General features: G+C 66.3%; 38 protein-coding genes, 1 tRNA gene and 3 pseudogenes (1 of these 42 running past the window's edge). 22 read left to right on the top strand and 20 right to left on the bottom strand.

Annotated elements, in window-relative coordinates:
• The 4 genes from G3T14_RS11435 to G3T14_RS11420 form a co-directional block, all read left to right on the top strand.
• A protein-coding gene (locus G3T14_RS11435) for an autotransporter domain-containing protein (RefSeq protein WP_163642674.1) crosses the window boundary here: on the top strand, positions 1–3,097 show its 3' portion. Its footprint begins 770 nt before the window's first position; 3,097 of the gene's 3,867 nt are visible here — the last part of the coding sequence; its start codon lies beyond the left edge, outside the window; the stop codon is at positions 3,095–3,097.
• 469 nt (positions 3,098–3,566) lie between these two features.
• Positions 3,567–3,938, top strand: a complete 372-nt coding sequence (locus G3T14_RS11430; RefSeq protein WP_204262802.1) for a hypothetical protein — start codon at positions 3,567–3,569, stop codon at positions 3,936–3,938.
• Between the two features lie 10 nt (positions 3,939–3,948).
• A complete protein-coding gene (locus G3T14_RS11425; protein ID WP_163642673.1) occupies positions 3,949–4,365 on the top strand; it encodes a DUF1236 domain-containing protein in 417 nt (138 codons plus the stop codon).
• A gap of 243 nt (positions 4,366–4,608) precedes the next feature.
• Entirely contained in the window at positions 4,609–5,292 is a 684-nt protein-coding gene (locus G3T14_RS11420) for a glutathione S-transferase family protein (RefSeq protein WP_163642672.1), read from the top strand.
• 212 nt (positions 5,293–5,504) lie between these two features.
• Here G3T14_RS11420 and G3T14_RS11415 read toward each other — a convergent pair whose 3' ends face one another.
• On the bottom strand, positions 5,505–6,233 hold the full coding sequence (locus G3T14_RS11415; RefSeq protein ID WP_204262808.1) for an amino acid ABC transporter ATP-binding protein: 729 nt from the start codon (positions 6,231–6,233) through the stop codon (positions 5,505–5,507).
• A 524-nt stretch (positions 6,234–6,757) separates the two neighbouring features.
• Between G3T14_RS11415 and G3T14_RS11410 the strand changes: the two genes are divergently transcribed.
• A tRNA-Thr gene (locus tag G3T14_RS11410) sits at positions 6,758–6,832 on the top strand.
• 370 nt (positions 6,833–7,202) lie between these two features.
• Here G3T14_RS11410 and G3T14_RS11405 read toward each other — a convergent pair.
• Positions 7,203–7,400, bottom strand: a complete 198-nt coding sequence (locus G3T14_RS11405) for a hypothetical protein (protein ID WP_163642670.1) — start codon at positions 7,398–7,400, stop codon at positions 7,203–7,205.
• 271 nt (positions 7,401–7,671) lie between these two features.
• On the opposite strand from G3T14_RS11405, the gene G3T14_RS11400 reads away from it, so the two are divergent.
• A complete protein-coding gene (locus G3T14_RS11400) occupies positions 7,672–9,999 on the top strand; it encodes a PAS domain-containing protein (protein WP_163642669.1) in 2,328 nt (775 codons plus the stop codon).
• A 19-nt stretch (positions 10,000–10,018) separates the two neighbouring features.
• Here the strand turns inward: G3T14_RS11400 and G3T14_RS11395 are convergent, their stop codons facing one another.
• Positions 10,019–12,247 carry a CHASE3 domain-containing protein gene (locus tag G3T14_RS11395; protein WP_163642668.1) on the bottom strand — a complete coding sequence of 743 codons (2,229 nt, stop codon included), beginning with the start codon at positions 12,245–12,247 and terminating at the stop codon, positions 10,019–10,021.
• Between the two features lie 572 nt (positions 12,248–12,819).
• On the opposite strand from G3T14_RS11395, the gene G3T14_RS11390 reads away from it, so the two are divergent.
• Positions 12,820–14,304: a PAS domain-containing methyl-accepting chemotaxis protein gene (locus tag G3T14_RS11390; RefSeq protein WP_163642667.1), complete on the top strand. Its 1,485-nt coding sequence runs from the start codon at positions 12,820–12,822 to the stop codon at positions 14,302–14,304.
• 107 nt (positions 14,305–14,411) lie between these two features.
• Here the strand turns inward: G3T14_RS11390 and G3T14_RS11385 are convergent, their stop codons facing one another.
• Positions 14,412–15,425: a hypothetical protein gene (locus tag G3T14_RS11385; protein ID WP_246733248.1), complete on the bottom strand. Its 1,014-nt coding sequence runs from the start codon at positions 15,423–15,425 to the stop codon at positions 14,412–14,414.
• Between the two features lie 414 nt (positions 15,426–15,839).
• Between G3T14_RS11385 and G3T14_RS11380 the strand changes: the two genes are divergently transcribed.
• Entirely contained in the window at positions 15,840–16,712 is an 873-nt protein-coding gene (locus tag G3T14_RS11380) for a helix-turn-helix domain-containing protein (protein WP_163642666.1), read from the top strand.
• Between the two features lie 48 nt (positions 16,713–16,760).
• Here G3T14_RS11380 and G3T14_RS11375 read toward each other — a convergent pair whose 3' ends face one another.
• Positions 16,761–17,762, bottom strand: coding sequence for a helix-turn-helix domain-containing protein (locus G3T14_RS11375; RefSeq protein WP_163642665.1), 1,002 nt, complete (start codon positions 17,760–17,762; stop codon positions 16,761–16,763).
• 345 nt (positions 17,763–18,107) lie between these two features.
• Here G3T14_RS11375 and G3T14_RS25400 point away from each other — a divergent pair, with 345 nt between their 5' ends.
• Both G3T14_RS25400 and G3T14_RS11365 read left to right on the top strand, forming a co-directional pair.
• Positions 18,108–22,130, top strand: a complete 4,023-nt coding sequence (locus tag G3T14_RS25400; protein WP_281409808.1) for a flagellin hook IN motif-containing protein — start codon at positions 18,108–18,110, stop codon at positions 22,128–22,130.
• Positions 22,131–22,223: 93 nt separating this feature from the next.
• Positions 22,224–22,607: a flagellar biosynthesis repressor FlbT gene (locus G3T14_RS11365; RefSeq protein WP_163642664.1), complete on the top strand. Its 384-nt coding sequence runs from the start codon at positions 22,224–22,226 to the stop codon at positions 22,605–22,607.
• 427 nt (positions 22,608–23,034) lie between these two features.
• Here the strand turns inward: G3T14_RS11365 and G3T14_RS11360 are convergent, their stop codons facing one another.
• The 4 genes from G3T14_RS11360 to G3T14_RS11345 form a co-directional block, all read right to left on the bottom strand.
• Entirely contained in the window at positions 23,035–23,577 is a 543-nt protein-coding gene (locus G3T14_RS11360; protein ID WP_163642663.1) for a TetR family transcriptional regulator, read from the bottom strand.
• 262 nt (positions 23,578–23,839) lie between these two features.
• On the bottom strand, positions 23,840–26,947 hold the full coding sequence (locus G3T14_RS11355; RefSeq protein WP_163642662.1) for an efflux RND transporter permease subunit: 3,108 nt from the start codon (positions 26,945–26,947) through the stop codon (positions 23,840–23,842).
• Positions 26,944–28,029 carry an efflux RND transporter periplasmic adaptor subunit gene (locus G3T14_RS11350; RefSeq protein ID WP_163642661.1) on the bottom strand — a complete coding sequence of 362 codons (1,086 nt, stop codon included), beginning with the start codon at positions 28,027–28,029 and terminating at the stop codon, positions 26,944–26,946. Before G3T14_RS11350 ends, G3T14_RS11355 begins: the two co-directional genes overlap by 4 nt.
• Before the next feature lie 519 nt (positions 28,030–28,548).
• On the bottom strand, positions 28,549–29,796 hold the full coding sequence (locus G3T14_RS11345) for a sodium:proton antiporter (RefSeq protein ID WP_163642660.1): 1,248 nt from the start codon (positions 29,794–29,796) through the stop codon (positions 28,549–28,551).
• 277 nt (positions 29,797–30,073) lie between these two features.
• Here G3T14_RS11345 and G3T14_RS11340 point away from each other — a divergent pair, with 277 nt between their 5' ends.
• Positions 30,074–31,375 (top strand): DUF2254 domain-containing protein, encoded by a 1,302-nt coding sequence (locus G3T14_RS11340; RefSeq protein ID WP_163642659.1) that lies wholly within the window; start codon positions 30,074–30,076, stop codon positions 31,373–31,375.
• Positions 31,376–31,487: 112 nt separating this feature from the next.
• Here the strand turns inward: G3T14_RS11340 and G3T14_RS11335 are convergent, their stop codons facing one another.
• On the bottom strand, positions 31,488–31,931 hold the full coding sequence (locus tag G3T14_RS11335) for a helix-turn-helix domain-containing protein (RefSeq protein ID WP_163642658.1): 444 nt from the start codon (positions 31,929–31,931) through the stop codon (positions 31,488–31,490).
• A gap of 81 nt (positions 31,932–32,012) precedes the next feature.
• Here G3T14_RS11335 and G3T14_RS11330 point away from each other — a divergent pair, with 81 nt between their 5' ends.
• The 3 genes from G3T14_RS11330 to G3T14_RS11320 all read left to right on the top strand — a co-directional run bounded on the left by G3T14_RS11330 (position 32,013) and on the right by G3T14_RS11320 (position 36,306).
• The gene (locus tag G3T14_RS11330) at positions 32,013–32,825 is read left to right on the top strand and encodes an oxidoreductase (RefSeq protein ID WP_163642657.1); all 813 of its coding nucleotides are present in this window, start codon (positions 32,013–32,015) and stop codon (positions 32,823–32,825) included.
• 834 nt (positions 32,826–33,659) lie between these two features.
• Positions 33,660–35,009 carry an MFS transporter gene (locus G3T14_RS11325; protein ID WP_163642656.1) on the top strand — a complete coding sequence of 450 codons (1,350 nt, stop codon included), beginning with the start codon at positions 33,660–33,662 and terminating at the stop codon, positions 35,007–35,009.
• Positions 35,010–35,364: 355 nt separating this feature from the next.
• The gene (locus G3T14_RS11320) at positions 35,365–36,306 is read left to right on the top strand and encodes a helix-turn-helix domain-containing protein (protein WP_163642655.1); all 942 of its coding nucleotides are present in this window, start codon (positions 35,365–35,367) and stop codon (positions 36,304–36,306) included.
• A gap of 266 nt (positions 36,307–36,572) precedes the next feature.
• Here the strand turns inward: G3T14_RS11320 and G3T14_RS11315 are convergent, their stop codons facing one another.
• From G3T14_RS11315 to G3T14_RS11300, 4 genes are read right to left on the bottom strand one after another with little or no spacing between them, the layout of a single operon-like run.
• The gene (locus tag G3T14_RS11315; protein ID WP_163642654.1) at positions 36,573–36,917 is read right to left on the bottom strand and encodes a hypothetical protein; all 345 of its coding nucleotides are present in this window, start codon (positions 36,915–36,917) and stop codon (positions 36,573–36,575) included.
• Positions 36,910–40,059: a CusA/CzcA family heavy metal efflux RND transporter gene (locus tag G3T14_RS11310; RefSeq protein WP_163642653.1), complete on the bottom strand. Its 3,150-nt coding sequence runs from the start codon at positions 40,057–40,059 to the stop codon at positions 36,910–36,912. The genes G3T14_RS11315 and G3T14_RS11310 overlap by 8 nt, the downstream gene beginning before the upstream one ends.
• Positions 40,060–40,069: 10 nt before the next feature.
• Positions 40,070–41,473, bottom strand: a complete 1,404-nt coding sequence (locus G3T14_RS11305; protein ID WP_163642652.1) for an efflux RND transporter periplasmic adaptor subunit — start codon at positions 41,471–41,473, stop codon at positions 40,070–40,072.
• The gene (locus tag G3T14_RS11300) at positions 41,470–41,667 is read right to left on the bottom strand and encodes a polyhydroxyalkanoate synthesis regulator DNA-binding domain-containing protein (protein ID WP_163642651.1); all 198 of its coding nucleotides are present in this window, start codon (positions 41,665–41,667) and stop codon (positions 41,470–41,472) included. Before G3T14_RS11300 ends, G3T14_RS11305 begins: the two co-directional genes overlap by 4 nt.
• Before the next feature lie 209 nt (positions 41,668–41,876).
• Between G3T14_RS11300 and G3T14_RS11295 the strand changes: the two genes are divergently transcribed.
• The 3 genes from G3T14_RS11295 to katG all read left to right on the top strand — a co-directional run bounded on the left by G3T14_RS11295 (position 41,877) and on the right by katG (position 46,677).
• Positions 41,877–42,554 carry a response regulator transcription factor gene (locus G3T14_RS11295; RefSeq protein ID WP_163642650.1) on the top strand — a complete coding sequence of 226 codons (678 nt, stop codon included), beginning with the start codon at positions 41,877–41,879 and terminating at the stop codon, positions 42,552–42,554.
• Positions 42,547–43,905, top strand: a complete 1,359-nt coding sequence (locus G3T14_RS11290; RefSeq protein WP_163642649.1) for an ATP-binding protein — start codon at positions 42,547–42,549, stop codon at positions 43,903–43,905. The genes G3T14_RS11295 and G3T14_RS11290 overlap by 8 nt, the downstream gene beginning before the upstream one ends.
• Before the next feature lie 465 nt (positions 43,906–44,370).
• A complete protein-coding gene (gene katG, locus G3T14_RS11285) occupies positions 44,371–46,677 on the top strand; it encodes a catalase/peroxidase HPI (protein WP_163642710.1) in 2,307 nt (768 codons plus the stop codon).
• A 939-nt stretch (positions 46,678–47,616) separates the two neighbouring features.
• Here katG and G3T14_RS11280 read toward each other — a convergent pair.
• A pseudogene (locus G3T14_RS11280) lies at positions 47,617–47,928 on the bottom strand (helix-turn-helix domain-containing protein); the annotation flags it as partial.
• A gap of 170 nt (positions 47,929–48,098) precedes the next feature.
• Here G3T14_RS11280 and G3T14_RS11275 point away from each other — a divergent pair.
• Positions 48,099–48,695: a hypothetical protein gene (locus G3T14_RS11275; protein ID WP_163642648.1), complete on the top strand. Its 597-nt coding sequence runs from the start codon at positions 48,099–48,101 to the stop codon at positions 48,693–48,695.
• Positions 48,696–48,935: 240 nt separating this feature from the next.
• Positions 48,936–50,420 (top strand): type IV secretory system conjugative DNA transfer family protein, encoded by a 1,485-nt coding sequence (locus G3T14_RS11270; protein ID WP_163642647.1) that lies wholly within the window; start codon positions 48,936–48,938, stop codon positions 50,418–50,420.
• Positions 50,421–50,458: 38 nt separating this feature from the next.
• Here G3T14_RS11270 and G3T14_RS11265 read toward each other — a convergent pair whose 3' ends face one another.
• From G3T14_RS11265 to G3T14_RS11255, 3 genes are read right to left on the bottom strand one after another with little or no spacing between them, the layout of a single operon-like run.
• The gene (locus G3T14_RS11265; RefSeq protein ID WP_163642646.1) at positions 50,459–50,995 is read right to left on the bottom strand and encodes a hypothetical protein; all 537 of its coding nucleotides are present in this window, start codon (positions 50,993–50,995) and stop codon (positions 50,459–50,461) included.
• Positions 50,996–51,023: 28 nt separating this feature from the next.
• Positions 51,024–51,779 carry a hypothetical protein gene (locus tag G3T14_RS11260; protein WP_163642645.1) on the bottom strand — a complete coding sequence of 252 codons (756 nt, stop codon included), beginning with the start codon at positions 51,777–51,779 and terminating at the stop codon, positions 51,024–51,026.
• Positions 51,776–52,330 (bottom strand): hypothetical protein, encoded by a 555-nt coding sequence (locus tag G3T14_RS11255; protein ID WP_163642644.1) that lies wholly within the window; start codon positions 52,328–52,330, stop codon positions 51,776–51,778. Before G3T14_RS11255 ends, G3T14_RS11260 begins: the two co-directional genes overlap by 4 nt.
• 292 nt (positions 52,331–52,622) lie before the next feature.
• Here G3T14_RS11255 and G3T14_RS11250 point away from each other — a divergent pair, with 292 nt between their 5' ends.
• Together G3T14_RS11250 and mobF are read left to right on the top strand one after the other, a co-directional pair.
• The gene (locus tag G3T14_RS11250; protein ID WP_163642643.1) at positions 52,623–52,913 is read left to right on the top strand and encodes a CopG family transcriptional regulator; all 291 of its coding nucleotides are present in this window, start codon (positions 52,623–52,625) and stop codon (positions 52,911–52,913) included.
• The gene (mobF, locus tag G3T14_RS11245; RefSeq protein ID WP_163642642.1) at positions 52,910–55,825 is read left to right on the top strand and encodes a MobF family relaxase; all 2,916 of its coding nucleotides are present in this window, start codon (positions 52,910–52,912) and stop codon (positions 55,823–55,825) included. Before G3T14_RS11250 ends, mobF begins: the two co-directional genes overlap by 4 nt.
• Before the next feature lie 135 nt (positions 55,826–55,960).
• Here the strand turns inward: mobF and G3T14_RS11240 are convergent.
• A pseudogene (locus G3T14_RS11240) lies at positions 55,961–57,018 on the bottom strand (IS630 family transposase).
• A gap of 120 nt (positions 57,019–57,138) precedes the next feature.
• On the opposite strand from G3T14_RS11240, the gene G3T14_RS25395 reads away from it, so the two are divergent.
• Entirely contained in the window at positions 57,139–57,270 is a 132-nt protein-coding gene (locus tag G3T14_RS25395) for a hypothetical protein (protein WP_281409807.1), read from the top strand.
• A gap of 134 nt (positions 57,271–57,404) precedes the next feature.
• Here G3T14_RS25395 and G3T14_RS25010 read toward each other — a convergent pair.
• Positions 57,405–57,571, bottom strand: a pseudogene (locus tag G3T14_RS25010) (ATP-binding protein); the annotation flags it as partial.
• Positions 57,572–57,671 lie beyond the last annotated feature (100 nt).

The raw sequence follows: 57,671 nt of genomic DNA, 5'->3' as shown, positions 1-57,671 counted from the left end.
GGGCGATGCCACCACGGTGCGCGCCTACAACACCGTCATCACCAACACCGCGACGGGTGTAATCAACGGCGACGTGCGCAATTTCGACCAGGATCTCCAGACCGCCACGACGGTGGTCAACCTGCGCCGCACCGGCACCCTCACCAATGCCGGCGCCATCAACGGCAACGTCGCGTTCGGCGGCGGCAACCAGACGGTGACCAACATCGGCCGCATCTCCGGCGGCTTGTCGTTCCTCGACGTTGCCGCCACGGTGAATACGGTCACCCTCGGCACCGGCTCCAGCATCGGCGGCAACATCACCGCGCGAGGGCTCGGCACGAATACGCTCAACCTCACGGGCACCGGCACCCTCACCGGCACGGTTGCGGGCTTCACCAGCCTGAACCAGACCGGCACCGGCAGCGCCTGGACCACCGCCAGCGGCTCCGTTCAGACCCTTTCGGGCAACCTCACGGTGGCGGGTGGAAACCTGACCCTGGGCGCCGGCTCGACCCAGAACGTTGGCGGCCTGATCCAGGTGACGGGCTCGGGCGCGCAGCTCACCGTGAACAACACCCTCACCAACAAGACCGTGAACCTGTCGGGCTCCAATACCAGCCTCGTCAACAACGGAACCCTCACGGGCACCGGTGCCGCGGGCCGCGCCAATACTGCCGCCACTCGCGTCTACGGCGTGCTGACGAACTCCACCGGCGCCGACTTCGCCAACGTGTCGGTGACGAACAACGGCACCATCGCGGTGACCGAGAACGGCATCGGCATTTCGCGCGGCGTCTATGCCGGCGAGAACATCGCCTCCATGACGATCACCAACGCCGGCACCATTTCGGCGACCCGCACCGGCACCGGCACGGCGGCCGTGGCGGCCATCGATTCTGACGACGATGTCGCCGCTCTCACCGTCACCAACCGCGCCGGCGCCACGATTTCCGGCACCGGCACCGGCGTGCGTGCCATCCAGGGCCGGGCGCAGAGCTACACCATCAACAATGCCGGCACGATCACCGGCCCGGCGGGCGGCCAGGCCATCGTCGTCTACGGCGCCGGCAACGGCTTCCTCAACAACGCGGCGACCGGCGTGATCACCGGCGACGTGCGCTTCACCGATTCCGATCCGCAGGTTGCCACCACGGCCAACCGCCGTAACAGCACCACCACCAATGCCGGTCGCATCGTCGGCAACATCCAGTACGGGATGGGCAATCAAACCCTGACCAACACCGGCGCGATCACCGGCAACATCACGTACGCGGATGTCGCCGCGAGCCGGAACACCGTCAATCTCGGCACGGGTTCGACCATCGGTGGCAACATCTCCGCCTCGGGCCTCGGCATCAATGCCCTGAACCTCTCGGGCACCGGCACCCTCACCAGCAACGTGACCGGCTTCACTACCCTGCGTGAATCCGATGGCGCCTGGACATTGGCGGCGGGCTCGACCCAGAACTTCTCCGGCGGAGCCACAGTCGCGGGCGGCGTCCTCACGGTAAACTCCACCCTCAACGCCAACACGGCTGTGGCCGCTGCAGGGACGCTGGCCGGCACCGGCCGCATCGCCGGCACCCTGACCAACGCCGGCATCGTCGCCCCGGGCTCGATCACCGCGCCCTACGGCGCGCTCACCGTGGCCGGCAACTACGTCCAGCAGGCCAGCGGCACGCTGCAGAGCGCCGTCACCGCTGATGGACAGGCCGCTCGCCTCGTCACCACCGGCACCGCCACCCTCGACGGCACCGCCACTCTGATCGCGGCGGCGGGCACCTACCTGCCCAACACCCGCTACACCGTGCTGACGGCCGCCGGCGGCGTGAGCGGCAACTTCGCCACCGTGACGGATAGCGGAACGCTGCCCTTCCTGATTCGGCCGACCGCCTCCACCGATGCCAACAACGCCTACGTCACCCTGGCGCAGCAGAGCTTTGGCCTCGTGGCCCAGACAGCCAATCAGGCCAGCGTCGCCCGCGGCCTCGATGCGGCGCTCGCCAACAACCCGCAGGCGCTCCTCGTCATCGACAACCAGAGCAATGCCGGCATCGCCGCCACTCTCGACCGGGTCGCCGGCCAGGGCTACGCGTCGCTGGCCGACCCGCAGCTGCGCTCTGGCCGTGCCTTCGGCAGCCAGCTCCTGTCGCGGGCCTATGCGGCAAGCACGGAAGCCGGCCCGACGGGCTTTGTCCTGCCGCCCACGGTCTACGCCGCCGACATGCCGAACCGCCCGCCGGTGCCCGCCCCCCGGTTCGTCGAGACCAGCCGCGGCTATGGCCTCTGGGCCACCGGCTACGGCCAGTTCGGCAAAGTCGATTCCACCGCCAACGCCGCCGGCCGCTCCGAGACCGTCGCCGGCATGGCCGCCGGCATCGACTTCCACCCGCAGGTGGGCACGGTGCTGGGCATCGCGGCCGGCTACGGCTCCGTCGATGTCAGCCTCAACCGCACCGGTGAGCGGGCGCATACGGACAATGCTCAGATCGGCATTTACGGTGGTGTCTCGAGCGGCGCCCTCTACGCCAACGCCACCATCGGCTACGCGCATACGGAGGGCCGGGTGAACCGCTCCCTCGGCTTGCCGCAGATCCAGGCCGGCGGCGCGCAGGGCAACGTCAGCGGCGACCAGTTCATCTCGGCGGGTGAGCTTGGCTACCGCTTCGCCGTGGCGCCCGCCACGGTGCTGTCGCCCTTCGTCGGCTTCCAGGTGAACACCTTCGATCAGGACGGAGTGCGCGAGAGCAGCGCCGGCCCCCTCAGCCTCACCATCGCCGCCAAGGACTTCCTCTCGGCCCGCACCCTCGTGGGCGGCCGCTTGGAGACGGCGACGACGGCTCTTGCCGGACGTCCGGTCTCGTTCTGGGTCAAGGCGGCCTATGTCCACGACTTCGCCGATGTGAGCCGCACCATCGGGGCGTCCTTCACCCTGGTTCCGACGGTGCCGTTCGCCATCTCCGGCCGCCGCCTCGCCCGCGACCGGGCCCTCGTCGGCCTCGGCGTGAGCACGGAACTGGCCCCCGGCCTCTCCGGCTTCCTCGGTTACGACGCGGAACTCGCCTCCTCGGACACGATCCAGGCGGTACGCGGCGGAGTGCGCTACACGTTCTGATCCGCGTTGATGAGACGATAGGGGGGCCGGCTCGCCTGCGAGCCGGCCCTCTTCTTTTTGCGACAGGGCCAAAGGGGGCAAGCCCCGCCCAGGTCTCAGCAAAGCACGCGCGCATGGCGCGCTCGGGCAGGAGGACGACGGCATCGCGCAAGCGCAGATGCGGAAGCGCGACCACCATCAGGCCGAAGGCCGGGCGCCCCTGGAGCACAAACCGCTCGTTACAGCGCGGTCATGACATTGATCAGCAGGAAGATCGGCGCGATCGCCCGCATCCGGTGCGTCGTGGGCCGGCTTCGAGGACCAGGCCACCTTGGTCGCGAACCCAGCACGGGCCGGTGCAATCGAGCCCAGGAAACGGTGTGGCATCGCGCCCTGACGTCGATAAGGCAGCCTGACCCAAGCTCGGCCGTTAGTATTCGTTAACCATGCCGTGACGAGAGTACAGAGACACAAGCAGCAGGTACCTTCCGTGTTTCAAGCGCGCTCTCTCGACATCGACGATTTCGCGGATGGTTGCCCGGTGTCAGCCGACACGCTTGGCAAGATCTATCGCGCCCACGTCGAGATCCTTCCAAGCCTCATCGCCGACATTCCGCCGCTGACACGGGCGCGACTTGCCGCGTTCCTCTACGGTCGGAGCCATACGCGCGATCTGGGATTGCAGGTTGCGGCGACCTGCGATGCCACCACGATGCGCTCCATGTCGGGCGACCTGGGCGCGACGATCCATGCCCAGTCCCGGCAAACCAGCGCCCGGCCAACCTGGGGTGACGAAACCCGCAATGCGTCCAAGCGGATCAGCCTCGCTGGGTCCGCAATGGCGGGTGGTCATTTTGCATAAGTTCACGGTGATGCGCCTGCGGATCGGGATTGGTCTCGCTGCCGCGGTGGCGCTCGGCGTCGGTTCGGCCGCCCACGGTCAAGGTCTGGCGCGGGGGACGCAGGACGGTGCGGAGCGCGGCGGGAACATGGCCGGGCCGCTCGGTGCAGCGGTCGGCAGTGCAATCGGCGGCGCCGTCGGCGCCGCCAACGAGATGCTCGGCATCGACAGGCGAGAGCGCTTTCGGATCTACACGCTTGCGGAGCGCCGCGCCTCCTTCCCCTTCAAAGGGACTGTCCGAGTCGGAACAGTGCTGCCTGAGGACGGCGTGATCTACTACGACGTGCCACCCGAATTCGCCCTGCAAGGTCTCAACTACACGATCGTCAATGATCATCCGGTGCTCGTCGAGCCGGACTCCCGCCGCATCGTCGAAGTGATCCGCTGAGCGCCGGCTCGAACGGGAAGTGATCGGCGGCACGGCTCGCGGTGCCGCCCAGGACGGCTGGAACAGGCTCATCGAGTAGCCTCAGCGCATCTTTTCCATCGGTCCGCGCGCCTGGGCCAAAGGCTTCATATGAGTCGCTTCCCGGCCCTGGTCCCACCCTGGTAATCGCGATCGCGGAGGCGGGCGTTGTGAGCGCGCGCCGCATCGGCTACGGCGGGGCCAGCGCAACGGTAGGAGCCTGCCATGCTGAAGTTCTTCTTCAACGGGTCACCGAACCCGACGAAGGTCGCCCTCCTGTTGGAGGAACTCGGGCTGCCCTACGAGCCGATTCCGATCGACACGCGCACCGGCGACCAGTTCGCGCCCGATTTTCTCGCGCTGAACCCGAACGGCAAGGTTCCGGTCATCGTCGACGGTGACGTCACCGTCTTCGACAGCAACGCGATCCTGCTCTATCTCGCGGAGAAAGCTGGCCAGTTCCTGCCCCTGACGCCGGACGCGCGCGGGCCGCTCCTGTCCTGGCTGATGTTCGTGGCGACCGGCGTCGGGCCGTTCTCGGGCCAGGCGGTGCATTTCCGGCATTTCGCCCCGGAGTCCGTGCCCTACGCAAAAGAGCGCTGCCGGTACGAGGCCAAGCGCCATTACGGAATCCTGGACGCTCATCTGGCCGACCGGCCGTTCATGCTTGGCGAGGCCTATTCCATCGTCGACATGAGCGTGTGGGGCTGGGCTCGGATGGTCCCCTTCATTCTCGGCGAGGATTCCTGGTCCGACCTCCCGAATCTGAAGCGCCACCACGATGCACTCGCGGCCCGGCCGGCCGCGGCCCGGGCAATCGCCCTCAAGGATCGCTTTCCGTTCAAGGCGGAAATGGACGATGCGGCCCGCGCGCAGATGTTCAAGCACCTGTCGCCAGCAGCCGATTGAGGCATTTCGATCCCGACACGGTAGATCACGTCGTATCGAAGGATGTCGGGCCGATATCCTTCATCCGGCCATTGTCGTCGGAAACGAAGACGGTGCCGGGTCAGAGACCCACTCCCGAAAGGAGCGGGTCAGAGACCCACTCCCGAAAGGAGCGGGTCTCTATTGCCCTAGTACCGTCCGCGCAAACCGCCGGATCCTGTCGGCGAAGGGCCTCAATGCTGCAGGATCTTCGACAGGAAGTTCTGCGCGCGGGGCGAGCGGGCATGACCGAAGAACTCGTCCTTCTTCGCATCCTCGACGATCTCGCCCTTGTCCATGAAGATCACCCGGTCGGCGACCTTGCGGGCGAAGCCCATCTCGTGGGTGACGACCATCATGGTCATGCCTTCCTTGGCGAGTTCCACCATGACGTCGAGAACCTCACCGACCATCTCGGGGTCGAGGGCCGAGGTCGGCTCGTCGAACAGCATCACCACCGGGTTCATGGCGAGCGCCCGCGCGATGGCCACGCGCTGCTGCTGGCCGCCCGAGAGCTGGCCGGGAAACTTCTTGGCATGAGCGCCGAGGCCGACACGGTCGAGCAGCGTCAACCCGGTATCGAGGGCCACCCCCCTGTCGCGCCCGAGCACCTTGACCTGAGCCAGGGTGAGGTTGTCGGTGATGGACAGGTGCGGGAACAACTCGAAGTGCTGGAACACCATCCCGACCCGGGCACGCAGCTTGGGTAGGTTGGTGCGCTTGTCGTGGATCGGCGTCCCGTCCACGACAATCTGACCTTCTTGGAACGGCTCGAGCGCATTGACGCATTTGATCAGCGTCGACTTGCCGGACCCGGAAGGGCCGCACACGACGACGACTTCGCCCTTGTTGACCGACGTCGTACAGTCGGTGAGCACCTTGAAATCACCGTACCATTTGCTGACCGAACTCATCGCGATCATCGGCCCCGACACCGCGAGGTCTTTCGGAGCCGTATTCAGGGGTGGGCGCATCGAGGGGTCCTGGGTTCCACGCGGGCCGTGCCTTCGGCGGGTCGGCGACTGATGGAGGAATGTGTCTGCAAGCGTCGTACCGCCGGACGCGCGCCGGAACCTGTCACCTCGAGCGTTTCACGCCCATCGGACACGGGCCAGCGCCCGGCCACCCCCCGATCGCCAGACCGAGGCGCTCCTCCGTCGAATCGACCGACCTGAACGGTACGGTGATGAGGGCGGACTCAGCCACACTCGGCGACGGGCACGCGTGGCGGGCCGGAAGCGGAATCCACCGGATTCCGTGCCTTGACGCGGCAGCCTCAAACGTCGTTTAAGGCGCCTCAGACGCGCCAGACTTATCGAATCTCGCAACGGTTTCAGAGCGTCTGCCGTTCAAGTGCAGCGGTTTCGTCGTTGGAGGTCCTGGGGACGGCAAGGCGTGCTTGGCCCAGGCACAGACTCAATCGGCGCCGAGAATTCGGTGGTCGAGGGCCGGATTAGCTCAGCGGTAGAGCAGCGGTTTTGTAAACCGAAGGTCGGGGGTTCAATCCCCTCATCCGGCACCACTTCCTTCTGGCGTCGACTGGGCTCGCGCGCGACTTTGATCTCGCCCAGCCGCAGCTCCCCACTTCTGGCGGCGTCCGTCACCCACTGCCGCGCTCTTGGTTTCTTGCTGTCGGGAACATCGGGGAGAACATCACGCCCGCTCCTGCACAAAGCTTATGAGACGCGCCCACATATCAGCGCGCGATTAGTCGATGACGATCCGCACTGTGCGCCAGCAGGGTGGCTGATCGCCGGGATGAGCCCACCCACTGGCGCCCTTCGGGTACCGCCGGAGGATTCCAAGGTCGTGCGTTGCAAATCTTGCGGCGGTGCCGCGGCCTTCAGCCAATCGGCGCCCGCCGCGTATGTTGGTAAAGCCCCGGGGCAGGCCTAGCGTAAGGTCGCGGATTCACCGGGGTGTAAGGGTCGCTCCTCGTCCGGACCACTGACGGCGTTCAGGCGTTCCAAATGCTCGAAGACGTGCGCGAAGGCGCTGGTGACCGCGTGTTCGAAGGAACCATCAGTCTTGCCCTGGGCGGCCTTGAGCGCGGTGAGCAGGGCCTGGTGCGTCTCGGTATCGCTCGCCATATTGGTTCTCCTAGGCTGACAACATGCCGGCGCAGGATGGCAAGCTTCGGCCCCGGAGGTGGGTTCCAAGTGGCGATGAAGGTTGTGCCCCATCTCGGTAAGATGGGCGGCCGTCTCACCGGCAGCCTTCTGGTCGTCATGACATTACGAATGCGTTGTCCAACACGCTATGACCGCGCGCCCTTGTACAAGCCGGATGTGCTAGACACCTTGGACACGGCGCTCGCACACTCGCGATGCGTGCGAGACAGCTTAAGGCCGACCCCAGCTTGTGACGTCTTCCCCGATAGGCCTCGAACTCGCGGATGATGCCGAGCGCTTGGCCGCACTCGACCGGTATGACATCCTCGACACCGCGCCCGAGCAGGGCTTCGACGACATCGTGCTGCTGGCCTCACAGATCTGCGAGGCGCCGACTGCGCTCGTCAGCCTGATTACGAAGGACCGGCAGTGGTTCAAGGCCCGCATCGGCTTCAACCCGTGCGAGACACCGCTCGATCAATCCGTCTGCGCTCATGCCCTCGGCGGTCACGACCTGCTCGTCATCCCCGATCTGACCCAGGATCCGCGCACCCGGGAGAACGCCCTGGTCACCGGTGAGCCGCACCTGCGGTTCTATGCCGGGGCGCCCCTCCACTCGCCGGAGGGAGCCACCCTCGGGACGCTCTGCGTGATCGACATCGACCCGCGGCCAAGCGGACTCACCGAGGGGCAACGAGCCGGTTTGCGGGCGCTTGCACGCCAGGTCATGGTGCAACTCGAGCTTCATCGCGCCGTCGAGAATCGGGGGCAGGCCCTGGCTGCACGGGCGAAGGCGGAGGAGCAGATGCGGTTGGCCGCCGAGGCCACCGGAATCGGGGTGTTCGATTTCGAGCCCCGGAATGGCGCGTTGCACTGGGACCAGCGCGTCCGCGCCCTGTTCGGCGTGCCGGAGCTGACCCAGGTCACCTACGAGGGCTCCTTCCTCGCCAACATCCACCCCGATGACCGCGCGCATGCCGATGCCGCGGTGCAATCGGCACTCGATCCCACGGGCCCCTGCCGGTTCGACACGGAATACCGCGTGATTGCAGCGGACACGGGCACGGAGCGTTGGCTTGCCGCCCGCGGCCGGGCCATCGTCGAGGCGGGAGAGACCGTCCGCTTCGTCGGCACCGTGCGGGATATCTCGGCGCAGAAGGACGCCGAGCTTGCCCTGCGTGCCACCGAGGAACGCTATCGCCTGGCGGCGCGGGCCACCACGGACGCGATCTGGGATTGGGAGTTCGCCAGCAACCATGTGCTCTGGAACGAGGCGCTGACGGAGGCCTACGGACACGCGCCGGCGGCCGTCGAGCCGACGGGGGATTGGTGGATCGACCACATCCATCCGCATGACCGAGCCGGGGTCGATGCCTCGATCCACGCGGTGATCGACGGAACAGGAACCATGTGGACGGACGAGTACCGTTTCCTGCGCGCCGACGGGACTTACGCGCCGGTGCTCGACCGCGGTTACGTCATTCGCGATAGCAACGGACGCGCGATCCGCATGATCGGCGCGATGCTGGACCTGACCAGCATCCGTGCGGCGGAGGCCGCCCTGCGCGATGCTCAGCGCAGGCTCGACATGGAGCGGAACCTGCTCCAGGCGATCTTCCGGCAAGCGCCGGTTGGCATCGCCGTCGCCGACGCCGCCTCGGCCTGGACCACGATGATCAATGCTCAGGCGGAGGAGATGCTCGGACATGGCCTTGGCGCGCCCGGCGAGGAAACGGCCGCGGGGTACGGTGCGCTCCATCCGGACGATACGCCCTACGCTCTGACGGACTACCCGACCCTGCGTGCGCTGCGCGACGGAGAAACGGTCCGTGCCGAGGCGATGCGCTATCGCAACGGCATTACCGGCGAGGTGCGCCGCTTCGAGGTGTCGAGCGCCCCGGTCCGTGACGAGGCGGGCGCCATCCAAGCCGCGGTCACCGTGCTGGTCGATGTCGAGGAACGGTTGCGTGCCGAGGCGATGCAGAGCCTGATGAATCACGAGCTCGGCCATCGCATGAAGAACTTGCTGGCGATGGTCCAGTCCATCGCGCTGCAGACCCTGCGCGGCGCCACGGACGTCGGCACGGTCAAGGAGATCCTCAGCGAGCGCCTCATCGCGCTCGGCAAGGCGCAGGACATCCTCCTCGGGAACGACCTCGACCGTGCCGCGGTCGGTGCGGTCATCCGCGGGGGCGTCGGCGTCCACGACGAGGTCGGCCGCTTCCGCTACGATGGGCCCGATGTCGAGATTTCGCGTAGCGCGGCCCTGTCGCTTTCGCTGATGATTCACGAACTCACCACCAACGCGGCGAAATACGGGGCGCTGTCGGTCCAGGACGGACGGGTCGCGGTGACCTGGTCCCTCGTGGCCGGAGCCGATGAGGCCGATTTCTGCATCGCCTGGCGAGAAAGCGGCGGGCCCGTGGTGGTGGCCCCCACCCGAAAAGGCTTCGGGTCCCGGCTGATCGAGCGGGGCCTATCCGGCCAGGTCGGCGCCGAAGTCACCGTCGACTTCGCGCCCGCAGGTGTGACGTGCCATGTCCGCGCGCCCCTCAGCGCGTTCCAGCGAGAGGGGTGAGCCGGATCGGCCGTGCCCCCTATGTCTCGCGTCTCGCCCTGAGTTCGACGACCTTGCCGGTCTCGTCCGCGATCTCCGGTGCGAACCCGAGAACATCCGCCACCTTGATGGCGAGTTGCTCGCGCTTGAACGGCTTGCCGATCAGATGGACGCCCTCGTCGAGTCGACCATGGTGGACGATGGAGTTCTCGGTATAGCCCGACATGAACACCACCTTCACCTCCGGCCGGATCGCCCGGATGCGTTCGGACAGGTCCCGCCCCCGGATCTCGCCCGGCAGGATGACGTCGGTCAGCAAGAGGTCGATATCCGCGGCGTAGGCGCCGAAAACCCGAAGGCCCTCGTCGCCATCGGCGGCCTCCAACACGCGATAGCCGAGGTCTCTCAGGATCGCGCAGGCGATCTCGCGCACCGCTGCCTCGTCCTCCACCACCAACACAGTCGCCGACCCGCGGGGGAGCTCCGCCGGCGAACTCATGCGCTGGGTGGTGATCTTGGCGAGACTCGCCGCCCGGGGAAGGTAGAGCTTCACCGTCGTGCCTTGGCCGGGCTCGGAGTAGATCTTCACATGGCCACCCGACTGCTTGACGAATCCGAACACCATGGCGAGCCCGAGTCCGGTGCCCTTGCCATCGGGCTTCGTGGTGAAGAAAGGCTCGAACACGCGGGCAACCACCTCCGGCGTCATGCCGTGGCCGGTGTCGGAAACCGCCGCCATGGCGTAGTCGCCAGGTATCACCTCCGCATTGTGGCGCGCATACTCCGCGTCGAGAACCTTGTTGCCGAGTTCGATGGTCAGCCTGCCTCCGCCAGGCATCGCGTCCCGCGCATTCAGGGCGAGGTTGAGGACCGCGCTTTCCAACTGTGCCGGATCGGCCATCGCCGGCCACAGGCCCGCCGTCTCGACGTATCGGACGTCGATGTGCTCACCGAGGGTCCGTCGCAGGAGCGGGATGAGGTCGGGCATCGTTGCCGCGAGGTCGATGGCGGCCGGTGCCAGGGGTTGCTTGCGGGCAAAGGCGAGGAGCTGGCCGGTGAGCGTGGCGCCGCGCTGGGCGGCCCAGGTGGCGCGATCGATGCGCGTTTGCAGCTTGCCATCTCCGTCGAGCTTTGCCCGGACGAATTCCAGGTTCCCGAGGATGACCTGAAGCAGGTTGTTGAAATCGTGCGCGATGCCGCCGGTGAGCTGCCCGATGGCCTGCATCTTCTGCGCCTCGCGAAGGACCAACTCGGCCTGTGCACGCTTGGTCATGTCCGAGATCGTTAGGACGAAGCCGCCGTCCGGCATCGGTGTGCGGCGGATCTCTAGGTGGTGCCCGTCGGCGCGCTCCCGTTCGTAGGTGATGGCTTCGCGAAGGTTCTGCCCGCCGTGCCGCACCTGATCCTCGCTTTCCAGCTCCGGACGTCCGGGCTCGGCGGTATGCTCGGCGAAGGCCGTGTAGGCTGCGCCCGGCCGGACCATCGCCTTGGGAAGGTCGAGCAGGATCTGGAAGCACGCGTTCCAATTCTTCAGTTTTCGATCGGGTCCGAACACGGCGACACCCTGGCTCAGACTGTCGAGGATGGTGCGCAGGCGCAGGACCAGGGCCCTCTGATCGGTCTCCGCCTGATAGGACCGCGACCAGGCATTGTTCAGCAGCCGCGCCGCCACCAGCAGGGTCAGGATGGCGAGGCCCGAGCCGCCGATCACCAGCCAGCGCACCCAGGCCGCCCGCGTGTCGTTCTGGGCTAGGCGGCTGGTGAGCAAGGCCTGCTCGTCTGCGAGCAGGCCGGTGAGAATGGCCTCGGCCTCGCGCATGTAGCTGCGGCCCGCATCGGTGTTGACGATGCGAAGGGCCGTCTCCAAGCTCCCGTCGCGGCGTGCCTGCACCGTCTGGGCAAGCTCCTCCAGCTTGTGCTGGATCGTCGGGGACAGGGCACGCAGGCGCTCCTGTTGCTCCGGGTTGTCCGCCGTCAGCTTCTGCAGCTCACCCTGCAGCAGGCCGATCCGGTCGCGCGCGGCGTTGTAGGGCTCGAGATAGTCGTTCTTACCCGTGAGCAGGTATCCGCGCTGGCCACGCTCGGCATCACGGAGGGCGATGGCGAGATCCTTCATGGTGCCGAGCACGCCGTAGCTGTGTTGCGACCATTCCCGGGCGTTGCGCGAGGCGTTCAGGCGTTCCCACGTCACGGCACCGACGAGGGCCAGTAGGACCAGCAAGACACCAAGAACGAGGATGTTGGCACGCGCGACGAGATGTTTGGTCATGTCGGCGTCTCGTGTCTCATCATCTGCCGAGGGCGGAGGCAGGGTGCGAATGGGCAATCGACCGGTCCGTCTTGGCCGTACCCTAAAACTCGTCCCTGAATACGCACTATTTGCGGCTGGCTTAACGAAATCCTTTATCGCGGCAGCGGCGCAACCTTGGCTCGAACCTGCGTTGCTGGTTCCAGGCATGCGCGCAGCTACGCGTGGTCATCGTGGTGGTCGGGTTTGGAGCGGCCATAGAGAATACGCGGCGAAAAGCGTAACCCACCCCGTCCCAAAACCGTCGAATACAAAAGATTTTTTCGGCCGGATTTATTGTCAAGCCCATCGGCCGACTTAGGAACTCGTCCTGCTCCGGCCAGAACACCACACACCCTCTCCGAGAGCATTCGCATACAAATTGTCCCGCTGAGGTTGAACTGCCAGCGAAAATTAATGCGATGTTAACTCGGATCACGCGATCGTGTTCATATCGGATTTTGAAAGTAATCGATTGCAGATTCGATAAAAGTACAGCGCAAGTTTTAGCAAAATCAGTTATGAATAAACGAGTGTCAGAGGCATCGCGGCTTATGATCTATGATAAATGGCGATTTGACAAATTTGATACAGCCGCAAAAATCGCAGCATGTGAGAGATCGCAGGCGGTCATTGAGTTCGAGCTCGATGGAACCATAATTCGCGCCAATGACAACTTTCTGTCCGTCGTCGGCTACACAATGTCCGAAATCGAGCGACGGCATCACAGCCTGTTCGTCGAACCATCCGTCAAAGACAGTTTAGCCTATGGCGAATTCTGGGAGAGTCTTCGGCGCGGCACGTATCAAGCTGCGCAGTTCAAGCGTATCGGCAAGGGTGGCCGGGACATCTGGATCGAAGCCTCTTACAACCCGGTGCTCGATCGTCGCGGTCGGCCCTACAAAATCCTCAAGCTCGCCACCGACATCACGCGCCAGAAGGCACAGGACGCGGATCGCCATGGGCAGATCGATGCGATCCGGAAGGCGCAAGCCGTCATCAGTTTCGATCTGAACGGGACGATCATCGAGGCCAACGAGAACTTCCTGGCCGTCGTCGGATACACGCTGCCCGAGATCGTTCGGCAGCACCATAGCCTCTTCGTCGAACCGGCTCTGCGCGACAGCCCCGCCTATACCGAGTTCTGGGCCAAGCTGAGCCAAGGTCAGTTCCAGAGCGGGCAGTTCAAGCGCATCGGCAAGGGTGGCCGAGAAGTCTGGATCGAGGCGTCCTATAATCCCATTTTCGATGCCGGCGGGCGCCCCTACAAAGTTGTGAAATTCTCCACCGACATCACGCCACAGATCGCGCTCTTGGCCGATCTCAATCGGCTGATCGAACGCAACTTCGGCGAGATCGACCAAGCCGTCCTTCGTTCGTCGGAGGAGTCGCGTTCCGCGGCCGAGGCGGCGGGGAGTACGGCCACCAACGTGCAGACCATGGCGGCGGCGGCCGAAGAACTCGCCGCCTCCGTCAATGAAATCTCCCACAGCATGAGTAAGGCGCGAACCGCGACGGACACGGCCCATGCGCAGGTGGCGGCGGCAGGCTCGGTCACCCAGACCCTGACGAATACGGCAACGGCCATGAGCGGCCTCGTGGGATTGATCCAGAACATCGCCAATCAGATCAACCTGCTGGCCCTCAATGCGACCATCGAAGCGGCGAGGGCCGGGGATGCAGGGCGCGGCTTTGCCGTGGTCGCGCAGGAGGTCAAGAACCTGGCGGCACAAGCGGCGCAGGCCACGAAGCAGATTTCGAACGAGATCGACCGCGTCCAGACGGCGTCCGAGCAGGTTGCCGGTTCGCTGGAGACGATTCAAGGCTCGGTCGAGACCATGCGCGACTATGTGGTGAGCACGGCCGCAGCGGTCGAGGAGCAGAGCGTGGTGACCACCGAGATGTCGTCGAGCATGCAGGATGCGGCCGACGCGGTGCGCGCAATCTCGCAAAACGCCGTGACGATCTCCGCCTCGATCAATGCGGTTTCGCAGTCGGTCGCGACGACGAAAGATGCCGCCCGCGTTCTCGTGCGCTGAAGCAAGGGCCGGCGCGCATCGCGGTGATGCTCGCGACCCCGGGCCTCGCCGTGGTCCGTTCGCTTTCGCGCATCGCGCCGAGGACAAGCTGGGCCCATATTCGGCCGTTACCCCACCGCAAGAACCTCCCGGCCTTCCGCACTCCCCTGGAGCGCTATCCGATTCTCGTTGCGCGCGTCTTCGGCAAGATCGAGCCCAGCAGGGCTCGCGCTGCGATTGGATTGCCACGTTCTGTCACTAAGACTCCGCAGCGCCATCCGGTAGGTCAGGTCGCTCGACGACAAGGTTTCGGCAATGAACCGATCGAAGGCTGCGCGCCATTTTGGCGTCAGCTGGACGTATTGGCCGCGCGGTCCGGTGCGGGCTGCGAACCCGCGCTCCTCCGCTGCCCTCACCACGTTGCGGACATGGGAACGGGACAGTCCGAAACGCTGGCCGATCACGGCGAAGCTGGACGAGCGTATGCGGCTGTCCGGTTGACCGGCGCCCATGCCGAACAGCGCGAGCATGATGTCGTTCCCCGAAGCCATGGTCAGGAAAAACCGCATCTCCGGATTCTTCGAGAGTATCCTGGCGGAGATAGGGAAGATGGCGATCGCTGCGCGGCGCTGCACCGCCTGAAACGCTTCATCGCGCAGGCGCGGACCCGCGTAGCCCGGGTCGGGATACAGCACATCCAGCGGTGCATGATAGGCCGCGATCCATTCACGGTCCCAGGCCAGGAGTTTCTCGGTGGGCTGGAGAGACCGGAGCCGCCGGTCCGCCGCGATCTGCGGCAGTTCGAGATAGCCCGTCTGCACCAATCGGCCCACCACGTCGTCGACGAGGCGTGGGCTGTTGAGACCGAACGGCACGAGCACCGTCTTCAAAAGCTTCAGCGTCGGCCAAGTCTCGCGGTCGCTCGGATCGTGCCGGGCGTGAAGGCAGATAATGGCACCGAAGATGAGCACACGACCGGCATCGACGCTCATTCTGGTCGGAAAGACATCCGTCGCGTAAACCCGCGCGGTTCTCGCGATGTAGACTTCGCGGGCTTCTTCGAATTTGGAATGGGACAGGATCTCAGACGCGGTTTTGTATTTAATAAAAGCCAGATGATCGGGGATATCGAAGTCTGACATCGGTCTCAATCTGTGTGATGGCCCGAAGGCCACACGGATCTGCGTTTGTATCAGGGCCGCCTAGGTAGGACCGGTATCAATCGTCGCGAAATTTAATCAGTGCGGCCGGTTGGCAATTTCCCGCCACATGCGTAATCCCTAACTCACCATTAAATCCAGAAAAATAAAACATCGAATCGATACTGAAAAAACTTTGCTGGATCGATAAGAATAGATATGGGTGCGCGCCCATTCGGGGCCTATCGGCATTGTAGTGAACTATAACGGAGAAAGAAAAGCGTCGTGGCGTCCGCGTCGACCCTTATGTTCGAGGCCCCACTCGATCCGGCAAGTCGCTTCCAGACTTGGTGCGACTATCTGGAACCTTTTTTCCAAGTCGGTATTGCACCGCCGGTGCCAGCGAATCCCTATGCCATGAAGGCCTACAACTTCGGGCAGATCCTTGTCTGGGAGGTCTACGCTCCGGCTCACAGGCTCGAGCGGCCGGCGCGCATGGTCGCCCGCCAGGGCATCGATCACGTCCTGCTCCTGTTCTACGAAAGCGACGGTGGCAAAGGTGAAACGGGTTGGCGTCCGGGAGAGGCCCGCACTCGCAAAGTCGCGATCATCGACATGGCGCAACCGGTCCTCATCGACGTCTCCATCCGCTCGGCCATCGCCGTGGTGCTTCCGCGGGCCCTGATCTCAGACAGCATCGGCGTGGTCGAGGCCCTGCACGGACAGATCCTCGACTCTGGCGAGGATCCGGCACCGGACCTGCTCCATACCTACCTGCGCGGTCTCATCGCCTGCGCCGGACAGCTGGGGTCGCATCAGCTGCCGGCGCTCGCCGCGGCCACATCCAAGATGTGCGGCGCCTGTTTCCCGGCTGCGGCGGCCCTGCGGCGGCCCATCGACCTTCAGACGAATGTCGCGGTGCGCCAGTTCATTCGCAGGGAACTCGGTTCCTTCCACCTCACCGTCGAGGCGATCGTCGCGGAATTCGGCCTCTCGCGGGCGACCCTGTACCGCCTGTTCGAGGCGGAGGGCGGCGTCGCCGGCTACATCCGTGAGCGCCGGCTGCTCTGGGCGAGACGGCTGCTCACCCAGGCCGATGGCCATGGTCGCATGCGCGTCTCCGCGGTGGCCTATACCACCGGTTTCTCCGACGAGAAGAGCTTCAGCCGCGCGTTCAAGCGCCGCTTCGGCTGCCTGCCGCGGGACACCGCGGTTCCGGAGGTGTTTCCTTGGACGGGCAGCGACGACGCGGCAATTCTACTGTCCTGGATGAGGGATCTGGCCGCTTGAGGCCGGTGGCGCCTCGCCGTAAGGAACGCGCCGAGCGGCCGCGGGGGATCAGGCCGCGAGACTCCTCATCCAGGCGAGCAGGGTCGACCCGGTCCCGGTGACGGCCGGCACGGTGGCATGACCGCTGGCGGCGTCCCTCGGCAGGAGTCCGAACCGCCGGTTGAAGGCGCGACTGAAGGTCTTCTCGTCGGAGAAGCCGGTGGCATAGGCGACTGCCGAGACGCGTGGCCGGGCGCCTTCGGCGCTGAGCAGCCGCATGGCCCGGAGCAGCCGGCGCTCGCGGATGTAGCCCGCGACACCGCCCACCGCCTCGAACAGGCGGTACAGGGTCGCCCGCGAGATCTTGAATCGGGCGATGACGGCATCGACGTCTAGGGATTCCGAGGCCAGTTCTTCCTCGATGTAGTGGCGGATGGCGATGCCGAGGAGCTGGTCCGCCGCGCGCGTCCTGGGCGCATCGGGCTGGAAGCAGGCGGCGACGAGGGCCGCGGCGGCGCCGGAGAGATGGCGGGCTTGGTGCGGTTCGATCTGCGCGGCGCTGTCCGCGAGACCCGCCAAGTATGTGTGACACAGCGTTCGCATGGCATCCGAGCCGTAATCCAGGGCTTGTCCATGAAGGTCCCCGATGTCGCCGACCCTGTCGGAGAGGAGCTTGCGCGGCAGCATGATGGTGGTGGCCGAGACCGGGCCGGCCTCGCTGACCAGCGGCTGCGCGAGATCGAAGACGACGATCTGTGAGGGTTGCACCTGTCCGGCGCGTCGGCCGACCGTCACCTCACTCCGGCCGGAGCGGTAGAACTGAATGAAGATGTGGTCGATGCCCTGACGCGCGATCATCCGCGCGCTGCGCTCCAGGCGCTGGGCCGGCGCCGCTACCGTCCCGAGAATGACCTCCCCGAAATTGTAGCTCGTCAGCGTGATGGCCGCGGACAGATCCGCGTCGCGGGCGATCTGCGCCTCGAAGACCGGGGCGAGGTGCTCGCACCAGGAGCGTCCATGCAGGGCGGGGTCTGAGGGCGGCACGAACCGATCGCAGGGAATCGCTGACATCGCGCACCGTCTCGATGAGGTCCGCTTCTCCGGCGGGGTCCCCATCGGCGATTGGGGAGATCCGTTGGTTCTGTCGGTCCCGTTGGGGCGCCGCAGAAATGCAGCGTCGCGCCATCGCGGGCAAACTCAGGTCCGGCTTCGAAGCTATCATTATGAGACAAAAGGCATCTTAAATGAGACGTTTTATCACTATAAAAGTATTTGATACACTAAGCGACCTATATGAGACGAAGCGTCACTTCAAATATCGTCGGACGGGATTTGTATTAGGGTCTGAATAACCCTCCCGGAGCCTGTTTGATCCATCGCCAACTCAGGCGAAATCGAGATCAACAGGATCACACCATGTCGTCAGGCGTCACCCTCACCGCTGCCACCCGCCAGAACCTGCTGTCGCTGCAGGGAACCGCCGACTTGGTGGCGACCACCCAGAACCGCCTCGCCACTGGCAAGAAGGTGAGCACGGCCCTCGACAACCCGACCAACTTCTTCACGGCGAGTGCCCTGTCGAGCCGGTCTTCCGGCTTGTCCTCGCTGCTCGACGGCATCGGCAACGGCATTCAGACCATCCAGGCCGCGAATACTGGCCTGACGAAGCTTCAGAGCCTGACCAATCAGCTCAAATCGACCGCCCAGCAGGCTCTGGCCTCGGCGAACGCCTTCACGGCCAAGGCGTCCTCGGTCTCCACCGCGCTGTCGGGTGCCACCGCCACCAACCTGCTGTCGACTGGTCCGACCGTTGCGACGTCGGCCAATGCCATCGGCACCCTGACCGGCTCCACCCCGCCGACGGCAGCCGTGCCCGCCGCCGTGACCGGCAGCATCGACTACGTTCCCACCGCCTCGCCGACCAAGCTCACCGGCAGCGTCTACACCCCCACGGTTCCGACCGTTGCGACCGCGTCCGGCACGGCCTTCACCGCGCCGGCCAATGCGGTTGCCGGAACGGCCGTCGGTGGGACCTTCACCACCCTCACGGCCGCTGCGAACCTGACGATCACCTCGGGCGCCGGGGCTTCCATCGGCGTCGCCCTCGCCAACGGTGACACGCAAGCTACGGCACTCACCAAGATCCAGACCGCGCTCACGGCTGCCGGCTCCACGGTCACAGCGGCGGCCGGAACCGGTGCGAACGCGGGTAGGATCGTCTTTACCGGCGCCACCAACGGCGACTCGCTGAACGTGCAGGGCAGCGACGCCAATACCGGCTTCGGCACCAATGCCGGCACCTCGGTCACCTCCACCGGTCAGGCCGCCGCCGCGACCCAGTCGCTGGCGATCAACGGCACCGCCGTCACCATCAGCGGCGGCAAGGTCGGTGATTCCGCTGCGACTGTCTTCGCCAGCGCCGTCGCGACCATCAACGCGGCCAACACGGGCGCCGGCGCCACCGGCGTGAGCGCCGCCGCAGGCCTGGGCGCCGCCGCGGGCACGATCGTGCTCACCGGCAAGGCCGATGGATCCAACTTTACGGCGTCCGGCGCCACCGGCAACACCCTCGGCTTCGCGGCCAATGCGGCCCCGACCGCGAATGGCGCCCCGGCAGCGAGCCAGGCGCTCACCATCAACGGCGTCCAGATCAACATCGCCGGTGGTTCCACCCAGACCCAGGCGATCAGCCTCATCAACGCGCAGTCCAGCACCACCGGCGTGACCGCGTCACAGGATACCACCAACCCGGCCAAGATCGCCCTCGCCGGCAAGAGCGACGGGTCGAGCTTCACGGTCGCGGCGTCCAATGGCGCATCCAGCGGTTTCGCCGCCGCCCCGACCACGTCGTCCATCGCCGCCAGCGTGGTCGGCGGCGCTTATACTCCGACAGGAACCGCCGCCACTGTCACCGGCAATCTCTTCACCCTGCCGGCCAACGCCGTCGCGGCGGCCACGACGGGCACGGCCTTCACGGGTCCGACCAACGCCGTTGCGGGAACGATAGCCGGCACGGCCTACACGGCGACCGCCGGAACCTTATCGATCGTTTCCGGGGCCGGGGCACCCACCAGCGTGACACTCGCTGGCACCGATTCGATTGCTGTCGCAGTTGGCAAGATCAATACGGCGCTCGGCACCGGCGCCGCCGGCTACGCCGGGCCCGTTGCGACGGTGAATGGCGGCGCCATCGACTTCACCGGAGCGGGCAACGGCGATCAGTTGAGTGTCTCCGGCAGCAGCGCCACCTACGGCTTCAGCGCCAACGCAGGGGCGCCCACCAACTCCAACGGTCAGGCGGCTGCCGCGACACAGACGCTGACCCTCAACGGCACCGCCGTCACCATCAGCGGCGGTAACGCGGGCGCCTCGGCGCCGAGCGTGCTCGCCAACGCGCTCACGGCGATCAACGCGCAAACCGGCACCACCGGCGTGACCGCCTCCGCTGCCGGTAGCGCCATCACACTGACCGGCAACACCAACGGTACCGCCGCCTTCACCGTGGCTGGGAGCGCCGGCAACACCCTCGGCTTCTCGGCGACCGCCGCCACCTTCAGCGGAACGGCCGCCGCCAGCCAGTCGCTGAATATCAACGGCACCGCCGTCACCATCAGCGGCGGGGCCGCGGGCGCCACGGCATCCACCGTGCAGACCGCTGCGCTCGCGTCGATCAACGCCGCGAACACAGGTGCCGGTGCCACCGGGGTGACCGCCACCGCCGTCGCCGGCAGCTTCGTTCTCACCGGCGCCAACACCGGCACGAACTTCACCGTGTCCGGGAGCGTCGGCAACACCCTCGGCTTCGCATCCGGCGCCGGGACGACCACGACCAACGGAACCCCCTCCGGCCCCCAGACCCTGACCATCAACGGGACTGCCATCAACATCGCCGCCGGGGCGAACGCGGCCGCGGCCGCCACGGCGATCAATGGGCAAACCGTCGCCACCGGCGTCACAGCGGCGGTGGACCCCTCGACCGGCCATCTCGCGCTGACCGGCAAGCCCGACGGCACGAGCTTTACCGTCGCGGCGTCGAATCCCGGCGCGAGCGGCTTCGGTGCGTTGCCCACCACAGTCAACGGTGCGGGCGGCGCCTCTCAGAGCCTGACGATCAACAACACCGCCATCGCGATCCCGGCCTCAGCCTCCCTCGACGACGCCATCAAGGCGATCAACCTCCAGAGCACGATTACGGGCGTCACCGCCTCGAAGAACATCACCGGCGGCGGCAACAAGCTGGTTCTGTCGGGAGCCTCGGACGGCTCGTCCTTCAGTGTCCTGGGTTCGGCCGGCAACACACTCGGTGTCGCGACGTCGGCCACCAAGATCGCCGGAACCCTGGACCCGAGCCCGACGACCCTGGTGACCGCCCTCGGCTTCAAAGCAGGCGACAACTTCTCGGTCAACGGCCAGTCGGTGAACCTCGTCGCCACCGATACCATCACCTCCCTCATCCAGAAGGTCGGCGCGGCGACGAACGGCGCCGTGACGGCGAACTACGATACCACCAGCAACAAGTTCAGCTTCACGGCGGCCGATACGAATACGGCCGTGAGCCTGACCGATGGCGCCACCGCGACGTCGAAGGTCGCCAATCTCGGCTTCACCACCACGTCCTTCGGCGCCGGTCTCGGCAACGGTTCGAGCAGCCCGCTTCAGGGCCAGTCGATCACCGTGCAGGTCGGCACCGGCGCCAACGTCTCCTCGACGTCGCTGACCTTCGGTTCGGCCGCCGGTCAGGTGTCCACCCTGTCCCAGCTCAACTCGTTCCTCGCATCGGCCAACGCTCAGGCGACCATCGACGCGACCACGGGCAAGATATCGATCTCCACGACCAACGACCTGGGGGCCGAGAACCTGTCGATCATCGCCAGCGGGACCGGCAATCCGTTCACAACCGGCACCAACGCGGCCGTGATCGGCGGCGATGGCGCCACGAGCCGCAACAACCTCGTGACGAGCTACAACAACCTCCTCACCCAGATCGACCAGCTTGCCGGCGACGCCGGGTACAACGGCGTCAACCTGCTGACAGGCGACAACCTGAAGATCAGCTTCAACGAAAAGGGCAGCTCGAACCTCTCGATCCAGGGAAGCAGCGTCAGTGCCGCCAACCTCGGCCTGACGGCCATCGGACAGTCGACCTTCCAGGAAAGCAGCTCGATCAACAAGCTGATCGATCAGATCAACACCTCGACCAATACGCTCAAGTCCCAGGCCTCGAGCCTCGGCTCCAACCTGGCAGTCGTGCAGAACCGTCAGGATTTCTCGAAGCAGCTCATCAACATCCTGGATACCGGTTCGGCGAACCTCACCAACGCCGACCTCAACGAGGAGGCGGCCAACTCGCAGGCCCTGTCCACGCGCCAGTCGCTGGGAATCTCCGCCCTCTCGCTGGCCAACACGGCGCAGCAGGGCGTGCTCCAGCTCCTCCGCTAAGCCGCCATCGACGCGGGGGCCGGGCGTCGCGCCGGCCCCCGCGCTCGTCGACGGATTCTTTCCAATGGTCTGCATTCCAGAAGGGATTTCACCATGGCGCTGCGACTCGACCTCAAGCCCCACGAAGGCTTTCTCATCAATGGTGCGCTCATCCGCAACGGCGCGCGCCGTACCGACTTTCTCATCGAGACCCAGTGCAAGTTTCTGCGGGAATCAGAGATCATCAAGGAGAGCGAGGCCGATACCCCCGCCAAGATGCTCTGCATCACCCTCCAGGTGCTCTATCTCGCCAACGATCCGGCCGAGGCCGAGGACCTGTTCACGCGCCAGGCCACGGCCATCATGACGACCATGCCGGCCGCAGCCCCGTATCTCCTCGCGATCCACGACGAGATCGCGGACAAGCGGTATCACCACGCGATCAAACGCGGCCGCGACCTCGTCGCCTTCGAGCGGCAGCAAAGCGGGGACGCGTGAGCGAGCGATCTGGCTAAGGACGCCGAAGGGCCTGCGGGCCCACATCGCCGCCTGTTGCCCTCGGCAGATCGGCGCAAAAGGCGACCCGGGTTCGAACAGCCACGGAACGGGACCCCGGATCGGTTTTCAATCGGGGGCCTGACTCGTTTTCGGTGCAGACGGGTCGATGGATTTCGGCTTTGACCGGTGGAGATCCGTCCGTGCCGCGCAGCCTGTATCCAGTGCTATTGCCCCGCGTGGTCTCGTCCTCGCTCATGTCGAGGCCGGGCTCCGGCCTGACCGTCACTGCCCGCCCGTCTTCACTTCGATGTCGTCCGGTCGTTGACGAAGGCCGGCCTTGGAGGCGTGAGACGCCGCCGATCCCGGTGAACACTGGTCGAAGAGATGCTCGCGAGCAGGGCGCCTCAGCAGGCTTACCCCGTGAGCGTCATGCGGTGACGGAGTCCCGTGCGGCTTGGATGAGCTCGTTTGCCAGCGCCTCGTCGTCGACCGCGCGTGCCAGGACGATGGCGCCGACAAAGGTCGAAAGCGTCGCCAGGGACCGCTGCTTGCGACGCTCTTTGGAGGCCTTGGGTGTCAGGTCGGCGAGGATACCGGCGAGACTCCTGACGCCCTGGGTAAACCGCGACCGGACAGGGCTTCCAGGCGGCTCGCGCGAGACGTCGTTCGCCAGGGCCGCGAGCGGACATCCTTTGCCGGGAGCCTGGACGTGCCCGAGGGACAGGTAGTTCGCGATGATCGTATCGAGGGTCCCCCGTCGATCCTCGGCAAGCGCGGCGTCGAACGCTTCGGCGGCGAGGGCATCCTTGTTGGCGAACTGGCCGTAGAACCCACCGTGGGTGAGACCGGCGGCCGACATGATGTCCACGACACCGACGCCGTGAAGACCGCGCTCCCGGAACAGGGCCGACGCGACCTCGACAACACGTTGACGATTGATCCTGGCTTGCTCCTGGGAAACTCTAGGCATTGCCTGATCCTTCGACGGTTCTGCGGTCAATATAGATGCGCGTGATAATTTATAGAAGGGTCCAACCGAGATGGCACGCAGGTTGTCCATTTGGCGCTGCCCACCCGCGGCGCTGCGTCTGCGCCCTTCGATGGGAGCGATCGACCGGCCTGCGCGAGGGGGCACGAGCGCAGACCGGTCGATGCACCGCACGTTCAGGAGCTGAACGCACGATCTTATGGATACCCCGGGGATCGGGGCAGCGATGGGTGTCCTTTCGGGTTCAGGACCTGGCTTGCATCGCCAGTGCGGCCGCTCCGGATGCGGCGTCCTTCCCGCGCGGTTCGCGCGCAACCCGGAACCAGAGGGCGTAGAGCGCTGGCAGGAACAGCAGGGTCAGCAGGGTCCCGACGCCGACGCCGCCGATGAGGACGTAGGCCAGCGCGCCCCAGAACACCGAGTGGGTGAGCGGGATGAAGGCCAGCATGGCAGCGGCCGCTGTCAGGATCACCGGCCGGGCGCGCCGGACGGTAGATTCCACGATGGCTTCGTAGTTCGACAGGCCCGCCGCCTGGTCGTGATGGATCTGGTCCACCAGGATCAGGGTGTTGCGCATCAGGATGCCGGACAGGGCGATCAGGCCCAGGATCGCGTTGAAGCCGAACGGCTGGTGGAACAACAGCAGCGTCGGCGCGGCGCCCACGAGGCCGAGCGGGGCGGTGGCGAACACCATGAGCATGGTGGCGAACGAGCGGACCTGGATCATGATGACGGTGAGCGTCACGATCAGCATGATCGGGAACACCGCAACAAGCGACATCATCGCCTTCTCGCTCTCCTCCACGGCTCCGGCCGTGTCGATGCGATACCCCGGCGGCAGCTTGGCTTTGATAGGATCGAGGAGAGGAAGGACCTGCGCGTGGACGTCCGGCGGCTGCTTGCCGTCGAGTACGTCGCCCTGGACCCGGATATAGGTCTCGCGGTTGTAGCGCTTCAGCACCGCATCCTCGCTGCGGGTTTCTAGGCGAGTGACCTGGGACACCGGCACTTGGCGTCCATCCTTCGTGGCGAGCGTCAGGTCGCCGATCTCACCGAGCGAGCGCCGCTCGGGGCCGGGGCTGCGCAGCAGAACATCGACAGAGCGCAAGTTCTCGCGGACCTGGGTCGCCGGCGTGCCGTTAAGGTAGTTCTGCAGTTGCTGGCCGGCCTCCTTGGGGGTCAGGCCGATCAGGCGCAGGCGCTCCTGGTCGAGGGCGAGGTGTAGGCTCGGCGTCTTGTCGCCCCAATCGAGATGGACGAGGCGCATGTTGGCGTTGGCGGCCATGACATCCCTGACCTCGGCCGCGATGCCACGGATGATGTCGAGGTCGGGTCCGACCACCCGGAAGGCGACGGGAAAGCGGATCGGTGGCCCGAACACGATCTGCATTACGCGGACGCGCGCCTCGGGGAAGCGGCCGTCGTCGACGAGCTTACGGACCTTGACCCGCAGCGCGTCGCGGGCGTGGGCGTCCGCCGTCTGCACCACGATTTGCGCAAAGGCCGGGTCGGGCAGTTCGGGATCGAACGACAGCACGAAGCGCGGCATGCCCTGACCGATGTAGCTCGTGATCTCACCCGCTTCGGGCAGGTCGCGCACGGCGGCCTCGACCTTCTTCACGCTGGCCTCGGTGGTGGCGAAGGCGGAGCCTGCCGGCAGCGTCACCTCGACGATGAGCTCGGGGCGCTCGGAGTTCGGGAAAAACTGCTGCTCGACACGGCCCATGGCGACGATGGCGCCCGCGAACAGCGCCACGGTGATGCCGGCGGCCATCCACTTGTGGTCCACCGACATGCGAACGATGCGGCGCAGGCGCTGGTAGTTCTTCGTGGCGTAGATCGCCTCGTGGCCACCCTCGACTGTCTTGATGTTCGGCAGGAGCTTGACCCCGAGATACGGCGTGAAGGTCACCGCGACGATCCAGGAGATGATCAGCGAGAAGGCGACCACCCAGAAGATGTTGCCGGCATATTCTCCCGCCGTTGAGGCGGCGAACCCGACGGGCAGGAATCCCGCGATGGTGACGAGTGTGCCGGTCAGCATCGGCGCGGCGGTGGCGCTCCAGGCGTAGGTCGCGGCCTCGACCCGGTCGGCGCCTTCCTCCATGCGCACCACCATCATCTCGATGGCGATGATGGCGTCGTCGACGAGCAGCCCGAGCGAGATGATCAGCGCACCGAGGGTGATACGGTCGAAGTCTCGGCCGGTGATCATCATCACCACGAACACCGCCGAGAGGGTCAGCGGCACGGCCAGCGCCACCACGATCCCGACCCGGAAGCCCAAAGCCACGAGGCTGACGAAGATCACCACCGAGAGCGCAGTGAAGAACTTCACCATGAACTCGTGGATGGCGTCGTCGATGACCTTGGCCTGGTCGCTGATCTTGGTGAAGCGGATGCCCACCGGCGTTTCGTGGTGGATCGCCACTTCCTCGGCATTGAGGTCCGCGCCGAGTTTGAGGCCGTTGAAGCCGGGTTTCATGACGAGGCCGAGCATCAGAGCCGGCTCGCCGTCGTTGCGGATCTCGAAGGTCCGCGGGTCCTCGTAGCCGCGCTTCACCTCGGCGATGTCGCCGAGCTTGAAGCTGCGGTCGCCGGCCGCCACCGGCAGGTCGCGGATCGCGTCGAGGCCATCGATGGCGCCGTCGAGCCGCAGATACACGCGGGGGCCTGCGGCTTCGACGAAGCCGGCTGGCGTGACGTCGTTCTGGTTGGCGAGCGCCGCGAGGATTTGCTGGCCGGTGATGCCCAGCGTCGCGAGGCGTTGGTACGAGAGCTCGACGAAGATCTTCTGGGCCTGCTCGCCGAGGATGTTGATCTTCTCGACGCCGGGTATCCGCAGCAGGCGCTGGCGCATGTCCTCGGCGCGCAGCACTAACTGGCGGTGCGGGAGGCCTTCGGCCTGGAGGGCGTAGAGGGCGAAGTAGATGTCGGAGAATTCGTCGTTGAACAGCGGCCCGAGCACCCCGCGCGGCAGGCTGGAGGCTTGATCGGAGAGCTTCTTGCGGGTCTGGTAGAATTCCGACTGCAGCTTCGCCGGCGGCATCGAGTCCTTGAAGATGACCTTCGTCACCATCAGGCCGGGCCGGACCGTGGTCTCGGCGCGGTCGTAATAGACGAGTTCCTGCAGGCGCTTCTCCAGGGGGTCGGCGACCTGACGCTGCATCTCCTCCGCGGTCGCCCCCGGCCAGGCAGCCGAGACCGTCATCACCTTCACGGTGAAGGCCGGGTCCTCGCCGCGACCGAGCTTCTCGAAGGCGAAGAAGCCGGTGCCGGTGAGCGCGATCAGCAGGAACAGCGTCACCGCCCGCTCCCGGACGGCGAGGGCGGAGAGGTTAAACCCGGTCACTTGGCGACTCCCGTCATGCTGGGGGGAGCCAGCCGAACCTTCTGGTCGGCCTTCAGCAGGTGGGCGCCGAGTGAGACGATCCGGTCGCCCAAGCTCAAGCCGACGACGACCTCCGCGCGCTCCTCGCCCATGCGGGCGACCTGAACGACCTGGCGCTTCACCGTCTCGGTCGCGGCGTCGTAGCGCCAGACCGAGGTGCCGTGCCCCTGATCGAACAGCGCTCCCAGCGGAACCTCCACCGTCGCGGCACGGCCCGCATTGAGGGTCTTGAGCTGCAGCGTCACGGTGGCGCCCAGCGGCGCGGTCTCGCCGCCGCCCGAGAGGATGTAGCGCGCGCGGTAGGTCCGGGTGGACGGATCGGCGGTGGCGGACAACTCGCGCAGCCGGGCCGGATAGGTGGCCTCGCCATCGGCATAGAGCCTCGCCGAGGCCATCCCCTGTGCCAGGCGCCGGCTGCCCTCGGGCAGGAACACCTCGGCCTCGCGGGACCCGTCACGCGCCAACTTCACGACGGTCTGGCCGGCGGCGACCACCTGCCCGGGCTCGGTGGGGACTTCCATCACGACGCCGTCGGCATCGGCCTGGAGTTCGGAATAGCCGGCCTGGTTGGAGACCTGACTCGCCTGGGCTTCGGCATTGGCGAACTGGGCAATGGCGGCGTCGGCGGCGCCCTTGTTCTGGTCGTAGGTCTGCTTCGAGGTCCAGCCATCGCCGACGAGCTTGCGGCTACGCTCCTCGTCGGCCTTCGCCTTGATCATCTGTGCGCGGGCCGCCTCGACCGAGGCCCGGGCCGCGGTGAGGGCGAGGGTGAAGTCGGTCCGGTCGAGGCGCATCAGCGGCTGTCCGTGCCGGACCCGGTCTCCCGGATCGACGAGGCGCTCGAAGATCTTGCCGCCGACGCGGAAGCCGAGATTGCTCTCTGTCCGCGCCCGGATGACGCCGGTGTAGCGCGCGACGCTTCCGGCTCCCGGCGCAACCGCGATGGTCTGGACCAGCGGGGGCCCGGGAGGCACCGCCGTCTCAGCCGGCGAGCAGGCCGCCAGGGCGAATCCGGTCAGTCCCAGCACCCATCTCGCATCCATCGCCCGTCTCCTCGCAACCCTCTGGGGTGCGCACAAATATTATAATCATCATTTATTATGGCGGAGCATCGAGGTCAATGGGCGTGTCGCTGTAGCGATTTATCTCTCTACAAAAAGAGATTTATCGCTGAAGTATCGGAGGCACGAATCGGCGGTCGCGCCCGCCCGACGCCGCCCACATACATGTCGATAAAAATCTATGTCGATTTGCAGATCGGGCTCTGAGAGCGGCCCTCGCTGTTCGGAGGTAGACCGTCGGTCTGCGCTAAAGGTGTGTTCGCCGTTGGCGCGCCAAGATCATCCGACCGTCGAAAATCCGGGGGAACGGGACGGCTTCAAACCATCGATAGAGAGAAGTCCGTCCGGGACGCAGAAGCGAGGAGATCTGAATCCTCCCCGCGGAGCGGACGAGGTCGGATTCGTCGAGATCGACCGAGCTGAACTCCAGCCACAACGGGATGGACTACTCCGCCACGATGCTTGGACGCGGTCGCGGCTGAGCATCGGCGTCGAGATGGCTCACCGGAGCGTTCGTCTGGCGACAAGGCTAAGGGTCGAGCCCTGCACGATAATGGTGAACAGAACCACCGCATAGGTCGCCGCCAGAATCGTCGGCTTGGCGTCGCTCTCCGGGATGGAGAGGGCGAGGGCCACGGAGATGCCGCCACGCACACCCGCCCAGGTCAGGAATGGCACGTTGCCGAGCGAGAGATTGCCGCCCCAGCGGAAGAGCAGGACTGGAGTCGAGACGGCGATCAAGCGGGCGACCAGGACGATCGGGACGGCGCAGGCGGCAAGCGTGAGTCCAGCGACCTGGAAACGGAGGACGAGCACCTCCAATCCAATCAGCAAGAACAGGACCGAGTTCAGCACTTCGTCGATCAAGGTCCAGAGTGCCGAGACGTATTTCTGGGTGGTGTCGCTCATGGCATCGCGCGGGGCGCGCTCGCCGATCAGCAGCCCAGAGGCGACGACGGCGAGCGGTCCGCTGGCCCCGAGCTTCTGCGCGAGCGCGTAGGTCCCGGTGACGAGCGCCAGGGTGATCAGGACCTCCACCGGAAAATCGTCGATGGCGCGCATCGCGCGGTAGGCGACGTAGCCTGTCACCACCCCCAGGACCACGCCGCCGCCGGCCTCGTGGAGGAGGAGCGTCGCGACGCCCCAGGCGCCGGTCGTCGCGCCACCCAGGCCGGAGGCATAGACCACGAGGACCGTGAACAGCACGATGCCGATGCCGTCGTTGAACAAAGCCTCGCCCTGCATCTCGACCTCCAGGGCCTCGGGAACCTTCACGTTCTTCAGGGTCGCCAGGACTGCGACCGGGTCCGTCGGGCTGATCAGTGCCCCGAAGACCAGCGCCCAGGCGAACGGGAGCGGTCTGCCGAGGGCCTCGGCCGCCGCCCAGAAGGCACCTCCCACCAGGGCGGTCGAGATCACTGTGCCGAGCAGGGCGAGGGTCGCCACCGCCCCCGCGCGGTCGCGTAAGGCCCTGAGGTCGAGGCTCATGGCGCCGGCGAAGAGCAGGAAGGCCAGCATGCCGTTCATCACCACGGCGGTGAAGTCGACCTGATCGAGCACCTTGGTGAGGTCCGCGTAGAGGTGCTCCTGCGGGAAAGCGACGTCGACGAGCACCAGCGCGAGCGACGCGAGCAGGCCCATCACCAGGAGGCCGATGGTATGCGGCATCCGCAGGAAGCGCCGGTTGAACCAACCGAACGTGGCCGAGAGCGTCAGCAGCATCGCCGCGAGGTCGAACATCGAGATCAATGAAGGAATCCTCTCCGGCTGCCGATACCGGACACGATGCGCGTCGTGCGGCATCGCGGGGATATCACGACTTTCCGTGCCGACGCGGAGCGACAACTCCCGACCCTCCGTCCCTGCCGAGGTTGTGACTTGGACGCCGAGATGGCAGGGCCACGGCCATACGCGTCTCGGATGATGTTCGGCCTTGGCATCGGCCGGTCTCGGTGCCAGGGCGTGGGAGGCTGCCGGCGAGCGCAACGGTCTCGGTGGCGATGATGCGATCACGGGAGAGTGTGCAATGAGAGCGCGGGTGCAGGCGTGGATCGAGGCCCTCGGCGACCAGTTCTGGCTGCGCCCGGCCCTGACGATCATCCTGGCCGTGGTGCTCGCCGCGACGGCGGTCTGGCTGGATCGGTCGGTGCTGCAGGGCTACGGCGTCGCGTCCGGCGTCTGGGGCTATTCCGGCGGGGCCGAGGGCGCCCGCGCGCTCCTCAGCGCGGTGGCCTCTTCCACCATCGGGGTCGCCGGCACCACCTTCTCGATCACCATCGCCGCGTTGTCGCTGGCCTCCGGGCAGATGGGGCCACGGCTCCTGCGCAACTTCGTGCGCGACAGCCGCAACCAGATCGCTCTGGGTATCTTCCTCGGCACCTTCGCCTATGCGCTGATCGTGCTGCGCACGGTGCGGACGGTCCAGGAATCGGCCTTCGTGCCGCACTTGGCGGTATCGGGCGCCATCGGCCTCGCCTTCATCTGCCTGGGGACGCTGGTGTGGTTCGTCCATCACATCGCGACCAGCATCAACGTCGAGACCGTGGTCGACGCGGTCCACCGCGACCTCTGCGTCGCGGTGGAAGCCAGGACCCGCGACGCGGCCGACCTCCCGCGACCGGCCGACCCGACGAAAGGCGCCAGCGTGAGCGTCTCGGGCAGCGGCTACCTGCAGGCCGTCGACGCGGACGGTCTGGCGGATTGGGCGGCCGAACACGGTATCGTCCTCGATCTCATCGTTCGGCCGGGAGACTACGTTCCGACCCAGGTCCCCATCGCCACGCTGTCGGAAGGTGTCGAGGGCGCGTCGCAGGCCTTGGACCGCTGTCTCACCTTCGGTCGCCGCCCCGCTGCACTTCAGGACATCGAATATTCGATCCGTCAGTTGAGCGAGATCGCGGTTCGCGCCCTGTCTCCGGGCATCAACGATCCCTTCACCGCCGCCAGCGTTCTCGATCACCTCGGCGACGTCCTGTGCCGGATCGCGCCGCGCCACCTGCCGACCGGTGCCGTTGATCGCGACGGCCGCATCGTACTGGTCCAGTCGGTCACCGATTACGACGGGTTGTGCGATGCCATGTTCCACATGATCCGCCAGAACGCCGCCGGATCCGTCCATGTGCTCGTGCGGATGCTCGACGTTCTGGCGCAGGTCGCCGCGGTGGAGCGGCGGGTCGACCGCGTCGCCGAACTGCGACGCCATGCCGACCTCGTCCTCGCCACCGCGCGGCAGGACGTGTCCGAGATGGCCGGTCTGGCGGACCTGGAGGAGCGCTATCGCCGCTTCGGGGCGATCGCCTCGGCAGGAGCCGAACCCGGCCACACCTGACACGAGCCTGCAACATTGCCTGCAACGCGGCGCCTCCTCGCCATTCAGGTCGGTTTACGTAGTGCCGCGCAAGCGGCCGTCTCTGAGAAAGTCGCAAACTCCGAAGTCCCGGTCAGCCTGCGCTGTCGGGCAGGCTCATCCGGATCGGCCGGCTCCCGAGCTTGGCGCCCGACACGCCGTCGACGCCGATGGGTTCGATCTCGAGGCCCGTGGTATCGTCGATGTACCGCGCGAGATCGACGCCGCAGTTCCGCTGTGCCCAGGCCCCGATCATCATTAGAACCGGCAGGAAGTCGCGGCCCGCTCGCGTCAGCACGTATTCCTCGCGCGGCGGTCGCTCCGAGTAGAGGCGCTTCTCGAGCAACCCGTCACCGGTGAGGGACGCCAGCCGCCGGGTCAGCATCGTTGGCGCGATCCCGAGGTTCTGGCGAAATTGATCGAACCGCGTGAGCCCCGAATGGGCGTCACGCAGGATCAGGATGCTCCAGGCATCGCCGACGGAGTCGAGACCGCGTGCGACGGGACACAGGGGGAAGGGTTTGGTTTTCTGGTTCATACCGTTTCGGTAGTGACTAGATACTGAAATGATAGTAACCATTCCCGGGCTGACGATCCAGCACATACGGGAAGCACTCCAATGAGCAACACAGACAGGGGCGTTGCCCTGGTGACAGGGGCTTCGTCGGGCATCGGCCTGGTGACCGCCAAGGCCCTGGCACAGGCCGGCTACCGGGTGTTCGGGACGAGCCGGAAGGCGGTCGCCGACCTGCCGGGCATCACCATGCTGGTCTGCGATGTGACGGACGACGCCTCGGTGACGGCTCTGGTGGCGGAAATCGTTCGGCTGGCGGGCCGTCTCGACCTCGTCGTCAACAATGCCGGCATCGGCCTCATCGGCGCCGCCGAGGAATCGTCCATCGCCCAGGTGCAGCGCGTGTTCGATGTGAACGTCTTCGGGGTGGCCCGGGTGGTGAACGCCGTCCTGCCGGTCATGCGCAGCCAGAAAAAGGGCCGGATCGTCAACATGAGCTCGATCCTCGGCCTGATCCCGTCGCCCTTCAACGCCTATTATGCGTCGACCAAGCACGCCATCGAGGGCTACACCGAGTCCCTCGACCATGAAGTGCGCGCAGCCGGCATCCGGGCGGTCCTGGTCGAGCCCGGGGTGACCCGCACCGCGTTCGAGGAAAACCTGACGCGCGCCGATCGGCCCCTGGCGCTCTACGCCGACGGCCGGTCGCGCAGCGAGGGCCTGATGCGCAAGTGGGTCGAGACCGGTGACGATCCGCAGATCGTGGCCGACGCCGTGGTGAAGGCCGCGACGGCGACAGCGCCCCGGCTGCGCTACGCGGCCGGCAAGCAGTCGCGTCAGGTGGGCGCGCTGCGCCGCTACCTGCCGGAAGCGCTGATCGACAAGATCCTGCGCAAGTTCAACGGCTTCCCCGCTTGAGGCTGACCAAAGACCCGTCGAACCGGTCGTCGGCGATTCCCGGCGCAGGCGATTCCTGGCGCAGGCAATTCCCGGCGCAGGCGATTCCCAACGAACGCGACGACCCGGTTTTACTGCGGCCGCGACCGGCTCCAGCGCGACGGCACCCAGATATCTATCGGCTTGGCGGCCAGGACGCCGATCCCGGCCGCGCAGGGGCTCGGTGACCAGTCCTGCCCCCTGGGCGCTTCATGATCGACTAGAGGGCCACGCCGTCTCACTGCTCGGGGCGATCGGAAAGGCCGCCGCCGATGCCTGACGGCGCGGATGGGGAATTGCCCATCACCGACGTGCTGATCCGCGATCGCTTTCGAGCGCCGGCCGCATCCCGCAGAATGCTGCGCATGCGCGCGAGACCAACACCCGGATCGCGGCGATGCCGACCGTGAAAGCGACGAAGCCATAGGTGCCCACGGCCGGACTGAGGGTATTCGGTCCACGATCACCGCATCGGCCGACGCGTCGCGTGAGCCCGGGTGCAATGGCCCCCTCCGCAGACATGCAGAGCCCGAATCTCGATCAGGGGCCGCACTCAGAACGTTCGCGATGCCGCCTAGCGATATCGTGACCCGATTTCCGCATTCATCCTCTCAGCGAAGCGTCAGGCTGATACAACCCGCGCCCATTTATGCTCGGACACGTGATAGGAGCCGCCCTTGGCGCGACCAGGTCATGCCTCGTCGCCGGGATTTCTCGCGTCGCAGGTCCATGACCGCCGCTTCATTCGCTGATCGAAGCAAGATGGTCATCGTTCTCATGGCTCAGCGTTCTCATGGCTCGGCACACCAACCACACATGATGCCGCCAATCACTGCCGTCCGGGAACAATCCGGCTTCTTCCCTCTCGCGCTCCTGCTCGCCGGGATCCAACTGCTCGCCTTCAGCGATCGGTTCCTCCTCACCGTGGTGGCCCATCCTCTCAAACTCGCTCTCGACCTCACGGACGCGCAGCTCGGCTTTCTTCAGGGCTCGGCCTTCGTCCTGCTGCACGCCCTCGGCATGCCGTTTTGGGGCCGGATCGCCGACCGCGGGCATCGACGCGCGCTGCTCGTCGGAGGCATCGTGTTGTGGACCGCGGCCGGCATCGCGTTCGCGTTCGCGGGATCGTTCGCGCTCATGGTGGCGGCGCGAATGCTGCTCGGGCTTGGGCAGGCGGTGGTCGCACCCGCCGCGCTCTCGTTGCTGGCCTACCGCCTGCCGCCCGGCCACTTGGGGCGGGCCCTATCCTGGCTCACCGCCAGCGCGAGCCTGGGGCGTAGCCTCGCCCTGCTCGCGGGGGGAGCAGTCCTGGGGCTGCTGACCGCCACCGGGGGCCTGCACCTGCCGGGCGCCGGCCAGCTGCCGCCGTGGCGCGCCCTGCTCGTCATGTCCTGCCTGCCCAACCTTCTCGCCCTCGCGGCCGCCCTGTGCATCGCCGAGCCCCCGGCCCGAAAGCGCGCCGCCGCGCCAGACCAAACCAAGCTGCGCGACGGTCGGGCGTGGGCCTGGATGGGCCGCAACCGCGCCGTATACCTCGCGCTCTTCGGGGCCACGAGCTGCGCGGTCCTGGTGCCGCAGAGCCTCGCGGCCTGGGCACCGACGTTCTACGTGCGCGTCCACGGCCTGACGCCCGCCGAAAGTGGCGTGCGCCTCGGTCTGCTGAGCCTGCTGATCGCACCGTTGGGCCACCTCGTGGGTGGACGCCTCCTCGACAGGGCCCGAGCGACCGACCGGAGGGTCGCCGCCGCGCGGATGCTCACGGCCGGATTGCTCCTCGTGCCCCCGTGCATCGCGGTGTTGACGCTAGCCCCGACCCTGCCGCTCTCCCTCGTGGGCTTCGGCGCCCTGGCGGCGACGCTCGGTCTCACGAGTCCGGCGTCCCTGGCCTGCCTGCAATTCCTGACTCCGGCCTCCATGCGTGGGTTCGTGAGTGCGGTGTTCATCGCGGGGGTGGCGCTGATGGCGATCGGCGTGGGGCCATTCCTGGTCGGAATCCTCAACGACCGCGTGTTCGGGCAGGAGGGGGTCGGGTCGACGATGTTGGTGGTCTTCGTCGCCGTGGCCCTGCTCGGTGCCGCGTTCGCCCATGCGCTGAACAGGTCCATCCGCGCGCAGCGACGACCCGCGATCAGCGCGGCAGGGCTCGGACGGCTCGGAAGCCCCTGACGACCCACGCCGGCCGTGGCGCGACCTCCGCCCCGGTCCGGCACAGCATGGCCCACACTTCCAACGCGCCGACCTCCGAGCGTCGGACCGGGACCGGCGGGGAAATGGGCGTTCATCTCGGGCAGGCGCCGTATTCCGGCCGATGCCCTCGACGATCGAATCTTAGACGCGCGACAAATCATGGACGCGCGACAAATCATGCGATCGATGCGGTTTGCAGATCTTGTTCCAAAATCGAAGTTTAGCCCCGATCGAATTTCGTTGATGCATCCGTGTTTGCGCTTTGAGATACCTATCGGGCGTCGGGTCGTCTTCAGATCAAAACAACGCATCCCTACATTCAGGAGCGAGTTTCTTGGCCAACCCGTCGTTCGTCAAAACGCTTGTCCAAAGCACGAGGGAGGTCGAGCCCGAACGAGCCTTCGAGTTCTGGCAGCACTCTGTTTTGGCCGCGGGCGGCGTCGACACCCAAGGGTCCGAGCAGACGCAAGGCTTCGCAGCGGGTCGCTTCGTCGCCAGGGCCACACACAGCGTCTTGTTGCACACAAAGAGCGATGAAATTGCTATCGCGCGTTTGACGCATCACATTCGAAAAGATGACGTCGACATGGTGAGCATCGCGATGTTCCTGCGCGGTAGCGGGTACTTCGAGCAGGGCAATCGCGGCGCGCGGATGGTCCCAGGCGACATCAGCATCGTCGACACCAATCGCCCCTTCCAGGCTGGAGGGTACGAGGCCTACGAAGAGCTCCGAATACACATTTCACGCTCGGTTTTTCAGACCCATGTCGGCGAACCGGAAGCCTTTGCCGGGCGCATGATCCGCAGCGGCCCTCACAGTACCCTCTTCGCAAACTATCTGCAGACCTATGCCAGTCTGGTCGGACAGATGCCCGATGTCGAGGCCGGGGTCGCCATCGAGGGGGCCTTGCACCTGCTTCGGAGCTTCACCACCACCTCCGAAGTGGCCGTCTCGACAGAGGCGCTACGGTCCCTCGCGATGGTCCATATCGAGCGCTGCCTGCATAATCCGGGCTTCGGGCCGGACGCCATGTGCAAAAGTTTGTGCGTTTCTCGAACCCGGCTCTACGCTGCCTTCGCAGACGGCGAAGGTGTTGCGGCATCGATCCGCGACGCACGACTGGATCGCGCACGTCGGTATCTGTCCGACCCGGCGCAGGCGAACGAAAGTATCGCGACCATCATGATCCGGTGCGGTTTCACCGACGCATCGACGTTCAGTCGGGCATTCAGTCGGCGTTTCGGGATTTCGGCGCGCGATACCCGGCCTCGATGACCTGAAGACGTGCTGCGACGGCCCTGAACGAACCCTCCCGATACGAGGTATGTCAGCTGCGCCCCTGCGTGAGGGACGTCGAGACGCGCCCGCAGCGCTCACGATGCGAAGCTGCCGCTTCGGGGCAGCGCGACCGATCACCGGAACGGCGATGTCGGGTCGGGGGCGGACGGTGGCAATCCCCGGATTTCCACCACCACCCGGAACCGGCGCCTCTGCGGTTGTTCACCCGGCGCGATCGGCCGAGGCAAGCCGGGAGGATGGTGTCACCGACGCACGACCATTGGGAATTGTCTCAGAAGATCGGGACACACCGCGTCCTGGCTGCGCAGCGTCACCAGAGCGGAGAACTCCTCGGCCCCGGCCCGGAGTGCGCGCGCACCCTGCAGGCTGCCGAGCGTCTCGTAACAGGACTGGGCCCGCGCGACGATCGCGTCGTTGTAGCGGCTGAAGCCGCAGACGCGGGCCGCGTTGCGCATGAGGCCGTGCATCCGCAGCAAGCCGCCGCAATCGAAATCCGCAGCCTGGGCGGCGTGCGCCGACAGGCCGATCACGAGCCAGATCGCGCGGAGCGGGACGCGCCGGGCTCGATCTTGACGGCCCTCACGCATCGACGTCCTCCCGCCGCTGTGCGGTCTCTCCACCGGGCTCCAGGGCGCGCCCCGGCGCGGAACGGCCGCGGCCGAACGGGAGGCGCAATCCGGCGACGAACGGGTAGAGCGTCGGCAACACGACCAGGGTGAGGAGCGTCGCGGTGATCAGGCCGCCGATGACGACGGTGGCGAGCGGGCGCTGCACCTCGGCACCGGCGCTCGTGGAGATCGCCATGGGCAGGAAGCCCAGCGTCGCGACCAAGGCGGTCATCATCACCGGACGCAGGCGCGATTCGGCGGCCTGGGTCGCCGCCTCGCGTGGAGCGACGCCCGTCGCCTCGATCTCGCGGATGGTGTTGGTCAGGACCACGCCGTTGAGGATGGCGATGCCGAAGGTGGCGATGAAGCCGATCGCCGCCGAGATGGAGAACGGCATCCCGCGCAGCGACAGCGCGACGATGCCGCCAGTGGCCGCGATCGGTACGTTGAGGAAGATCAGGCCGGCGAGGCGGAGGTCGGAGAACATCACCACGAGGAGCACGAGGATCGCGGCCATCGCCGCCGGCACCACGATCGCGAGTCGAGCGGTCGCCTCCTGCAGATTCTGGTACTGCCCGCTCCAGACCAGCGAGTAGCGGGGCGGCAGCGGCACCTGATCCTTCACCGCGGCCTGGGCTGCGGCCACGAAACTCTGCACGTCGCGGCCGCGGACGTTGGCCTGCACCGAGATTCGCCGCTGCAGCCGCTCGCGGCTGATCTGGGCCGGGCCGGAGGCGACCTCCACCGAGGCGACCATGGAGAGCGGCACCATCATCTTTCCGCTCGCACCCACGGGCAGGTCGCGGATGCGCTGGAGATCGCCGCGGTCGGTGGCGACCAGCCGCACCACGATGTCGGTGATCGAGTTGTCGTCGCCGTAGACCATGCCGGCGGTGCGGCCGCCGATCGCCTCGACCACGTCGAGGACGTCGGCGACGTTGATGCCGTACCGCGCCGCCTTGGCCCGATCGACCTGCACGGTGAGTGCCGGCTGGCCGGCCTGCGCCTCGGCTTTGACGTCGGCGGCCCCGTCGATGCCCGACACGACGCGCACGATGGCGTCAGCCTTGTCCTTCAGCACCGTGAGGTCGTCGCCGTAGAGGCTGATCGCCACGTCTCCGCGGACGCCTTCCAGGAGGTCCTGCATCCGCATCTCGATCGGCTGCGAGAACGCGTAGGCGACGCCCTTCACCTCCGCCTGCAGCCGCTTGTCGAAGGCGGCCACCAGTCCGTCCTGCGTCGGCGCGGTGGTCCATGTGGACGGGTCGGTGAGCGTGATGAAGCTGTCGGTGGATTCCACCCCCATCGGGTCGGTGGGGATTTCGGCGCTGCCCGAGAGCGAGACGACCTTCTTCACCTCCGGAAACGTCTTCAGCACCGTCTCGATGCGGTGGACCAGCTTGAGCGAGGCGGTGAGGTCGATGCCGGGCAGCTTCTCCGAGGTGATGACGATGGAGCCCTCGGAGAGCTTGGGCAGGAATTCGCCACCGAGCCGCGTCGCCAGCACGCAGCTCCCCCCGAAGAGGGCGAGCGTGATCAGCACCGTGACGCCGGCCCGGCGCTCGGCCAGCCGCAGGACCGGCGTGTAGGCCATCCTCACCCAGTGGACGATGCGGGTCTCACGCTCGGAGATACCCGCTCCCGAGAGGACGATCGCGGCGAGGGCCGGCATCAGCGTCATCGTCAGGAACAGGGAGCCGGCAAGCGCCAGGATCACCGTCAACGCCATCGGCCGGAACATCTTGCCCGCCACGCCTTCGAGCGCGAGGATCGGGACATAGACGAGGATGATGATCGCCACCGCGAACAGGATCGGGCGCGCCACCTCCGTCGTCGCATCGCAGATGATGGCGTGCGGCGGCCGTCCGGGGTTCTCGCCGCGCGCCCGCAGCACGTTGTCGATCATCACCACGGCGCCGTCGACGATGAGCCCGAAATCGATGGCGCCGAGGCTCATCAGGTTCCCCGAGATGCCGAACCACCGCATTCCGGCGAACGCGATCAGCATCGAAAGCGGGATCGCCACCGCCACCAGCAGGCCGGCGCGCAGGCTGCCGAGCAGGATCAGCAGCACGACGACGACGAGCACCGCGCCCTCGACCAGGTTGTGGGCCACGGTGTGGATCGTGCGCTCCACGAGCGCGCTGCGGTCGTAGTAGGGCTTGATCTCGACGCCCGGCGGAAGCTGGGGCGCGAGATCGGCCAGGGTCTGCTTCACCGCTGCGACCACGGCGTCGGCGTTCTCGCCGTATTGCATCAGGGCGATGCCGACGACGGTTTCGCCGGCCGCATCGTGGGTGACGGCACCGAGCCGGACCTTGGGAGCCTCGACCACTGCGCCGAGGGTGCCCACCGTGATCGGCACGCCGCCCGGTCCGGTGGTCACGACGATGGTGGCGATGTCGTCGGGGCCCTTGGCGAGCCCGAGGCCGCGGATGACCTCCTGCTGGTCGTTGTGCTCGATATAGGCGCCGCCGCGCGCCGCGTTGTTGCGGGTGAGCGCGTCGTAGACCTGCGCCAGCGTCACGCCGTAGCGGCGCAGCGCGTCCGCCGAGACCTGGGCCTCGTAGGTCGGCATCTGGCCGCCGTAGATGTTAACGTCGGCGACGCCCGGCGTCAGCTTGAGCTTCGGCGCGATCGTCCATTGCAGGATGCGCTTGAGCGCCATCGGCGCGTAGCCGGCCCCGCGCAGCTCGAACTGGTAGACCTCCCCGAGGCCCGTCGCCATCGGCCCCATCTGCGGATCGCCGATGCCGGCCGGCATCATCGTGCGCGCCTGGGCCAGGCGCTGGAACACCTGGGACCGGGCCTCGGTGATCGGCATGGCGTCGTCGAAGGTGACGTAGACCGCCGAAACGCCGTAGCGGGAGGTCGACCGGATGCCGGTGAGGCTCGGCGCGCCGGCCATGGCGTTCTCCACCGGAAAGCTGACCAGACGCTCCACCTCGAGCGGGCCCAGCCCCGGTGAGACCGTGAGGATCATCACCTGCTTGGGAGAGATGTCGGGGACCGCGTCCACCGGCAGGCCCTCGAGGTTGGCGATGCCGCCGGCGGCGGCCGCGAGCGCCAGGGCGAGGACGAGCCAGCGGCGGCGGATGAGCAGAGCGAACCACGATCTCATGGATGGGCCCTCAATCCGTCGCGCCGAGGAGGCTGCGCAACAGGATCGCCTTCAGCCCGAAGCTGCCCGTGGTCGCCACCGTCTCGCCCTCTGAGAGGCCGGCCGTGACCTCGACCCAGTCCGCGCGCTGCAGCCCCAGCCTCAGGTCGCGTTTCTCGAAGCGGTCGTCGGCGGTGCGCACGAAGGCGATCGGGCCGCCCTCGGTCTGCTGTACGGCGCTTGCCGGAATCGTCGTGCCGTCGCGCCCGAGATCGGCCTGGATCGCCACCGTCACGAACATGTTGGCGCGCAGCAGGTCGTCGGGATTGGCCATCTCGATCCGGGCCGGAGCCGTGTTGGTCGCGGGATCGAGCGCCGCGTTGACCGAGCTGACGCGCCCCTCGAAGCGCGGATGCGACGAGACCGGCGCGGTCACCAGCGCCGGAGCGCCGGCCCGCACCGCATCGATGTCCTGGCCGTAGAGGTTGGCCAGCACCAGGATCCGCGAAGGATCGGCGACCGTGAAGGCGTCGCGGCTGGTGTCCACGACCTCGCCGAGCGTGATGTCCGCCCGCGTCACCACCCCGCCGATCGGCGAGACGATGGCGCTGGTGCCCGAGGCGAGGTCGGCGGTCGGCGCGAGGCGCTCGTATTGCGCCTTGAACGTCTCGACCTGGGATTGGGCCGATTGCACGGCCGCCTGCGCCTTGGCGCGCTCGACCCGGCGCCGGTCCACCTCGGCTTCGGCGATGCCGCCGAACTTGAGGAGAGCGATGCCGCGCTTGAGGTTCGTCTCCGCCACCGTCTCCGTCGCCTGCGCCTCGCCGAGGCCGGCGCGCGCCCCGGCCAGCCCGTTGCGCGCGTCGAGCACACTGGATGCATCCAACGTCGCGAGGGTCTGCCCCGCTTCCACCCGGTCGCCGGGCTGGACCGAGAGACTGAGGACGCGCCCCTGCGTCCGCGGCTTGAGATGCGTGACCCGGCGCTCGTCGAAGGCGACCATGCCGGGGCCGTTCACCGACCGCACGATCCGGCGGATCTCGGCGCGGCCGAACCCAAGCCCGAGGCGCTTGCGGCCCTCCGCATCGAGGGTGACGGCGTCCGCATCGGCCGGGGCGTCGGTCGCGCCGTCCCGGGCGGCGGGTTGCGCGGTCGGGGCCGGCGACAGGCCGAGCGCGGCCATCACCGGATCGGCGTAGCGCCAGCCCGCGAAGCCGAGGCCGGCGCAGAGAACAAGGAGCGTGGGAAGCAGCCAAGCCGGCCGGCGTCTGCGCGCTGGCCCCGGTGTGCCGTCCGCGGCGGAGGCCACCTCCGGGGCCGGCCCAACGCCGGTCCGCGCCGTTCTGGGGTTCGCGTCCGCCGCGGCGATCGTCTCGTCCCGCGGTTCGGGCGCCAGCGACAGGGCGGCGTGGTCGTCGGATTCCGCGTGCCTCATGCCTCGAAATCCGGCCTGAGCACGGTCTTGGTGACGTATTGTCCGGTCTCTGCGTCGCGCACGACCACGGCATAGCCGTCGGCACGCAGGCCTCGAAGATCCGCGAGGGCCACGTAGGCCTTCGCCTCCACGTCGTAGAGCCGCACGCCGGCATACCGCGTGATGAGGCGCTGCGGTCGCGCTTTCCTAGCCATCGGCCCGTGACGGACCGGGTCCCGACGCGACGCTTCTGGTTGACATGGCACCCGATACCGCCCTGATTGGATCGATTCCAGTAAGTGGGCTAAGTGCCGGAAGCGCTATTAAATTCGGTGTCAGACTCGGTGTTTGGAGGAGACCCCGAGGCGTGGTGCGGGCTAGAATGGCGGCATCGGCCCGATCACGCCGCGTGGGATGTCGACGGGTGGCGAGGCTTCTTCTCATCGAGGACGACGCAGAGACCGCCGAGGACGTGCTCGGCGACCTGCGCGGGCGGGGACATTCCGTCGAATGGGTCGCGACCGGTCCGGAGGGTGGGTCGGCGGCCCGTCGCGGCGATTGGAATGCGATCATCCTCGACCGGATGCTGCCCGGTCTCGACGGACTCTCCGTGCTCCAGGAGCTCCGGCGCACCGGCGATCGCACGCCTGCGCTCGTCCTCAGTGCGCTCGGCGATGTCGACGAGCGCATCCGCGGTCTGCGCGCGGGCGGCGACGACTACCTCGCCAAGCCCTTCGCGCTGGGCGAACTCGCCGCCCGGATCGAGGCGCTGCTGCGTCGGCCCGTGGAGACCCGCGAGACCGTCCTGCGGGTCGGCGGCCTCGAACTCGACCTCGTGGCGGGGTCCGGCCGGCGCGGGACCCGCGACCTCGATTTGCTGCCGCGCGAGCTTCGGCTGCTCGACTATCTGATGCGGCGCCACGGGCAGGTGGTGACCCGGGCGATGCTGTTCGAGGAGGTCTGGAACTATCGGTTCGTGCCGAAATCCAACCTCATCGACGTCCATGTCGGACGCTTGCGCCGGAAACTCGAGGCCGGCGGCGAGCCGGCGCTGATCCACAACGTGCGGGGCGTCGGCTTCACCCTGTCGGCCGATGATTGACCTGTTCCGCACGACGGCGGTGCGCTGGGCCCTCGGCATCGCCCTTTGGTCGACGGCGATGACGCTTGCGCTGTTCGGGTTCGTCTACTGGCAGACCGCACCCTTCGTGCAGGACGAACTCGCGCACGTCGTGCGTCATGAGGTTCTGTACGCCGCACAGCAGCCCGACGCGGCCGGCACGCGCGTGGAGGCATGGATCCGCGAGGACCTGCACAGCGTCCATTTCGGCGGCGTTTTCGGACCCGACGGCTCGAGGCAGGCCGGCAACATCGACGCGCTGCCGCGCGACCTGCCGCCCGACGGCGAGGTCCGCCGGATCGGGACGCGCGTCGCCATCGCGGGTCAGACGCTGCACGAGGAACTGTGGTCGGCGGCGCTGACGCTGCCCGATGGCCGCGTCGTCGTCGTGGCCCACGATACCGATGAGATCGACCGCGCGCGAAGTACGGTGCTGCGCGCGCTCGGCCTTGCGTTGGTCCCGATGCTGGCCCTTTCCGCGCTCGGCGGCACGGTGCTCGCCGCACGCGGTCGCCGCCGGGTCGTGGCGACGCAGGCCGCGGTCGCGCGCCTGATGCACGGACATCTCAACCAGCGCTTGCCGGTCCACGGCACGAACGACGAGTTCGATCGCCTCGCCCGCGACGTGAACACGCTTCTCGACGAGATCGGCCGTCTGATGGAGGAGGTGCGCGGCGTCGGCGACGCCGTCGCCCACGATCTGCGCACGCCTCTGACGCGGCTGCGGACCCGCCTGGAGACGAGCCGGGAGCGGGCCGAGAGCGTCGAGGAGTTTCGCGAGGCGATCGACCAGGGGCTGGCCTGGATCGACCAGACGCTGGCGATGGTCAACGCGGTGCTCCGCATCGGCGAGATCGAGCACGGACGCCGCCGGGCCGCCTTCGCCCGCCTCGACCTCGCCGGCATCGTGGCCGAGGTGGCCGAGTTCCACGAGCCGGTCGCCGAGGAGAAAGGCGTCTCGCTGCGGTTCCTGCCGCCGGACGCCGTGCCTTCCATCGAGGGCGACCGCGACCTGCTGTTCGAGGCGCTCTCAAACCTGGTCGAAAACGCCGTCAAGTTCACGCCCCCCGGCGGTGAGGTCCGCATCGGCTTGCACGACCGCGACGCGGCCACCCTCATCGCCGTGGAAGATACCGGCCCCGGCGTTCCGGAGCGCGAGCGGGCGCAGGTCTTCGGGCGCTTCCACCGCTCGGAGCCCGCGCGGGGCAGCCCCGGAAACGGTCTCGGTCTCAGCCTGGTTTCGGCGGTGGCCCAGCTGCACGGGCTGGAGGTGGGGATCGGGGAGGCCCCCGGCGGTGGTTGCCGCGTCACGATGGTCTGGCGCCGCGATTGAGGCTCGCCTCCAACATTATGGCAGCGGGATCGGCGCATGCCGGTCGTTTGCGGTAAAAGCCCGGTGACCGGGCCGGCCTCGCACCCGGCGACCGTCTCCGCCGCTGCGGCTGCACCGCGCCGGTCCAAGGCGCCACTGCGGCAGATAGCCTTCATGCAAATGTCTCCGAGGTCGGGCAGGAGGCAGGTGACGAAGCGTTGGATCGCCGACGTAAGAACCCCCTTGGTGTCGAAAACTGCATCGCTGCGCTCCCGACATCCCGCTCGGCTGACCGAGGCGGTGCCCCATATTAATCCTGCAGTTCGCTGACGCGATCGCTGCGGCGCTGCTAGACCGGCTTCCGAGGCCGGAGGATCGGCGCCGTGAACGACGCAGCCACGCGCGAAAAGAGGGCGGCCCGGGTTACCCAAGGCTGCCCGACGCCCTGAAGATTTTGAAATCGCAAAGGATATTCACGTGGACGACATGCAAACCCTCAAAGCCACGAAGAACGACAAACTCGATGCCCAAACCTTCCCGATGGCGGGCAAGTGCCCGTTCGGTGGCGACCGGATCGGCGGCGCGGTCGGCAGCCCGCCGGCCCTGTCGGATTGGTACCCCAACCGCTTGAAGGTCGAGCTGCTCCACCAGAACGGACCGCAGGCCAATCCGCTCGGCGCGGATTTCGACTACAAGGCCGCGTTCGAGCAGATCGACCTCGCGGCGCTGAAGCAGGACATCAAGTCGTTCCTGACCACCTCGGTGGCGTGGTGGCCGTCGGATTACGGCAATTACGGCCCGCAGATGATCCGCATGGCCTGGCACGCGGCGGGCACCTACCGCATCGCCGACGGGCGTGGCGGTGCCGGCGAGGCGCTCCAGCGCTTCGCGCCGATCAACAGCTGGTGGGACAACGGCAACACCGACAAGTCGCGCCGCCTCATCTGGCCGATCAAGCAGAAATACGGCAACGCTCTGTCGTGGGGCGACCTGATGGTTCTCACCGGCAATTGCGCCCTCGAGATCATGGGCTTCCCGACCTACGGCTTCGCCGGCGGCCGCCAGGACGCCTGGGAGGCGGACAACGCCACCTATTGGGGCCCCGAGATCTGGGATCCGACCGACGTCAAGTCGTTCGACAGCATGGTCACCCGCGACAAGCGCTGGCGCGGCCAGAACGGCGATGCGGATTACGATCTCGAAAATCCCCTGGCCGCGTCGCACCAGGCGCTGATCTACGTGAACCCCGAGGGTCCCTACGCCAACGGCGATCCGATGGGGTCGGCGCGCGATATCCGCACCACCTTCACCCGGATGGCGATGAACGACGAGGAGACCGTCGCCCTGATCGCCGGCGGCCACGCCTTCGGCAAGAGCCACGGCATGGTCTCGGCCGATGAGGTCGGTCCGCCGCCCGAGATCGCGCCGATGGAGGCGATGGGGCTCGGCTGGCACAACCCGAAGGGCACCGGCTTTGCCCAGTACACGATGACCAACGGCATCGAGGGCAGCTGGACGCCGAACCCGACCCAGTGGGACAACGCCTATCTCGAGAACCTCTTCAAGTTCGAGTGGGTGCAGACCAAGAGCCCGGCCGGTGCGTCGCAGTGGACTCCGGCGGATCCGGATGCGCCCAAGACCCCCGACGCGCACGTCCCGGGCCAGATGCACGGCCTGATGATGATGACCAGCGACATCGCGCTGAAGGTCGATCCCGAGTACCGGAAGGTCTGCGAGAAGTTCCTCAACGACTTCGATGCGTTCACGCTGGCGTTCTCGAAGGCGTGGTACAAGCTGACCCACCGCGATATGGGCCCGAAGGAGCGCTACCTCGGCGCCGAGGTGACGCTCGAGAACGATCTGCTGTGGCAGGACCCGATCCCGCCGCGTGACTTCGATCTCATCGATGCGGGCGATATCGCCGAGCTGAAGCAGGCCATCAAGGCGACCGGCCAGTCGGTGTCCGACCTCGCCTTCACGGCGTTCTCGGCGGCGGCGACCTTTCGCGACAGCGACAAGCGCGGCGGCGCCAATGGCGGCCGGCTCGCCCTGGCTCCGCAGAAGGATTGGGCGGTCAACCAACGCACGGTGCCGGTGGTCGCGGCGCTTCGGCAGGTCGCCGACGCGTTCAATGCCAAGGCGGGCGGCAAGCGGGTCTCGCTGGCCGATCTCATCGTGCTCGGCGGCTGCGCCGCCGTCGAGACGGCGCTCGCCGATGGCGGCCACTCCATCGCGGTTCCGTTCACGCCCGGCCGCGTCGACACGCGTCAGGACCTGACCGACATCGAGATGTTCGAGTGGCTGAAGCCCGTCGTCGACGGTTTCCGCAACTTCGTGGCGGACGACGCCGCGGCGATCACCCGGGTCTCCCCCGAGGAACTCTTCCTCGACCGGGCGTACCTGTACTCGCTCACGGCCCCCGAGTGGGTCGCCCTCGTCGGCGGCCTCCGTGCCCTCGGCGCCAATCACGATGGCTCGCAGCACGGCATCTTCACCGACCGGGTCGGGGTCCTGTCGAACGACTTCTTCGTCAACCTGACCAGCGTCGATCTCGAATGGCGCAAGTCCGACGAGACGGCCATGACCTTCGCGCTGGTCGATCGCGACAGCGGCGAAGCCCGGTTCACCGCCACCCGCTGCGACCTCGTGTTCGGCTCGAACTCGCAGCTTCGGTCTGTCGCCGAAGTCTATGCGAGCAGCGACGGCGAGGCGCGTTTCGCGAAAGACTTCGTGACGGTGTGGAACAAGATGATGATGCTCGACCGCTACGACGTCAGAGGCCGCTCGCTGTAAGCTTGCGATCGATCGACTTTCCGGTCCCGACCGAGGCGACTGAGGTTGCAAGACTTCAGACGCCCGGGAGGGACCGGAGGGAAATTACCTCGCTCGGGCGTTTGACATAGACTGGTCGAGCGCTCCGTCCGGATTGCCCTGCGCAAGCCGATCTCGGAAGCGGCAAGCACTCTCTCAGACCAGAGCCGCGCCGCCGACGGTTCCTCTTTCAACAGAACTGGCAACGCCCCGCCGGGGCATCGAGGGCAAACCACCGATCAGCCGCTCGGAGGTCGGTCTGTCGAGGCCGCCACAGAGTCATAGCGACAGCGGCACCTCAGGAGTGCCAGTTTCACTATCTAGTTTTGTAATGGAAAATTGAATGGCGGAGAGGGGGGGATAATCCGCCACATTTCTCGAAATCAGGCCGTTCGCCCTCTCGCGAACGTTCCGCACGCCATTTCTGGCTACGTTGACGTGTACAATACCGATCAGAGCACCTTCTTCAAGGCGGGTGGTGCCTCAGCCCGTTTGTTGGCGTGAACATCCGTCCTGGGTGGCTAACTTTCAGGCCAATTATGGGTGGAAAATCGGCGAAGCGGATATCCGATTTCGACCGATGATGACCCTTGTCGGACCTTCAGAACGTCCGCTTCTGGGCAGCCCGATAGAACGGACGCCTATGACCGGAATAGGTGGTTGAACGGTCCCGCTTGCGCGGGATGGGTGGCAGCTTCGAGGTTTGCGGATTGAGACGAGCGCCCTGCGCTGATTGAGCGTCGCCCGGCCTGGGCGGACGATCGTGGCTCCCTTCAGGGCCACCGCCTCGCGTTTGAACTCGGGGGTGACACCGAAGGTGCAGCGAAGCAAACTAGCGTCTCGTCTTGGCCATCAAACACCTTCCCCGCCCGTAACGAGCGTATCAGAGGTGTCCGGGAAATCAGGGTAGGATCAGAGGATATCGCGCTGGTCGGCGTTCAGGCGCGGACGGGCCCCAGGGGCCTTGCCGTCGATCAGCCCGCTCGGGCCATCGGCGTTGAAGGCCACGACCCAGTCGCGCACCGTCTGCAACCCGACCCCGCCGATCTCGGCCGCCTCCGAGCGCGTCCCGCCTGCCGCGACGACCGACAGCGCCAACAGGCGGCGGGTCTGGGCCGGATCGCGCGAACCCTTGGCCAGGGCACGCAACGCCTCGGCATCGAAATCCGAACGCAGCGGCACCGCAGCGGCCATTGCGTCCTCCTCAGGCTCCAAACCCAAGGAAAGAATCACGACCCGGATGCAGATGCTACCCCGCGTGAGTCGCGCTCAACGAGGTCCGGTATTACATAATTATTTGTGTCGAAATCGATCGAATTTTAGGCTTTTGGCTGTCTAATATTGAACGGGTATGCCGTACCCTTTTTCTTTGTAGATCACCAATCGAGAAGGCCGCTTGCGTAATGATCCTCTTGACGCCCCTCAAGGAATTCATTTATGAACGCTTGGAATTGTCAGCGCATCTTGCAAACGAATACTATGCGGCAAAAATCAATTTTTCTTTGATTCAAAGCGATCACCGTCACTTTCGCACGACTTTAAAAAACAAACGGGGAAACTCTAAAGCCCCCAAGCATCCTGTCATCCTACTTAGAAGCGTACATCTACCTTGGATGAAATTTCTGTCCGGAGCTCAGACAGAAGCATTCCTTCGCGGTGAGATTGTCGATGTCTCAACCAACTCTGACATAGCATATCGTCAGTTGGATTACATCGACGACTGGGCTTGGCGATTAAAATTTAGCAGGTTTGGTGTCATTTTGCCGGATCGCGCAGACGATTTTTTTGGACCTCAGGATCAAAAAGTTAGGGCTCTACTCGGATTAACGCAAAAGTTGGTATTAGACAAAAAATTTGATTCCGATTTATATGATGCTTTCGTCATATCTAACAATAAAAACCAGGTGATCGTGGTGCTTGATATCGGTATTTTAAATCTTCTGCCGCCGCTGATCAGGCTCGTCCGCATTAACGCGACGAAAATAATATATTATATCTAATTGCAACTTGATGAATTTTCAAAAGTGGCGGTCTTAATGAAAAAGCTCAGCACTTTTTGGTGTGGGTTGATCGTGACGTTGTTGGCCATATGCAGCTTGAGTGTTTTCTATCCTGCGGCTTTTATCATCCAGCACGGCTTCGATCCGAGCGCGTGGGACGGCAACTTGCTGGCGCCGGAACAATGGTTTGATGATCTGTCCCGTTGGCGGATCCTGCCTTGCCTCGGCGCTTACGTCACCATGATCCAAGGCAAACACCTCGCCTTCGGCGATGGCGGCACCATGGCCATAGCCACGCTCGCCGTGATCGTATTCGGCGGGGCTTTTCTCATCATGGGCACCTCGACACCTGGCCTGCGCGATTGGCGCAGCGTGTTCGGTCGCGCCCGGTTTGCCAACGCGTCCGAACGGGCGGTGATGAACGTCGGGCTCGAACTCGGACTCGATCCGGTTAGCGGCAGGCCGGTGCGGGTCCAGGTCGAGGGCAACCTCGTCTCGATCGCGCCGCCACGGACCGGCAAGACCTCGGGACTGATCATCAACAACCTCGCCATGCCGCCCGACCCCGGCGTCTGGGATGGGCCGGCCGTGGTCATCGATCCCAAGGGCGAGATCTACCGGAGGATCGCCGCACGTAGGCGCAGGCTTGGCCGCGTGGTCCGCTGTATCGATCCGTTCGGCATCGTCGCGGGCCGTGATCGCTGGAACCCACTCGCCACACTCGATCCAGACGACACGCTCTATCTGCAGCATCTCGCTCGTCAGCTCCTGCCCGGCAGCGCGACGGCCAACGAGAGCAGCCAGTTCTTCCGCAACCGTGCCACCACCCTGTTCCTCGGCGCCGCTCTTGCGGCGATCCGTTCGGGGCGGCGCTCGCCGCTAGCCGCGGCGGTATTCCTCAAGGACCTTCCGGCTCTCAAGGCCGCCCTCGGAGATTCCGACGATCTCGTTAGCCGGGCTGTGCGCGCGTTCATCGACAGCGAAGCCAAGAGCAAAGAAGATGTTGTCTCGACTGCCGAGCAAGCCTTCGACTGGCTGCTCGACGCGCGCATGCAGCACCTGACTCAAGATCCGACCTTCGAACTGCGCGATCTCCTGTCCGGAGACACCGACCTGTTCATCGTCGTGCCGTCCGAGGCCACCGAGATCATCTCGGGTTTTCTGCGTTGGCTGCTCGCCGACCTCTTCGCGGTCGCGCGCCGTCATCCCGATCCGAACCGCCGTCGCATCCTATGCATCGTCGACGAGGCTGCCCAGCTCGGCCGCTTCGACGCCATCGTCAAGGCGGTCGGCGAACTGCCCGGGCATGGTGTAAGCCTTTGGACGTTCTGGCAGAGCCGGCAGCAGATGCTCGACGTCTACGGCGAGGCCGGAGCCGGGACCTTGATGGACACCGCCGAGATCGTCACCGTGTCGGATCTGCCGGCGATCTCGGTCGAGGAGCGCGAGCGCTTCTCGCGCATGCTCGGCCGCTATACGGCCCGGCTTCCGTCCACCAGCCAGACGAAGGGTGAGGAGGGGCCCAGCTCCACCTCGCAGTCACTTCAAGAGGCATCGTTAGAGGATGAGACCGGCGAGGACATCCTCGCCGCCGACCGTCTGGTGGTGTTCGCCAACAGCCGGCGCTACACGCGCCATCCGATCCGCCTGCGCAAGACCGTGCCGCATAAAGACACTCGCTTTGACGGCCTGCTGAGCGGCGTCGCACCCGTCGGGCGGTCCTGACCGACGAAGAGCGTGTGGCCCGGCAATTTACGTGGCCATCACTCGCCTTTGACGAGACAAACCTTCTCGACCGTCGTGATGCCGTAGCCAGCCAGGGGTTGCCAATATGCGATCGTCGCAACCTCGGTGCTCTCGCTTCGTACAATGACCCGCGTGCCTTTGGAGATCGAGGGATATCTTGGCGTGCCGTCCGACCAGGTAAACACCGGATCGCGGCAAAGCCCGCTCATCTGTGCTCCGCGCCCGGTATGCGCCCAGGCGAAGGCGAGTGCTGTGACGATTGACCCGCCGACGAAGACGCAGATTAGCAGGTTGACCGGGTTGTAGCGCTGGCTGGCCAACGCGACCCGGAGGCGGTTGGCCAGAGGGCGGCGCTTCGACGTCTTCGAGGTGCTGGATTCCGGAGCCAGCGAGACTCCGACGTGCTCACGCAGTTTGCGCCGGTCTGCGCGCGTCAGGATCGGATCGTCGAGGGCGGCCAGTCGCGCGGCCGGCGTCGGCGCGGCAAGGGCACGGGCGAGCCGCTCGGCGCGCACCTCCCGGACGCGTGCGCCCGATCGGCGGGCCGCTGCCATGGCGCCGACTAGGGCTTCTTCGAGCTGTTCAAGCCTTGTCGGCATCGATCAACCACCGGGCTGCGGGTTCCACGGCCTTCATCGCGGCGAGCCGGAAGGCGTCCAGCGAGGCCCGCGTACGGATCGCCATGGCCACGTCCGGTTCGGCCCCGTCCTTGGCGAGGTGCTTGGCCAGCGCGTCCTCGTCTAGCTGCGGGATCAGCGCCAGGCCAAGCGGGGCGATCAGCGGTAGCGCCTTCGTCGGGAAGCTGTACTTTGCCAGGGTGGTCACTGCCGTGGCTCCTTTGGTCAGTTCCTTGACCTGAGCCGCGTCGGGCTCGCCATGGAGGTGGTTGACCATCAGGAAGCGCGCCGCCGCCCAGCCCTTCGTCACCGCGGTGATCGCGCGGCCGGTCGCGTAGGCGTCGTCCTTGTGCGCTACCACAACGAGAACCCCGAGCGTCTTCTTCCGCCGGTCGAAGGCCGCGGCCATCTGCGCCAGCGCCTCCAGGAAGGCGACGCCGCCGTTGGCGCCGATGTCGACGATCGCCGGCACCGGCTCGGTCAGCAGTCTGTTCAGCACCGGATCGTACTCGGCAATGGCCGCCTCTCCGCCGGTCTCGTCCAGGCGCTTGCGTTCGGTCCGGATGGCGAAGTGGCGAACCCGGTCGCCGAGCTCGACGAGGTGCCGGCTCGATTCCACTTCGTAGACCGGTGCGTCCGGCACGCATTCGGCCAAGGCTCGAGTCACGGTCGACTTGCCGATCGCACTGGTGTCCTGCGCGACGAGGAGGATGCGGCTCATGGGGGATCCTTCTTCAACAGCTTTTGCACCGTGGCCAGCGCCGAGCGGCGGATGTCCTCGGCGGAGGGGAAGTCCAATTCCGTGTCGAGGGTCTCGCGCTGGGTTAGCTCGGGCGCGAGGGAGAGCGTCTTTCGCTCCCGAATAGACCGGGTGGAGGGCGTCGAGATTGAGAGGGGCGACGGCGCTGCCGGCTCGCACGTCTCGACGTGGGCGACTAGGCCGAGGTCGCTCCGGCGCATCCGCGCCCGGCCGGCTTGGGCGTGCCGTTCACGCTCGCGCCGGACACTGGCCATCAGGGCGGTCAGCCGCCGGGCGGTGATGGGTTGCGCGGCATCGCCGGTCCCCTGCATCACTTCCTGGGCGGCGAGCGCGGCGGCGATGTCGACCCAACTGGCGCCATCGCGGTGCATCGCCTCGAAGGCTTCGAGATGCTCGCGCACGATCGCCATGCTGCCGGTGACGAGACGTCCGCCCGGACCCTGACCTTGCGGCCGAGCGTCTTGGCGACGCTTGACGTCACGGCGCAGGCGGGGAAGGTCGAGGGGCGGCATGTCCGGAGATGTAGCACTCCGGCGATGAAGCCAAGCTTAGGATCATGCGCAGGATTGGAGGCGCGACGACAAGGGTCTGGTAAGCACCATCAGCGGCCACGAGAGGCCACACGATGCCTACACAAAATACCACGAGAAGGCTACAAATTTAGTGGTATCACACCACACGCACTAAAGCTGCCGGACGTTAACCACGGGGCTGCAGAGTGCCGTTTCGCGGCTTGCCGCCCATGTCTGATGGAGCGCACGGTACCAGGACTGCCCCGCTGACACCGACTTGGAATTGCCTCCGATGCCTGCCGTCCAGACGCTCACCCTGACCCTCGATCCCGATCTCGCCATCCGCTTTGCCGAGGCCGTCGAGCGTACCGGTCTCTCGTCGGCTGACCTGGTATCGCGGGCTCTGCGCAACGACCTCGACGGCATCGTTGCCTACGGCCGGATGTACGACGAGATCAACCTCGTCAAGGATCGTCTCGCGACCCTTGCCAGCCTCATCGGCGAAGTGCTGGCAGAGCCGGCACAATCCGAGATGGCCGCCATCTGCCGCTACAAGGCGCCAATTTCATCGTCTACGCCATGACGGCGAGCCTCCACACCCTCGGTGCGGGTTCATCGGCCGGCAATTATTACACCAACGATCCCTACCGTGAGACCCAAAACCGCGACGAGTACTACGCCCAGGATGGCGGAGGTCGGTGGTGGACGAGCGCCGGTAGCGTGGTCCGCGACGAAGCGGCGATCGATCTCAAAAGCTTCCAGGATCTGTGTGCCGGTCGCGATCCGCGCACCGGCCAATCGCTGGTGCGTGGGGCCGGCGAGGGACACAGGGCCGGATGGGACGTGACGCTCACCGCCTGCAAGACATTTTCGATTCTCTGGGCCGATGGTGGCAGCAATCAGCGATCCCAGCTTGAATCGATCCATGCCGCGGCGGTAACCGAGGCGCTGGAATTCCTGCGGGATGAAGGTCTCGTCGAGGTCAGACTCGGCGCGGGCGGATACCTGCGCGAGCAGCCGACCGATCTGATGGTTGGCCGGTTCGATCATTATACGACCAGGGCCGGGGACCCCAATTGCCACACGCATTGCGTGTTATTGAACGTCGCGAAATTGCCAGACGGGAAATACCGCACCTTGGAGCCTTCGAAGCTGTTCGACTGGCAGAAGGTCGTCGGCTCCGCCTATCGCGCTGCCCTGGCGGAAGGGTTGTCGCGTGAGTTCGGGCTCTCCCTGCGCGCTGCCGGACAAGGGCAATTCGAGATTCGCGGCATTCCCGATGCTGTCATCGAAGCGTTTTCCAAACGCTCGGTCGAGATCGAGGCGGCGATTGGTGGCGACCGCAAATCGGCCTCCGGGTCGCAGAAGGAGGTCGCCGCGCTCTCGACGCGCGACGCGAAGGCAGACCTGCCGACAGGGGCCGAACTGGAGCGGCGCTGGCGCGACGAGCTCTCCGCCTTCGACATCGACCCCTGGACAGCGGTTCGCGAGGCGAGCCGGGCTCGGTCACTAGAACAGGATCAAGAGCGAGAGCACGAACAAGATCTCACGCCCGAGCCTGACTTCGATCCGCCAGAGATCACCGGCGAGACGCCGGTGGCGCGGGCCGCGTCCGCCTTGTTCCGGCATCAAAACGTCATCGACCGCAAGAGTTTGGTCGAGCAGGCGCTCAACGAGGCGGCACTCCAGGGTATTGGCATCGCCGCCGTCAAAGCCGAGATAGCTGCCTTGGAAGAACGGGGCCAGCTCCTGCGTCTGAACCAGTCCGACCCGGAGGCCTGCTGGACCACGCCCGGTATTGCCATGGCTGAAGCCGCCTTGCTTCGCGCCGCCGACCGGGCGGATGTCGGATCGCGCTTTCGGTCTGAGGCCGTGACGACTGCGATCGACGCGGCCCCTCAGCTATCGGCCGAGCAGCGTCAGGCGGTGATCCACGTCACGGCGCCGGAGGCCGGTGGCGTCAGTGTTTTGGAGGCCGGGGCTGGAACGGGCAAGACCGTAACGGCCAACGTGATCGTCGCGGCGGCAAAGGCATCGGGCCTCAAGGTGGTCGGTTTGGCCCCGAGTTGGACGGCGGCCGATGAGCTTGCGGCCACCACCGGCATCGAGACTTTCGCTATCGCCAAGTGGCGGCACGATCTCGAACACGGCAGGATTCCCCCTCTCGATGCCGATACCGTCATCCTGTGCGACGAGTCGGGCATGGTCGGCACCAAGGATCTCGCCTTCGTGCTCTCGGCCGCGGCGGCGGCCCCGAACGGGGGAGCTCGCGCGATCCTGCTCGGCGACCGGCGCCAGCTCGCGGCGGTTCCAGGTGGCAGTGCGCTGCGCGCGGTCGTCGACGTTCTTGGGCGTCATGCGACGCTCAGCGAAGTGCGGCGCCAACAAGTGCAGTGGCAGCGCGCTGCCTCGATCCTGATGGCGCGTGGTGAGGTCGAGGCCGGGCTACGCGCTTATGCCAGGCATGAGCGGATCGAACTCGTCAGCGGGTCCAGCCCGGCACAAGAAAGAGCCATCGCGCTTTGGACGCAGGCGCGTGCCAGCTACTGCAACGATGAGGTGCTGATCGTCACCCGCCGTAACCGCGACGCCGCCGTCCTGAACACTGCCGCGCGCGCTGTGTTGCGCGCGGAAGCGCAAATCACCGGCGTCGACGTCGCGGTGCGGGCTCGTGACCGCGAGAACAAGCCAATCACGCTTGACTTGGCCGTTGGCGACAAGATCCGGTTCGGCGAAGGAATCCGCCAGCACGGCATTCGCAACGGAACACGCGCAATCGTCGAGGCGATCGGACCTGATGCGCACGGCACGCTGCAGCTGACCGTTCGTCTGGACGATGGCCGCCGGGTCGAGGATGCCTATACGGCCTTCGTGCGCGATCGGATTCCCGGACGGCGCATTGCGCCCACTCTGCCCCGGATCAGCCTCGCTTACGCTGGCACCGCATACTCCGTACAGGGAAAAACGGCTTCCTCATGTGTCTACTACGGCGCCACAGCGAGCGATGCGCGCGAGCTCTACGTCGGCCTGACGCGCCACCGGCACGACGCCAGGCTCGTCGTCGAGCGAGACCGGTTGGAGGCGGCCGTACGCAGCCGAGCGTCCGACGCCCGCATGGCGCCGAGCACAGCCGAGCTGCAAGAGCGGTTGTTCGTCGAGGCGCGCCGCTACAACGAGAAGGTCAACGTCGTCGATCATGTCGAGGATCGCGCCGCGTTCGTCAGAACAGGAATGATTCCCGCAGCGTCGAAGGATATTCGACTCGATCTCCGGCGCGGCTTCGACGCTGGCCGGGCTTTCCGAGCCGTGATGCAAGAGATCAGCGCAGCGCCCGGTATGATGTTGCGGCAACTCGGCCGACTGGGGCAGCAAACCCGACGGCTTCTGCCACAACATATCGCGCGCGTCATAGATGCCTTGCGCAAGCCGTCAGTCGAACACGGTCTCGATCACCGCCGCTCCCAGGGGCGATCCGGTCCGGCGATCGAACGATAGGCCGTAAACATTATGCCGCAGCCGAGCCAATCGAAATTGGCGGGCTTCGTCAGTGGCCTGCCACCTGCGCACCGGTACCTCGAAGTCTGGCAAGGTGCACACCTACTACAGCTGCTAGTGGTGCGAGTCTAACACTTAGTGCCCGCGCTTTGCGGCCTGGATGATGCGATCCGGGTCGGCGGTCCAGACGAAGGGCTTCGGATTGCCGTTGCTCTCGGCGATGAAGCGTTTGATGGCCGCCTGTACCTCGATCAGCGATCCGAACACGCCGCGTCGGAGCCGGCGTTTTGCGAGCTTGGCGAAGAAGCCCTCGACGGCATTGAGCCACGAGGCTGAGGTCGGGGTGAAGTGGAAGGTCCAGCGCGGGTGGCGGTCGAGCCAGGCACGGACCTTCGGGTGCTTGTGGACGGCATAGTTGTCCAGGATCGCGTGGACGATCTTGCCCGCCGGAACCGCCGCCTCGACCGCATTGAGGAAGCGGATGAACTCCTGATGCCGATGGCGCTGCATGCAGCGGCCGATCACCTTGCCCTCCAGCACGTCCAGGGCGGCAAACAGGGTCGTCGTGCCGTGGCGCTTGTAATCGTGGGTGCGCGTCGTCGGCTGGCCCGGCTTCATCGGCAACGGGACCTGCGTGCGGGCGAGCGCCTGGATCTGGCTCTTCTCATCGACCGAGAGCACGACGGCATGGGCGGGCGGATCAACGTAGAGCCCGACGACGTCACGCAACTTGGCAGCGAAGGCCGGGTCGGTGGAGAGCTTGAACTGCCGGACCCGATGGGGCTGCAAACCGTGCCCGCGCCAGATCCGCTGCACCGACGAAACGCTGATGGCCGCGACCTTACTCATGGCGGCGGCCGTCCAATGCGTGGTCTCGCCGGGCGGATCTCGTTGCGTCAGAGCAACCACGCGCGCCGCCACCTCCGGCCCCAGCGGCGAGATGCGCGCCGGTCGCGTCTTATCCCGAAGGAGCCCTTCGACGCCCTCCTGCGCGAAGCGGTCCTGCCAGCGCCAGACCACCGTCTTGGACACGCTAGCCTCACGCATGATCGCGTGCGTCCCGAGCCCTTCGGCGCTCGCAGCACGATGCGGGCGCGCCAGACGTGCTTCTGCGGCGTGTTTCGATCCGCGACCAAGACCTCCAGGCGAAGGCGATCCGACGTGGAGAGCGTGAAAGAGATGCCACTGCGCATCCCGACAGACTCGCAGGACGCACCTCAAACCGAAACCCCAGACGGACTCAACCGTCAGGGCTCATCCACTAGACCCAAGGCAGGCAGGGGAAATCCGCCTGCAAAGGCCGGTCGATCCCGATGGGCAAGCTCGACACGCTGGTCACCGACCACCTCGTGGCCGAGCTGCTGCAGCCCGAGCGGACACCTCGAAGAACCGCGTGTTTGGGTGGTTCGGCCGGCGATTTGACGATGTCGACAGCTTTGGCGTGATCGGTCTGACGGTAGGAAAGTGAGGTCGGGAGTGGTGAGCGGGTCCGAGGGGCCTTCCCGAGCCTCTCTCAGGCCGCCACCGGCCGGGCTTCGATCCAGAGTGTAGCGCGACAATCAGGATGGTGACGCGACGATCAGGGAGCCGTTTTGGTTGTCGCGCGGATGGGCGGACGTCCGGGTCCGCGTTTGCGCTCGAGGGCGACGCGGCGGCGGTAGCTCTCGACGTTCATCTCGAAGATCGTGGCGTGGTGGACGAGGCGGCCAGCGTCATGGCCGGGTCGGGGAAGATCTTGCCCCATTCGCAGCTACGGCACCGGCGTGTTCGTGTCCGAGCCGCTGCATTACCGTGCGCATCCGGCGAAGGCCGCCTTGTTTGGAGGTCTGTCGGCGTCCAGCTTTTC

This window comes from Methylobacterium sp. BTF04 (assembly GCF_010692745.1).
Lineage (GTDB): Bacteria > Pseudomonadota > Alphaproteobacteria > Rhizobiales > Beijerinckiaceae > Methylobacterium.
The sequence above is the reverse complement of the archived record's forward strand: the minus strand, read 5'-3'. Positions and strand labels throughout refer to the sequence as shown.

What these genes read in the sequence shown, in the direction of transcription:
- mobF (WP_163642642.1), top strand. Translation starts at nt 52,910, where the DNA reads ATGACGGCGAGCCTCCACACCCTCGGTGCGGGTTCATCGGCCGGCAAT.
- G3T14_RS11365 (WP_163642664.1), top strand. Translation starts at nt 22,224, where the DNA reads ATGGCGCTGCGACTCGACCTCAAGCCCCACGAAGGCTTTCTCATCAAT.
- G3T14_RS25395 (WP_281409807.1), top strand. Translation starts at nt 57,139, where the DNA reads ATGGGCAAGCTCGACACGCTGGTCACCGACCACCTCGTGGCCGAGCTG.
- G3T14_RS25400 (WP_281409808.1), top strand. Translation starts at nt 18,108, where the DNA reads ATGTCGTCAGGCGTCACCCTCACCGCTGCCACCCGCCAGAACCTGCTG.
- G3T14_RS11260 (WP_163642645.1), bottom strand. Translation starts at nt 51,779, where the DNA reads ATGAGCCGCATCCTCCTCGTCGCGCAGGACACCAGTGCGATCGGCAAG.
- G3T14_RS11325 (WP_163642656.1), top strand. Translation starts at nt 33,660, where the DNA reads ATGATGCCGCCAATCACTGCCGTCCGGGAACAATCCGGCTTCTTCCCT.
- G3T14_RS11255 (WP_163642644.1), bottom strand. Translation starts at nt 52,330, where the DNA reads ATGCCGCCCCTCGACCTTCCCCGCCTGCGCCGTGACGTCAAGCGTCGC.
- G3T14_RS11305 (WP_163642652.1), bottom strand. Translation starts at nt 41,473, where the DNA reads ATGAGGCACGCGGAATCCGACGACCACGCCGCCCTGTCGCTGGCGCCC.
- G3T14_RS11250 (WP_163642643.1), top strand. Translation starts at nt 52,623, where the DNA reads ATGCCTGCCGTCCAGACGCTCACCCTGACCCTCGATCCCGATCTCGCC.
- G3T14_RS11375 (WP_163642665.1), bottom strand. Translation starts at nt 17,762, where the DNA reads ATGTCAGCGATTCCCTGCGATCGGTTCGTGCCGCCCTCAGACCCCGCC.
- G3T14_RS11380 (WP_163642666.1), top strand. Translation starts at nt 15,840, where the DNA reads ATGAAGGCCTACAACTTCGGGCAGATCCTTGTCTGGGAGGTCTACGCT.
- G3T14_RS11300 (WP_163642651.1), bottom strand. Translation starts at nt 41,667, where the DNA reads ATGGCTAGGAAAGCGCGACCGCAGCGCCTCATCACGCGGTATGCCGGC.
- G3T14_RS11350 (WP_163642661.1), bottom strand. Translation starts at nt 28,029, where the DNA reads ATGGATGCGAGATGGGTGCTGGGACTGACCGGATTCGCCCTGGCGGCC.
- G3T14_RS11415 (WP_204262808.1), bottom strand. Translation starts at nt 6,233, where the DNA reads ATGATCGCGATGAGTTCGGTCAGCAAATGGTACGGTGATTTCAAGGTG.
- G3T14_RS11390 (WP_163642667.1), top strand. Translation starts at nt 12,820, where the DNA reads ATGATCTATGATAAATGGCGATTTGACAAATTTGATACAGCCGCAAAA.
- G3T14_RS11420 (WP_163642672.1), top strand. Translation starts at nt 4,609, where the DNA reads ATGCTGAAGTTCTTCTTCAACGGGTCACCGAACCCGACGAAGGTCGCC.
- G3T14_RS11360 (WP_163642663.1), bottom strand. Translation starts at nt 23,577, where the DNA reads ATGCCTAGAGTTTCCCAGGAGCAAGCCAGGATCAATCGTCAACGTGTT.
- G3T14_RS11335 (WP_163642658.1), bottom strand. Translation starts at nt 31,931, where the DNA reads ATGAACCAGAAAACCAAACCCTTCCCCCTGTGTCCCGTCGCACGCGGT.
- G3T14_RS11315 (WP_163642654.1), bottom strand. Translation starts at nt 36,917, where the DNA reads ATGCGTGAGGGCCGTCAAGATCGAGCCCGGCGCGTCCCGCTCCGCGCG.
- G3T14_RS11385 (WP_246733248.1), bottom strand. Translation starts at nt 15,425, where the DNA reads ATGTCAGACTTCGATATCCCCGATCATCTGGCTTTTATTAAATACAAA.
- katG (WP_163642710.1), top strand. Translation starts at nt 44,371, where the DNA reads ATGCAAACCCTCAAAGCCACGAAGAACGACAAACTCGATGCCCAAACC.
- G3T14_RS11340 (WP_163642659.1), top strand. Translation starts at nt 30,074, where the DNA reads ATGAGAGCGCGGGTGCAGGCGTGGATCGAGGCCCTCGGCGACCAGTTC.
- G3T14_RS11265 (WP_163642646.1), bottom strand. Translation starts at nt 50,995, where the DNA reads ATGGCAGCGGCCCGCCGATCGGGCGCACGCGTCCGGGAGGTGCGCGCC.
- G3T14_RS11425 (WP_163642673.1), top strand. Translation starts at nt 3,949, where the DNA reads ATGCGCCTGCGGATCGGGATTGGTCTCGCTGCCGCGGTGGCGCTCGGC.
- G3T14_RS11405 (WP_163642670.1), bottom strand. Translation starts at nt 7,400, where the DNA reads ATGGCGAGCGATACCGAGACGCACCAGGCCCTGCTCACCGCGCTCAAG.
- G3T14_RS11275 (WP_163642648.1), top strand. Translation starts at nt 48,099, where the DNA reads ATGATCCTCTTGACGCCCCTCAAGGAATTCATTTATGAACGCTTGGAA.
- G3T14_RS11310 (WP_163642653.1), bottom strand. Translation starts at nt 40,059, where the DNA reads ATGAGATCGTGGTTCGCTCTGCTCATCCGCCGCCGCTGGCTCGTCCTC.
- G3T14_RS11270 (WP_163642647.1), top strand. Translation starts at nt 48,936, where the DNA reads ATGATCCAAGGCAAACACCTCGCCTTCGGCGATGGCGGCACCATGGCC.
- G3T14_RS11290 (WP_163642649.1), top strand. Translation starts at nt 42,547, where the DNA reads ATGATTGACCTGTTCCGCACGACGGCGGTGCGCTGGGCCCTCGGCATC.
- G3T14_RS11395 (WP_163642668.1), bottom strand. Translation starts at nt 12,247, where the DNA reads ATGACCAAACATCTCGTCGCGCGTGCCAACATCCTCGTTCTTGGTGTC.
- G3T14_RS11330 (WP_163642657.1), top strand. Translation starts at nt 32,013, where the DNA reads ATGAGCAACACAGACAGGGGCGTTGCCCTGGTGACAGGGGCTTCGTCG.